This is a genomic window from Bradyrhizobium sacchari (assembly GCF_002068095.1).
GTDB classification, from domain to species: domain Bacteria; phylum Pseudomonadota; class Alphaproteobacteria; order Rhizobiales; family Xanthobacteraceae; genus Bradyrhizobium; species Bradyrhizobium sacchari.
The window spans coordinates 240151-297701 of sequence record NZ_LWIG01000001.1; the positions used below are offsets into that span (position 1 = coordinate 240151).

Annotated in this window: 50 protein-coding genes, 1 tRNA gene and 1 pseudogene (1 of these 52 running past the window's edge); 27 read left to right on the forward strand and 25 right to left on the reverse strand. The window is 65.3% G+C overall.

What is annotated here, in order from left to right:
* Window positions 1-150: 150 nt before the first annotated feature.
* From A5906_RS01145 to A5906_RS01155, 3 genes are all read left to right on the forward strand, one after another.
* Window positions 151-2448 carry an MHYT domain-containing protein gene (locus A5906_RS01145; protein WP_080133998.1) on the forward strand — a complete coding sequence of 766 codons (2298 nt, stop codon included), beginning with the start codon at window positions 151-153 and terminating at the stop codon, window positions 2446-2448.
* Between the two features lie 528 nt (window positions 2449-2976).
* Window positions 2977-7800: an NAD-glutamate dehydrogenase gene (locus A5906_RS01150; RefSeq protein ID WP_080133457.1), complete on the forward strand. Its 4824-nt coding sequence runs from the start codon at window positions 2977-2979 to the stop codon at window positions 7798-7800.
* Between the two features lie 54 nt (window positions 7801-7854).
* Window positions 7855-8190, forward strand: a complete 336-nt coding sequence (locus A5906_RS01155) for a hypothetical protein (RefSeq protein ID WP_080133458.1) — start codon at window positions 7855-7857, stop codon at window positions 8188-8190.
* A 27-nt stretch (window positions 8191-8217) separates the two neighbouring features.
* Here the strand turns inward: A5906_RS01155 and A5906_RS01160 are convergent.
* Together A5906_RS01160 and A5906_RS01165 are read right to left on the reverse strand one after the other, a co-directional pair.
* A tRNA-Arg gene (locus tag A5906_RS01160) sits at window positions 8218-8294 on the reverse strand.
* 267 nt (window positions 8295-8561) lie between these two features.
* Complete coding sequence (locus A5906_RS01165) at window positions 8562-10061, reverse strand: sensor histidine kinase (RefSeq protein ID WP_136614860.1); 1500 nt, start codon at window positions 10059-10061, stop codon at window positions 8562-8564.
* 364 nt (window positions 10062-10425) lie between these two features.
* Here A5906_RS01165 and rpmH point away from each other — a divergent pair, with 364 nt between their 5' ends.
* From rpmH to dapE, 12 genes are all read left to right on the forward strand, one after another.
* Window positions 10426-10560: a 50S ribosomal protein L34 gene (gene rpmH, locus A5906_RS01170; protein WP_008542748.1), complete on the forward strand. Its 135-nt coding sequence runs from the start codon at window positions 10426-10428 to the stop codon at window positions 10558-10560.
* A gap of 27 nt (window positions 10561-10587) precedes the next feature.
* Complete coding sequence (gene rnpA / locus A5906_RS01175; RefSeq protein WP_080133459.1) at window positions 10588-10995, forward strand: ribonuclease P protein component; 408 nt, start codon at window positions 10588-10590, stop codon at window positions 10993-10995.
* A 16-nt stretch (window positions 10996-11011) separates the two neighbouring features.
* A complete protein-coding gene (yidC, locus tag A5906_RS01180; RefSeq protein ID WP_080133460.1) occupies window positions 11012-12859 on the forward strand; it encodes a membrane protein insertase YidC in 1848 nt (615 codons plus the stop codon).
* Between the two features lie 109 nt (window positions 12860-12968).
* The gene (gene yihA, locus A5906_RS01185; RefSeq protein WP_080134000.1) at window positions 12969-13622 is read left to right on the forward strand and encodes a ribosome biogenesis GTP-binding protein YihA/YsxC; all 654 of its coding nucleotides are present in this window, start codon (window positions 12969-12971) and stop codon (window positions 13620-13622) included.
* Window positions 13619-13987 carry a DUF423 domain-containing protein gene (locus tag A5906_RS01190; protein ID WP_080133461.1) on the forward strand — a complete coding sequence of 123 codons (369 nt, stop codon included), beginning with the start codon at window positions 13619-13621 and terminating at the stop codon, window positions 13985-13987. Before yihA ends, A5906_RS01190 begins: the two co-directional genes overlap by 4 nt.
* 198 nt (window positions 13988-14185) lie before the next feature.
* Window positions 14186-15073 (forward strand): acetylglutamate kinase, encoded by an 888-nt coding sequence (argB, locus tag A5906_RS01195; RefSeq protein ID WP_080133462.1) that lies wholly within the window; start codon window positions 14186-14188, stop codon window positions 15071-15073.
* Window positions 15074-15285: 212 nt separating this feature from the next.
* Window positions 15286-16272 (forward strand): DUF1036 domain-containing protein, encoded by a 987-nt coding sequence (locus tag A5906_RS01200; protein WP_080133463.1) that lies wholly within the window; start codon window positions 15286-15288, stop codon window positions 16270-16272.
* Window positions 16273-16375: 103 nt separating this feature from the next.
* Window positions 16376-17068 carry a pyrimidine 5'-nucleotidase gene (locus A5906_RS01205; RefSeq protein WP_080133464.1) on the forward strand — a complete coding sequence of 231 codons (693 nt, stop codon included), beginning with the start codon at window positions 16376-16378 and terminating at the stop codon, window positions 17066-17068.
* Between the two features lie 233 nt (window positions 17069-17301).
* Window positions 17302-18147, forward strand: coding sequence for a 2,3,4,5-tetrahydropyridine-2,6-dicarboxylate N-succinyltransferase (dapD, locus tag A5906_RS01210; RefSeq protein ID WP_080133465.1), 846 nt, complete (start codon window positions 17302-17304; stop codon window positions 18145-18147).
* Between the two features lie 87 nt (window positions 18148-18234).
* Window positions 18235-18777: a DUF805 domain-containing protein gene (locus tag A5906_RS01215; protein ID WP_080133466.1), complete on the forward strand. Its 543-nt coding sequence runs from the start codon at window positions 18235-18237 to the stop codon at window positions 18775-18777.
* A gap of 81 nt (window positions 18778-18858) precedes the next feature.
* Complete coding sequence (locus A5906_RS01220) at window positions 18859-19503, forward strand: DUF805 domain-containing protein (RefSeq protein ID WP_080133467.1); 645 nt, start codon at window positions 18859-18861, stop codon at window positions 19501-19503.
* A complete protein-coding gene (dapE, locus tag A5906_RS01225) occupies window positions 19500-20666 on the forward strand; it encodes a succinyl-diaminopimelate desuccinylase (protein ID WP_080133468.1) in 1167 nt (388 codons plus the stop codon). Before A5906_RS01220 ends, dapE begins: the two co-directional genes overlap by 4 nt.
* A gap of 71 nt (window positions 20667-20737) precedes the next feature.
* Here dapE and A5906_RS01230 read toward each other — a convergent pair whose 3' ends face one another.
* The 5 genes from A5906_RS01230 to A5906_RS01250 form a co-directional block, all read right to left on the reverse strand.
* On the reverse strand, window positions 20738-21394 hold the full coding sequence (locus A5906_RS01230; protein WP_080133469.1) for a hypothetical protein: 657 nt from the start codon (window positions 21392-21394) through the stop codon (window positions 20738-20740).
* Window positions 21395-21511: 117 nt separating this feature from the next.
* Window positions 21512-22099: a GNAT family N-acetyltransferase gene (locus A5906_RS01235; RefSeq protein WP_080133470.1), complete on the reverse strand. Its 588-nt coding sequence runs from the start codon at window positions 22097-22099 to the stop codon at window positions 21512-21514.
* A gap of 39 nt (window positions 22100-22138) precedes the next feature.
* The gene (locus A5906_RS01240; protein WP_080133471.1) at window positions 22139-23428 is read right to left on the reverse strand and encodes a M16 family metallopeptidase; all 1290 of its coding nucleotides are present in this window, start codon (window positions 23426-23428) and stop codon (window positions 22139-22141) included.
* On the reverse strand, window positions 23425-24843 hold the full coding sequence (gene thrC, locus A5906_RS01245; protein ID WP_080133472.1) for a threonine synthase: 1419 nt from the start codon (window positions 24841-24843) through the stop codon (window positions 23425-23427). The genes A5906_RS01240 and thrC overlap by 4 nt, the downstream gene beginning before the upstream one ends.
* Before the next feature lie 562 nt (window positions 24844-25405).
* Window positions 25406-26050, reverse strand: coding sequence for a response regulator transcription factor (locus A5906_RS01250; protein WP_080133473.1), 645 nt, complete (start codon window positions 26048-26050; stop codon window positions 25406-25408).
* 87 nt (window positions 26051-26137) lie between these two features.
* On the opposite strand from A5906_RS01250, the gene A5906_RS01255 reads away from it, so the two are divergent.
* Window positions 26138-27472, forward strand: a complete 1335-nt coding sequence (locus tag A5906_RS01255) for a histidine kinase (RefSeq protein WP_080133474.1) — start codon at window positions 26138-26140, stop codon at window positions 27470-27472.
* A gap of 130 nt (window positions 27473-27602) precedes the next feature.
* Here the strand turns inward: A5906_RS01255 and A5906_RS01260 are convergent, their stop codons facing one another.
* The 9 genes from A5906_RS01260 to coxB form a co-directional block, all read right to left on the reverse strand.
* A complete protein-coding gene (locus A5906_RS01260) occupies window positions 27603-27968 on the reverse strand; it encodes a nuclear transport factor 2 family protein (protein ID WP_080133475.1) in 366 nt (121 codons plus the stop codon).
* Between the two features lie 120 nt (window positions 27969-28088).
* Window positions 28089-28841 carry an SURF1 family protein gene (locus tag A5906_RS01265; RefSeq protein WP_080133476.1) on the reverse strand — a complete coding sequence of 251 codons (753 nt, stop codon included), beginning with the start codon at window positions 28839-28841 and terminating at the stop codon, window positions 28089-28091.
* Window positions 28838-29239: a DUF983 domain-containing protein gene (locus tag A5906_RS01270; RefSeq protein WP_080133477.1), complete on the reverse strand. Its 402-nt coding sequence runs from the start codon at window positions 29237-29239 to the stop codon at window positions 28838-28840. The genes A5906_RS01265 and A5906_RS01270 overlap by 4 nt, the downstream gene beginning before the upstream one ends.
* 95 nt (window positions 29240-29334) lie before the next feature.
* Entirely contained in the window at window positions 29335-30231 is an 897-nt protein-coding gene (locus tag A5906_RS01275; RefSeq protein ID WP_080133478.1) for a cytochrome c oxidase subunit 3, read from the reverse strand.
* Between the two features lie 78 nt (window positions 30232-30309).
* Entirely contained in the window at window positions 30310-30954 is a 645-nt protein-coding gene (locus A5906_RS01280) for a cytochrome c oxidase assembly protein (RefSeq protein WP_080133479.1), read from the reverse strand.
* A gap of 5 nt (window positions 30955-30959) precedes the next feature.
* On the reverse strand, window positions 30960-31124 hold the full coding sequence (locus A5906_RS01285; RefSeq protein WP_080133480.1) for a CoxF protein: 165 nt from the start codon (window positions 31122-31124) through the stop codon (window positions 30960-30962).
* 7 nt (window positions 31125-31131) lie between these two features.
* Window positions 31132-32076 (reverse strand): heme o synthase, encoded by a 945-nt coding sequence (locus A5906_RS01290; protein ID WP_080133481.1) that lies wholly within the window; start codon window positions 32074-32076, stop codon window positions 31132-31134.
* A gap of 60 nt (window positions 32077-32136) precedes the next feature.
* Complete coding sequence (gene ctaD / locus A5906_RS01295) at window positions 32137-33765, reverse strand: cytochrome c oxidase subunit I (RefSeq protein ID WP_080133482.1); 1629 nt, start codon at window positions 33763-33765, stop codon at window positions 32137-32139.
* An 87-nt stretch (window positions 33766-33852) separates the two neighbouring features.
* Complete coding sequence (gene coxB, locus A5906_RS01300) at window positions 33853-34692, reverse strand: cytochrome c oxidase subunit II (RefSeq protein ID WP_080133483.1); 840 nt, start codon at window positions 34690-34692, stop codon at window positions 33853-33855.
* A gap of 447 nt (window positions 34693-35139) precedes the next feature.
* Between coxB and A5906_RS01305 the strand changes: the two genes are divergently transcribed.
* From A5906_RS01305 to A5906_RS01320, 4 genes are all read left to right on the forward strand, one after another.
* Window positions 35140-35688, forward strand: a complete 549-nt coding sequence (locus A5906_RS01305; RefSeq protein WP_080133484.1) for an invasion associated locus B family protein — start codon at window positions 35140-35142, stop codon at window positions 35686-35688.
* A 253-nt stretch (window positions 35689-35941) separates the two neighbouring features.
* A complete protein-coding gene (gene tldD / locus A5906_RS01310; RefSeq protein WP_080133485.1) occupies window positions 35942-37369 on the forward strand; it encodes a metalloprotease TldD in 1428 nt (475 codons plus the stop codon).
* Window positions 37366-38142 carry a signal peptidase I gene (gene lepB / locus A5906_RS01315; RefSeq protein ID WP_080133486.1) on the forward strand — a complete coding sequence of 259 codons (777 nt, stop codon included), beginning with the start codon at window positions 37366-37368 and terminating at the stop codon, window positions 38140-38142. Before tldD ends, lepB begins: the two co-directional genes overlap by 4 nt.
* A 12-nt stretch (window positions 38143-38154) precedes the next feature.
* Complete coding sequence (locus A5906_RS01320; RefSeq protein WP_080133487.1) at window positions 38155-38721, forward strand: nucleotidyltransferase family protein; 567 nt, start codon at window positions 38155-38157, stop codon at window positions 38719-38721.
* A 115-nt stretch (window positions 38722-38836) separates the two neighbouring features.
* Here the strand turns inward: A5906_RS01320 and A5906_RS01325 are convergent, their stop codons facing one another.
* The 3 genes from A5906_RS01325 to A5906_RS01335 form a co-directional block, all read right to left on the reverse strand.
* The gene (locus A5906_RS01325) at window positions 38837-39403 is read right to left on the reverse strand and encodes a PAN domain-containing protein (RefSeq protein WP_080133488.1); all 567 of its coding nucleotides are present in this window, start codon (window positions 39401-39403) and stop codon (window positions 38837-38839) included.
* A gap of 112 nt (window positions 39404-39515) precedes the next feature.
* Entirely contained in the window at window positions 39516-40886 is a 1371-nt protein-coding gene (locus A5906_RS01330) for a glutamate--cysteine ligase (RefSeq protein WP_080133489.1), read from the reverse strand.
* Between the two features lie 99 nt (window positions 40887-40985).
* Window positions 40986-41483: a MarR family winged helix-turn-helix transcriptional regulator gene (locus A5906_RS01335; RefSeq protein WP_080133490.1), complete on the reverse strand. Its 498-nt coding sequence runs from the start codon at window positions 41481-41483 to the stop codon at window positions 40986-40988.
* 126 nt (window positions 41484-41609) lie between these two features.
* On the opposite strand from A5906_RS01335, the gene gstA reads away from it, so the two are divergent.
* Together gstA and A5906_RS01345 are read left to right on the forward strand one after the other, a co-directional pair.
* A complete protein-coding gene (gene gstA / locus A5906_RS01340; protein WP_080133491.1) occupies window positions 41610-42224 on the forward strand; it encodes a glutathione transferase GstA in 615 nt (204 codons plus the stop codon).
* Between the two features lie 225 nt (window positions 42225-42449).
* The gene (locus A5906_RS01345) at window positions 42450-42758 is read left to right on the forward strand and encodes a hypothetical protein (protein ID WP_080134001.1); all 309 of its coding nucleotides are present in this window, start codon (window positions 42450-42452) and stop codon (window positions 42756-42758) included.
* A gap of 457 nt (window positions 42759-43215) precedes the next feature.
* On the opposite strand, the gene A5906_RS01355 is transcribed toward A5906_RS01345, so the two are convergent.
* From A5906_RS01355 to A5906_RS01370, 4 genes are read right to left on the reverse strand one after another with little or no spacing between them, the layout of a single operon-like run.
* Window positions 43216-45432, reverse strand: coding sequence for an FAD-dependent oxidoreductase (locus A5906_RS01355; RefSeq protein WP_080133492.1), 2217 nt, complete (start codon window positions 45430-45432; stop codon window positions 43216-43218).
* 18 nt (window positions 45433-45450) lie between these two features.
* Window positions 45451-46659 carry an acetyl-CoA C-acetyltransferase gene (locus tag A5906_RS01360; protein WP_080133493.1) on the reverse strand — a complete coding sequence of 403 codons (1209 nt, stop codon included), beginning with the start codon at window positions 46657-46659 and terminating at the stop codon, window positions 45451-45453.
* Between the two features lie 50 nt (window positions 46660-46709).
* The gene (locus tag A5906_RS01365; protein WP_080133494.1) at window positions 46710-48500 is read right to left on the reverse strand and encodes an acyl-CoA dehydrogenase C-terminal domain-containing protein; all 1791 of its coding nucleotides are present in this window, start codon (window positions 48498-48500) and stop codon (window positions 46710-46712) included.
* A 40-nt stretch (window positions 48501-48540) separates the two neighbouring features.
* A complete protein-coding gene (locus A5906_RS01370; protein WP_080134003.1) occupies window positions 48541-48939 on the reverse strand; it encodes a nuclear transport factor 2-like protein in 399 nt (132 codons plus the stop codon).
* Window positions 48940-49164: 225 nt separating this feature from the next.
* Here A5906_RS01370 and A5906_RS01375 point away from each other — a divergent pair, with 225 nt between their 5' ends.
* The 4 genes from A5906_RS01375 (at window position 49165) to A5906_RS01390 (ending at window position 55559) form a co-directional block, all read left to right on the forward strand.
* Window positions 49165-49755, forward strand: coding sequence for a PadR family transcriptional regulator (locus tag A5906_RS01375; protein ID WP_080133495.1), 591 nt, complete (start codon window positions 49165-49167; stop codon window positions 49753-49755).
* 358 nt (window positions 49756-50113) lie between these two features.
* Window positions 50114-53527: a tetratricopeptide repeat protein gene (locus tag A5906_RS01380; RefSeq protein WP_080133496.1), complete on the forward strand. Its 3414-nt coding sequence runs from the start codon at window positions 50114-50116 to the stop codon at window positions 53525-53527.
* A 347-nt stretch (window positions 53528-53874) separates the two neighbouring features.
* A complete protein-coding gene (locus tag A5906_RS01385; RefSeq protein WP_080133497.1) occupies window positions 53875-54792 on the forward strand; it encodes a sulfite exporter TauE/SafE family protein in 918 nt (305 codons plus the stop codon).
* Window positions 54789-55559 (forward strand): TIGR02186 family protein, encoded by a 771-nt coding sequence (locus A5906_RS01390; protein ID WP_136614862.1) that lies wholly within the window; start codon window positions 54789-54791, stop codon window positions 55557-55559. The genes A5906_RS01385 and A5906_RS01390 overlap by 4 nt, the downstream gene beginning before the upstream one ends.
* Window positions 55560-55700: 141 nt before the next feature.
* Here the strand turns inward: A5906_RS01390 and A5906_RS01395 are convergent.
* Together A5906_RS01395 and A5906_RS43625 are read right to left on the reverse strand one after the other, a co-directional pair.
* A partial coding sequence (locus tag A5906_RS01395; protein WP_245326549.1) for a DMT family transporter occupies window positions 55701-56488 on the reverse strand: 788 nt, incomplete at its 5' end.
* 1 nt (window position 56489) lies between these two features.
* Window positions 56490-56616 (reverse strand): annotated as a pseudogene (locus tag A5906_RS43625) (EamA/RhaT family transporter); the annotation flags it as partial.
* 97 nt (window positions 56617-56713) lie between these two features.
* On the opposite strand from A5906_RS43625, the gene A5906_RS01400 reads away from it, so the two are divergent.
* On the forward strand, window positions 56714-57551 hold the 5' portion of the coding sequence (locus A5906_RS01400) for a LysR family transcriptional regulator (protein ID WP_080134005.1). The gene runs 26 nt beyond the window's last position; only the first 838 of its 864 coding nucleotides appear in the window; its start codon is at window positions 56714-56716; the stop codon falls past the right edge of the window.

The following is a 57551-nucleotide window of genomic DNA, read 5'->3' on the forward strand; positions in this document are numbered from 1 at the left end:
GTGGCGGCACCGCAGGATTGCGTGCACCATGGCAGCCGATTCGAACGTCGTGGACGCTTGCGGCGCCCATCCTGGTGCCGCGGACGATTTCGGTGTCGAGGAGGACCTCATGCGTAAGCCCCAACGCAATCCCGGCTAGCGTTGGCCGAAATGCATCATCATGCGGCTTCTCACGATCCCGTCCTGGTCGCGTTGTCGATTCTGATCGCGGCGCTTGCCTCCTATACGGCGCTGGACCTGGCAACCCGAATGCGAGCGGCTTCGGGAAGAGCCCGCCGATCCTGGCTGGTCGCCGCGGCGATCGCCATGGGCGGCGGCATCTGGTCGATGCATTTCGTCGGCATGCTGGCCTTCAGCCTGCCTCAAATCGAGATCTCGTACGATCCATTCCTAACGCTGCTCTCGCTTGTCATTCCGATCGTTATCGCCGCGGCCGCCTTTGCCGTTGTCGGACGGCGCCCCCAGGCGCTGCTCGCCTCCGGCTTCGCGATGGGACTTGGCATCTCCGGCATGCACTATACCGGCATGGCCGCGATGCGGATGGCGGCCCTCATCCAATACGATCCCCGATGGGTCGTGCTCTCGATCCTGATCGCGATCAGCGCCTCGATCGTGGCGCTCTGGCTCGCCTTTCGCAACACCAACGCGGTCCAGCGGCTGGTCGCCGGCCTGGTGATGGGTCTTGCGATCTCCGGCATGCACTACGCCGCGATGGAAGGCGCCATGTTCCTGCCGACGAGCGCCATGGCCCGGCCGGCAGGACATCTCGGTGTCGGTCAGGCGCCGCTCGCGTTCCTGCTCGCCGGCATCACCATCCTGATCCTGAGCATCGGCATCGCGGCTGCCGTCTACGACAGGGTATCGGCGGAGCGCGCCCAACGCGAGGCCGCCGCTCTGAGGCGCAGCGAAGAACGCTTCCGGCTGCTCGTCGAAGGCATCGCGGACCACGCGATCTTCATGCTCGATCCGGACGGGCGCGTGGGCAACTGGAATCTCGGCGCGCGCCGGCTGATGGGCTATGGCGACGACATCGTCGGGACGAGCTACACCATTTTTCACACCGAGGAAGATTGCGTGGCCGGAGCGCCCGCGCGCGCGCTCGTTGAAGCCGAGCGGGAGGGGAAGTCCGCCATCGAAGGCTGGCGGGTGCGCAAGGACAGGAGCCGCTTCTGGGCGGAGGCAACGATCGTCGCGGTCCGGAACGAAAGCGGCGCGATCGCTGGCTTTGCGAAGATCGTGCGCGACGTCAGCGAACGGAGACGGGCGCAGGAGGCGCTGGATCGCGCGCGCGAAGCCCTCATGATGTCGCAGAAGATGGAGACCATCGGCCAGCTCACCGGCGGCGTGGCCCACGATTTCAACAACCTGCTCGCGGCCGTTCTCGGCAGCCTCGAGCTCCTGAAGAAGCGCCTGCCGACGGACGATCCGAAGATCCTGCGCCTGGTGGAGAACGCGATGCAGGGCGCGGTGCGCGGCGCCTCCCTGACCCAGCGCATGCTTGCTTTCGCGCGCAAGCAGGATCTCAAGCCGGCGGTCGTCGACATCAGCGAGTTGGTGCGTGGCATGGCGTCATTGCTGAAATTCGAGGCCGGAATTCATGTCGAGACCCGGTTCCCGATGCACCTGCCGAAGGTGAAGGTCGACGCGAACCAGCTCGAACTGGCGATCCTCAACCTCGCGGTCAACGCGCGCGATGCGATGCCGGACGGCGGCCAGATCACGATCGCCGCGCGCGAGGAGCAGGGCGAAGGCGGCCTATCGAGCGGCGGCTATGTCGCGCTCTCGGTGAGCGACACGGGCTGCGGCATGAGCGACGAGATCCTCAAGCACGCCCAGGAGCCGTTCTTCACGACCAAGGGCGTCGGCAAAGGCACCGGGCTCGGCCTGTCGATGGTCCACGGGCTTGCCGAGCAGTCCGGCGGCAGGCTCGTCTTGAAGAGCCGTCCCGGAGAGGGCACGACGGCCGATATCTGGCTGCCGATCGCCGCCGAGGAGAGTGCGATGCCGGACCTGCGCACGGCGGCTCCGGCAGCCGTAGCCCGTCCCAGCCGGCAGCTTTCCGTGCTCGTCGTCGACGACGACGTCCTGGTGCTCGAGAACACGGCAGCGATGCTGGAGGATCTCGGGCACATCGTGGTCGAGGCGCGTTCCGGCGACGAGGCACTGGCTTTGCTCCGCCGCACGCGCACCATCGACCTGGTCGTGACCGACTATGCCATGCCCGGCATGACCGGCCTTCAGCTTGCCGGCGCCATCGCTGCGGAGCGCCCGGAGACGATCATCCTTCTCAGCACGGGGTACGCGGACCTCCCGAGCGACACGCGATCCAGCCTGCCGCGGCTGGCAAAGCCGTTCGACCAGGCCGCACTTGCCAAGGCCATCGAGGCGGCGATGGGCGACGAAGCGCCGGCCGGATCCGTCGTCGCGTTTCGGCCGAAGAGCGCATGATCGCCTGATGATGAATGGCGCGCCGGCACACGCGCCGGCAGCGCCATGATCGGAGGCACGGATTCCTCACCGGCGGCCGCTTGACGGACTGACTCCGGACATTTGGGCTTCCTGGCGGGGGCAGGATGATAGTTGCATTGCGGCAAATTACTTTGAATGCAGCCGCTCTTTGCGCAAGGGCCGCCTTGACGCCCTGCCTGAAGAGCCGACGGCGGTCTCGTGAGCGGCGGCCCAGAAGCCCGATCGCCTTATGCAAATTCGGAAAATGGCGCGTCGTTCGGAAAATCACGAGCTCCTGTACAATTGAAACTCCTTGTGATTTTGCAAGCGCTCACGGCGCAGCGATGCTCGCCGTCGACTTCGGCCTTAGGCACGCCTCATAACTCTGCGCGCCATGGCGCCTTCGAGATGCTAGTATCATGAAGGCCGCAAGACCGACCCGCTTTGAAACGCGGTCGAGAAGATGCGCTCGAAGAGGCGCACTCCAAGAACAATTCCCCGCCGACATTGCGGCTCGTCGGCTGGGAGATGGAGGACGCTATGGCTTGGCGTGACGACAAGGCCCGGGCAACTCTGATCCGCGAGGCGGCAGGAAGCGTGCAGCCGGGCAAGGCCCCCCAAAACTTTGCCGAGCTTCTGTTCGCCTTCACCAATGTCGAGGACCTCGCCAGTCACGATGCCGCCTCGCTTGCCTTCCTGGCGGAGCAAGCCTGGGAGCATGTGCAGCGGCGCACGGCGGGGCGTGCCGACATCCGCGTCGTCAATCCGCAGATGCCGGACGGGCGCGAGATCTCCGTGCTCGAAATCCTCAACGACAACATGCCCTTCCTGTTCGACTCCACCATGGCGGAGCTCACCGAGCAGGGCATCGAAGTCAGTCTCGTCGCTCACCCCATCATCGCGGTGGAGCGCGATGACCAGGGCAAGCTCCTGCGCTTCTACGGCGAGGCACTGCCGGAAGGGGCAAAGGGCGCGCGAGAGAGCCTGATTCACCTCCACATCACCCGCCTGGATGCCGACGCGGACCGCGCGAGGCTGATTGACGGCCTCACCAGGACGCTCGGCGACGTGCGCGCCTGCGTCGCGGACTGGCGCGCCATGCGCGACCGCGTCGAGGACGCGGTCAAGACGTTCTCCTCCAATCCGCCGCCGCTGCCGATCGACGATGTCGCCGAGGCCAACCAGTTCCTGCAATGGCTGTGCGCGGACAATTTCACCTTTCTCGGCGTACGCGAATATCGCTTCCTGCCGGGCCGCGATGCCTCGGACGACATCACGACCGCCGAGGGTCTCGGCATCCTCCGCGATCCCGATGTGAAGGTCCTGCGCCGCGGCAGCGAAATGGTGATCATGACGCCCGAGATTCGCGAGTTCATGCGCGAACCGACCCTGCTCATCGTCATCAAGGCGAATGTGAGCAGCCGCGTCCATCGCCGCATCAGGATGGATTATGTCGGCATCAAGCTCTATACGCCCGACGGCCGGCTCGAGGGCGAATTGCGCGTCGTCGGCCTGTTCACCTCGGGCGCCTACACGCGCTCGGCAAGACAGATCCCCTATGTTCGCCACAAGGTATCGCGGGTGCTCCAGCGCGCCGGCTTCGACCCGAACAGCCATTCCGGCAAGGCTCTCCAGCATATTCTCGAGGAATATCCGCGCGACGAACTCTTCCAGATCGACGTCGATACCCTCTTCGATTTCGTCATGGAAATCCTGATCCTCTATGAGCGGCCCCGCGTCCGGGCGCTGGCGCGGGTCGACAAATTCGATCGCTTCGTTTCCATCCTCGTTTTCATTCCGCGCGACAAGTACGACACCGACGTGCGCATGCGCGTCGGCACCTTCCTGTCGCAGAGCTACAAGGGGACACTGTCGGCCTCCTACGTGTCCTTCCCCGAAGGAGCGTTGGCGCGCGTCCACTACATCATCGGACGCTATGAAGGTAAGACTCCCGCCGTCGAGCGCGCCACGCTGGAAGCCGGGATCAGCGCCATTGCCGCGACCTGGGCCGACAAGCTGAAGGCCGCGCTGGCTGCGTCGACCGACGGCATGCGGGCGCGCATGCTCGCAAATCGCTACGCCCAGGCCTTCAGCGGCGGCTATACCGAGGCTTCCACGGCGGAACAGGCAGTCGCCGATATCGCCACCGTCGAGAAGCTTACACCGGCCCGCCCGGTGACGATTTCGGTTCACCGCTTCGAGAAGGACGATCCCAGGCGTTTCGGCCTGAAGGTGTTTTCGGATGCCGCGCCGCTGTCGCTGTCCTACCGCGTGCCTGTGATCGAAAATCACGGCCTGCGCGTGGTCAACGAACGCACCTATCAGATCGTGCCCGGCAACAGGCCGGAGCCGGTCTGGCTGCACGACATGACGATCGAGACCAGCGACGGCCAGCCGATCGAGATCAGCCGGGACTTCAGCCATCGCCTGGAAGCCTCGATCATGGCGGTGGTCACCGATCGCGCCGAATCCGACGGGTACAATGCCTTGATCCTGCGCACGGCCCTGGGCTGGCGGGAAATCTCGACCATCCGGGCGCTGTCGCGCTATCTGCACCAGATCCGCGCGCCGTTCACCCAGGACTATATGTGGGAGACCTTGCGCAAGAACGCCGCGATCACGGCCAACCTCGTCGCGCTGTTCCAGGCCCGCCGCGATCCGCGCCTCGTCCTGACCGATCGCGAGCGTTCGGCGCGCGAGATGACCCTCCTTGCCGAGATCGAGGAGCAGCTCAAATCCGTCGCCTCGCTCGATGAAGACCGCATCCTGCGCCGTTTCACCAACCTGGTGCAGGCGACCATCCGCACCAATCTGTGGCAGATCGGTGAGGATGGACATCCGCGCCCGGTGATCTCCTTCAAGTTCGACGCGCGCAAGATCGAGGACCTGCCCCCTCCCCGACCGCTTTACGAGATCTTCGTCTATTCACCGCGTGTCGAAGGCATTCACCTGCGCTTCGGCAAGGTTGCGCGCGGTGGCCTGCGCTGGTCCGATCGGCCGCAGGATTTCCGCACCGAGATCCTCGGCCTCGTGAAAGCGCAGCAGGTCAAGAACGCCGTCATCGTGCCGGTCGGCGCCAAGGGAGGTTTCGTGCCCAAGCGCCTGCCGCCGCCCTCCGATCGCGAGGCGTGGCTCGCGGAGGGCACCGAAGCCTATCGCATCTTCGTGCGCTCGCTGCTCGAACTCACCGATAATCTCGACGGCGACATCGTGGTGCCTCCCGACTTGACCGTGCGGCATGACGGCGACGATCCCTATCTGGTCGTCGCCGCCGACAAGGGCACCGCCACCTTCTCCGACGTCGCCAACGCGATCTCGGCCGAGAAGAACCATTGGCTCGGCGATGCCTTCGCCTCCGGCGGCAGCCAGGGCTACGACCACAAGAAGATGGGAATCACGGCGCGCGGCGCCTGGGAAGCGGTCAAGCGCCACTTCCGCGAGCTCGGCACCGACATCCAGACCATGCCTTTCACCGTGGTCGGCGTCGGCGACATGTCCGGCGACGTCTTCGGCAACGGCATGCTGCTCTCGCCGGCGACGAAGCTCGTTGCGGCGTTCGATCACCGCGACATCTTCATCGATCCTTCCCCCGACCCTTCGATCAGCCTCGCTGAGCGCAAGCGCCTGTTCGACCTGCCGCGATCGAGCTGGCAGGACTACGACAAATCGCTGATCTCGCAGGGCGGCGGCGTGTTCTCGCGCTCGCTCAAGGCGATCCCGCTCGCGCCGGAAGTGCGCTCCCTGCTCGATCTCGACAAGGAGCAGGCCACGCCCTTCGAGGTGATGACGGCGATCCTGAAGGCGCGCGCGGACCTGTTGTGGTTCGGCGGCATCGGCACCTATGTCCGGTCGTCCGCGGAAAGCGACGACCAGGCCGGCGACCGCGCCAACGATCCGATCCGCATCAGCGGGGCCGACGTTCGCGCCAGGGTGATCGGCGAAGGCGCCAATCTCGGCGTCACCCAGCGCGGGCGCATCGAAGCGGCGCAGAAGGGCGTCAAGCTCAACACCGACGCGATCGACAATTCGGCCGGCGTGAATACGTCCGACGTCGAGGTCAACATCAAGATCGCATTGGCGCGCCCCGAGCGCGAGGGACGCCTCAGCCCGGCTGACCGCAACACCCTGCTCGCCGCGATGACCGGCGAAGTCGGCACGCTGGTGCTACGCAACAACTACCTGCAGACGCTGGCGCTCTCGCTCGCCGAACGCAAGGGCACGGCCGAGACCGGCTTCCTCACGCGCCTGATGCAATCGCTCGAGCAACGCAACCTGCTCAGCCGCGCCGTCGAATTCCTGCCTGACGACGCCGCGATCGCCGAGCGCACACGACGCGGCCAAGCCCTGACACGGCCGGAGCTTGCCGTGTTGCTCGCTTATGCCAAGCTGACACTCTACAATGACCTGCTCGAAACCGGTGTGCCTGACGATCCTTATCTCGCCCGCAGACTGTCCCTGTATTTTCCGCGCGAGATTGTCGACAAATTCCCGGCCGCGGTCGAGCTCCACCGCCTCCGACGCGAGATCATCGCGACCAGTCTCGTCAATGCCGTGATCAACCGCGGGGGCCCGGCCTGCATCGTACGCCTGACCGACGAGACCGATGCCGATATCTCGACCATCGTCATGGCCCAGGTGGCGGTGGACGCGATCTATGAGCTCAGGCGGCTCAATGACGGGATCGACGCGCTCGACACCCTCATCGACGGACAGTTGCAGCTCGGCCTCTACGCGGCGATTCAGGATCTCCTGCTCTCCCGCATGGTCTGGTACGTGCGCAATGTCGATTTCAAGGACGGTCTCAGCGCAGTCATCGCCCGGTTTGGTCCTGCCGTCCGTGAGGTCGCAGCCTCGCTCGACAACGCCCTGCCACCGGACTTGCAGGCCGCGCGCAGCAAGCGCCGGCAGGATTTGATCGATGCCGGCGTTCCGACCGGCCTCGCCGGCGACCTGGCCGACCTCGACGCCCTGGTCTCGGCGCCTGATATCGTGACGGTCGCCGAGCGCACCGGCCGCAGCATCGGGGATGCCGCCGCGACGTTCTTTGCCGCCGAGGCCAGTTTCCGTCTCGACCGCATCACCGCCGCCGCGCGCAGCGTGCCGGCCAGCGATCGTTTCGAACGCCTCGCCATCGATCGCGCCGTCGACCAGATCGCGGCTGCCGAAAGACGCCTGGCCGCAGATATGCTGACGATCGGCCAATCCGGTCAGCAGGCTGCGGAGACCTGGCTTGCTGCTCATCCCGAGGCGACGCGCATCCGCCGTGCGGTCGAGGAGATCGCCGCCGGCGGCCTGACGCTCGCCAAGCTGATGGTCGCGGCGAACCTGCTGGGAGACCTGGTCAAAGCCTGAAGGCGTGCGAGCAGCGATATGACCTACAACGCTAGCGCAGGACGGAGGAAGCCGATGATCCACGCCACTTGCCATACTGCAGACAATGTCCGCTGCATCGAGTTCGATGCCACGCCGTGGTTCAGCGAGGCTGACGCTCCGAGCATTATCGATTTGGCCGAGCGAGGATGGACCAGCAAGGCGATTGCGGAGTCCCTCGAGCACCGACGAGGGTACGAAGGGCTGCACGATCTCGTCGACTACGCGGCGAAGCGACTGCAATCGGAATCCCTGGAGGACCCGACCTGGGAAACCTTCGAATGCGTCGTCGATGGACCCGAGGCCGTCGCCTGGCTCAGGCAGAACCGGCCCAATGTCGTGGCAAGGATCCCGTCGGGAGGCCACCATTGATTGGCGGCACCGCAAGCGAAGCGGAAATGGCGCGCCCGGAACGATTCGAACGTCCGACCCTCAGATTCGTAGTCTGATGCTCTATCCAGCTGAGCTACGGGCGCGTTTTTCGCTGATGGTGCGGGCTTCAGCCCACACGCAGCCTCCGGACAGCGCCGGAGGGGTGCGAAAGAGCGCTCTGACTAACCGCTCTTGTCCCGGTTGGCAAGGTCCGGGATGGGGAGATTTTGCATGGAGATGACGGTCTCCACCCGGTCATTCCGGGGCTCGCGAAGCGAGAACCCGGAATCTCCTGCCTAAAACCTCTGGATTCCGGCTTCGGCGCTGCGCGCCGCCCCGGAACGACAGTCTCACTCGGCCTCTGGCCTAGCCTACGCCCTCTGCCGCTCGTTGCGGATGGAAAGGAGTTCCACGGGACGGTCCGGGATGACGATCCGGAAGGTGGCGCCGATGGTGCCTTCGACGAGGTGGATGTCGCCGCCATGGGCACGCACCAGTTCGGCGGCGATCGCAAGGCCGAGCCCGCTGCCGCCGGGGCGGCCGGAGGTCTGGAAGGCCTCGAACAGGTGCTCCCTGGTCTTTTGGGGCACGCCCGGACCGGTGTCGGAGACCTCCAGGATGGCGACGGCGCCCTCGCGTTTTCCCGTGATCCGGATCTGCTGCGCTCCGCCATCGCCGGCGGCATGGCTTTCCAGCGCCTGGGCGGCGTTGCGGACGAGGTTGAGCAGAACCCGGAACAGCTGGTCGGGATCGGCGTCGACCGCAAGCCCGCGCTCGATCGCGGCGACCCAGGCGATCGAGGCGTCGCTGGCAAGGCCCGCGGTCTCGCGCACCTCCAGCACCACTGGCTCGATCAGGATCATGCGACGATCGGGCGCGGCCTCCTGGGCGCGGCCATAGGACAGCGTCGACTGGCAGAAGGCGATGGCGCGCTCGAGCGAGCGCACCAGCTTTGGCGCGAAGCGCTGCACCCGCGGATCCGGCACGCTGGCGAGCTGATCCGACAAAAGCTGGGCCGACGCCAGAAGGTTGCGCAGATCGTGGTTGATCTTGGACACCGCAAGGCCGAGCGCCGCGAGCCGGCTCTTCTGGTTCAGCATCGACATCAGGTCGCGCTGCATGTCCGACAATTCGCGCTCGGCGACGCCGATCTCATCGCTGCGCTGGCTCGGCACGATGATTCCCGCCGAGCTTTCCGGGTTCTCGTGGAAGCCGACCAGGCTCGCGGTCAGCCGACGCATCGGCCGCACGAAGAGATAATGGAGCGCGAGATAGACAAGGCCCGCGGTCAGGACGCCGATGATCAGCGCGACCACGACGACATTGCGGGAGAAGCGGTACATCGCCTGCCGCAGCGGCAATTCGTCGGTCACGATCTCGACGAACTGGGCGTTGCCGACGCCGGGTCCGACGACGCGAATGGCCTGGTTGCCGGTCTCCATCATCATCTGGAACGAGCCGGTGATCGCCTCCCACACCGTCATGTCGCGCAAATCGACATCGTGCCCGATCGTGGAGGGCAGATTGTCGCTGGCGAGCAGCCGGCGCTGCTGGCCCATCTTGATGGCGACGGCGCGGGCATTGATGCTCTTCAGGATCTCGCGCGAGAGCGAATCGGGGACCATGCCGAGCGGCGCGGCATCCAGCACCAGCGCCGCCGTGTTGGCGGCCGCGACGCGGTCGTTGAGGCGGTTGACCCAGAAGTTGGCGATAGCGGGCACGTACAGCAGGACGGCCGCGATCATCACCAAGGGGACGGTCAGCAGCAGCAGCTTGCCCGACAACCCAAGCCCGGCAGGCCCGCGCGGCCGCGCCGCGGACGGGTCCTGCTGATCCGTATCCTGGATCGGCTGGAGGTCGGTCTCTGCCACGAAATTCGTCCTCGCTGACTTGCCCGGTGAACGATCTGGCGGATGAAGGATGCGGCCCGCCCCCGGCCCGGTCAAATTACGGATCGCTAATATGCCGAGGTGGGATGTAGGTGCTGATAGAGCGAGTCGCCACCTCACGGGTTAAAAACCCCGCACAAACAGCGATATTCACCGAAATCCTGCGCTTGTGCGGCGTTGACGAAAACAAGGCGCTCCCTTATAAGCCGCGCGAATTGTCCGCGATGACCCGGTGTGACGCCGGGAGCGGCTCTCTTGGGGCCGAAAAGGGCCCGTTTTGGGCCGCATCTTCCGGACTTTACCATCAATTCTACAGGCAAATTGCCCGGTCAGCGGAGAAAAACCCGTGAAGCGGACTTATCAACCCAGCAAACTGGTGCGCAAGCGCCGTCACGGCTTCCGTGCCCGTCTCGCCACTGCCGGCGGCCGCAAGGTTCTCGCCGCCCGCCGCGCCCGCGGCCGCAAGCGTCTGAGCGCCTGAGCCGGACCCCCTTTTTGGGATTTCATCATGGATCGGCTGAGGCAGCGGGCGGATTTCCTCGCCGTTGCCAATGGCGCGCGGGCGAATAGTCCCGCGTTCGTCCTGCAAAGCCGTCGCCGCGACGATCTCGGCCCGATCCGGATCGGTTTCACCGTCACCAAAAAGAACGGCAACGCCCCCGAGCGCAATCGCATCCGGCGCCGGCTTCGCGAACTGGTGAAGCGGCTCGATCCGGTGTCGATGCAGCCCCATCATGACTATGTACTGGTCGGCCGAAGGGACGCGCTCTCGCGCGACTTCGCCACCATGCTCGACGATCTGCGCATAGCCTTCTCGAAGCCCGCGCGCCATACGGCCAAGGGGTCTCACAAGGGACCCGCGAAGGGGCGCGGCGAAAAGCCGGGCGCTGCCCCTGCCAGCCGCAAACCGGATTGATGACGAGACATTAGAGATGACCGACAATCGCAATACCATCCTCGCCGTCATTCTGTCGGGCTTCGTCCTGATCGCCTGGCAATATTTCTACAACGTGCCGCAGATGGAGAAGCAGCGCGCCCAGCAGCAGGCGCAGGCCGAGCTCCAGAAGACCACGCCGCAGCCGACGGCGTCCGCGACGCCGGGCGCCACGCCGCAGGCCGGCGGTGCCGCGCAGCCATCGACGCCGGGCGCGAGCCCCGCCCAGCCGGTCGTTGCCCGCGACGCCGCGATCGCGGCCAGCCCGCGCGTCAAGATCGACACGCCGCGGATCGCCGGCAGCATCTCTCTGAAGGGCGGCCGCATCGACGACATCGCGCTGGTGCAATTCCGCGAAACGGTCGACCCGACGTCGCCGCCGATCATCCTCTATTCGCCCTCAGGCACGGCGGAGCCCTATTACGCCGAGTTCGGCTGGGTGGCCGCGACGGGCGTGACGGCGAAGATGCCGGATGCCCAGACCGTCTGGCAGCAGGAGGGCAGCGGCAGCCTGACGCCGACCACCCCGGTGGTGCTGAAATGGGACAATGGCGACGGCCTCACGTTCCGCCGCACCGTCTCGGTCGACGACCACTATCTCTTCACCATCAAGGACGAGGTGAGCAATGTCGGCAACGCGCCGGTCACGCTCTATCCGTTCGCGCTGATCTCACGTCACGGCGCACCGCAAGTGTCGGGCTACTACATCCTGCATGAAGGCCTGATCGGCTATCTCGGCGATCAGGGCTTGCAGGAATACGCCTACAAGAAGATCGACGAGGCCAAGAAGGTGGACTTCAAGGTCACCAATGGCTGGCTCGGCATCACCGACAAGTACTGGGCCTCGGCGCTGCTGCCCGATACCAATGCCCAGCTCCAGGCGCGCTTCTCGTCGAACGCGTCCGGCAACCTCCACACCTACCAGACCGATTATCTGCTCGATCCCGTCACTGTCGCGATCGGCAGCACCGCAACCGCGAATGCGCGGCTGTTCGCCGGCGCCAAGGAAGCTGGCGTGGTCGGCGTGTTCCCGTTCGCCGGCCTCGGCGGCTACAACAAGGAGCTGGGCCTCAACCACTTCGATCTCTTGATCGACTGGGGCTGGTTCTACTTCATCACCAAGCCGATGTTCCTCGGCCTCGACTTCTTCTACCGCTTCTTCGGCAATTTCGGCATCTCGATCCTGCTCGTGACCGTGATCGTGAAGCTGTTGTTCTTCCCGCTGGCAAACAAGTCCTACGCCTCGATGGCGAAGATGAAGTCGATCCAGCCGCAGCTTCAGGCGCTGAAGGAGCGCTATCCCGACGACAAGGTGAAGCAGCAGCAGGAGATGATGGAGATCTACCGCAAGGAGAAGATCAACCCGGTTGCCGGCTGTCTTCCAGTGGTGATCCAGATCCCCGTGTTCTTCTCGCTCTATAAGGTGCTGTTCGTCACCATCGAGATGCGGCACGCGAAGTTCTACGGCTGGATCAAGGATCTCTCCGCGCCGGATCCGACCAATCTGTTCAACCTGTTCGGGCTGATCCCGTTCGATCCGACCACGATTCCAGTGTTCGGCCATTACCTCGCGCTCGGCATCTGGCCGATCATCATGGGCATCACGATGTGGTTCCAGATGAAGCTGAACCCGACGCCGCCGGATCCGACGCAGCAGATCATCTTCAACTGGATGCCGCTGATCTTCACCTTCATGCTGGCGGGCTTCCCGGCGGGCCTCGTGATCTACTGGGCCTGGAACAACCTGCTCTCGGTGGTCCAGCAGAGTTACATCATGCGTCGCAACGGCGTGAAGGTGGAGCTGTTCGACAATCTCAAGGCAACGTTCGCGAAGAAGGCGACGTAATCGTCAACGCGAGGAGCGAAGCTACGAATCAATCCAGAATCCCTCCGCGGATGCATTTCTGGATTGCTTCGCTTCGCTCCCAATGACGCGGGGAAACAGTGAGCTTCGCATGACCGACGACAAAGATGCGAAGCTGATCGAGGCCGGGCGCAAGCTGTTCGCGCGCGACTGGCAGTTCATCTGGGCCTCGCCCTCGATCCAGACGCTGCCGCCGATGGACGGGCTCGAGATCGCCTTTGCCGGCCGCTCCAATGTCGGCAAGTCCAGCTTGATCAACGCGCTCACGGGACGCAACGCGCTGGCGCGCACATCGCATACGCCGGGCCGCACCCAGGAGCTGATCTTCTTCGAGGTGCCCGGGAAAAAAGACCTGCGCCTCGTCGACATGCCCGGCTATGGCTATGCCAAGGCGCCGAAGAGCCAGGTCGCGTCCTGGACCGAGCTGATCCACACATTCCTGCTCGGCCGCGCCTCGCTCGCGCGCGTCTACGTACTGATCGACGCCCGCCATGGCCTCAAGGAGGTCGATCTCGAGATCCTGAAGACGCTCGACCGCTCCGCCGTCAGCTACCAGATCGTGCTGACCAAGGCCGACCAGGTGAAGGCCCCCGAACTCCAGTCGCGTATTGCCGAGACCGAGGCGGCCTTGGCAAAACATCCGGCCGCGTTCCCGAACGTGCTCGCGACCTCGTCGCGGAGCTCGACCGGCATGGCCGAATTGCGTGCCGCGATGGCGAAGCTGCTGGAAGAGCGGACCTCATGATCATGGCGCACCGCCTCCTGATCGGGCTTGCCGGCATGATGGGCGCCGCCGGCGTGGCGCTCGCCGCAGCCTCCGCCCACGGCGCCGACGCCAGCCGCCTTGCCTCCGCCAGCGCCATGCTGCTGTTTCATGCAACTGCCATACTCGCGGCGATTGGTTTGCTCACGCGCGGCCTTCTGCACGGCGGAATTGGGCTCATCGCGGCATGCGGCTTCGTGACCGGCGCCGCGCTGTTCGCGGGCGACCTCACCTTGCGGCAATATGCCGGCCATTCGCTGTTTCCCATGGCGGCACCGACCGGTGGGACGGTGATGATCTTGGGCTGGCTGGCGATGACGCTGGCGGCGGTGGTGGTGAGGAAATAGGTCTCGTGCCCCGGACACAGCGCAGCGCTTCAGCGATGCGCAGCTGAGCGGGGGCCCATGCCGCTCTGGGTCCCGGCTTAGCGGCGCGGCACTACGCGCCGCGTCCGGGACACGAGAGCGGCATGCCAGCCACACTTTGCGCCCTGCCCGCCAATCGGATAGAACGCGGCCCGAGTATCCCGCCAGCGAGATCGTGACATGACCGACATCTCCCCGCTCGACCAGGCCCGCATCCTGTCCGAAGCGCTGCCGCACATGCAGCAGTATGACGAGGAAACCATCGTCATCAAATATGGCGGCCATGCCATGGGCGACGAGGAGACCGCGAAGAACTTTGCCCGCGATATCGTGCTGCTCGAGCAGACCGCGATCAATCCGGTGGTGGTGCATGGCGGGGGGCCGCAGATCGCGACCATGCTCAAGCGCCTCGGCATCGCCTCGGAATTCGCAGCTGGCCTCCGCATCACCGACGCCGCCACCATCGAGATCGTCGAGATGGTGCTCGCCGGCTCGGTCAACAAGCAGATCGTCGGCTACATCAACGAGGCCGGCGGCAAGGCCGTCGGGCTGTCCGGCAAGGACGGCAACATGGTGAAGGCGACGAAGACGACGCGCACCATCGTCGATCCGGACTCGCACATCGAGAAGGCGGTCGACCTCGGCTTCGTCGGCGACCCCGAGAAGGTCGACCTTACCCTGCTCAACCAGCTGATCGGCTACGAGCTGATTCCGGTGCTGGCGCCGCTCGCGACCTCCAAGGAAGGCCAGACGCTGAACATCAACGCCGACACCTTTGCGGGGGCCGTTGCCGGCGCGCTGAAAGCCAAGCGCCTGTTGCTGCTCACCGACGTGCCGGGCGTGCTCGACAAGTCCAAGAAGCTGATCCCGCAGCTCTCGGTGAAGGACGCACGAAAGCTGATCGCCGACGGCACGATTTCCGGCGGCATGATCCCGAAGGTCGAGACCTGCATCTACGCGCTCGAACAGGGTGTCGAGGGCGTGGTCATCATCGACGGCAAGATGCAGCACGCGGTGCTGCTGGAGCTCTTCACCAACCAGGGCACGGGGACGCTGATCCACAAGTGAGGGACGAGCGGACAAGGAACGGCGTCAAGCCTGGACCGGTCCCGGGCATCCATGCCTTTCGCCTTGGACAGTCATCCCGGGGCGCCCGTAGGGCGAACTACGATGCGCAATTGCGCACCGGGGAATCTCGAGATTCCGGGTCTGGTCCTTCGGACCATCCCGGAATGACGGGATCGAGACCACATCGCCGCTCCCCTCTCACGCGCTTCCTGATGACGCTGCCGGCGGCCGCCGTCTCGTTGTTCTTCTCCTCCGCGCCGGCCTTCGCCGATCTCAAGATCTGCAACCGCATGTCCTATATCGTCGAAGCAGCGATCGGCATCGACGACAAGGCGGCGACCGCAACGCGCGGCTGGTTCAGGATCGAGCCCGCCACCTGCCGCGTGGTGGTGCAGGGCACGCTGACGGCCGACCGCATCCTGCTCAACGCCCGCGCGCTGGGCATCTATGGCGCCTCCCCGATCCCGCAGAACGGCCACGACATGCTGTGCGTGGCACAGGACAATTTCGTCATCGCCGCCGCGCGGCAATGCCGCAGCGGCCAGACGCAGGTCCCCTTCACGCAGGTGACGCCGACCCAGGGCGCCGACGGCAATCTGGTGACGTATCTTGCCGAGGATTCCGAATATGACGACGAGCAGGCACGGCTCGCCGGCATCCAGCGGCTGCTGGTGATCATCGGCTACGACGTCGGCGCGATCGACGGCGTCGACGGGCCGAAGACACAAGCAGCCCTTGCCGCGTTCCTGAAGAGCCGCGGATTGTCCTCCGACGCGGCGTCGTCGCAAAATATCTTCAAGACCATGGTCGATGCGACGCAGGCGCCGTCGGCGAGCGGCCTCACCTGGTGCAACGACACGCCGCACAAGGTGATGGCGGCGATCGCCACCGATGACGGCAGGTCCGTGACCAGCCGCGGCTGGTACCGCATCGACCCCGGCAAGTGCCTGCATCCCGATGTCAGCGGTCAGCCGAAGCAGATCTTCAGCTTCGCCGAAGCGGTCGATGGCGACAATCGCGCGATCAAGCTGAAGGACAAGCCGCTGAACTGGGGCGGCGAGAAGCAGCTCTGCACGCGCGAGACCAAGTTCGAGACCGTTGAGCAGACCGATTGCGCCGCGCGCGGATTTGCGGCGGCGGGTTTTGGCGCGGTGGACATGTCGAGCGGCGGCAAGACGTTGCGGTTTGCCGTGCCGTGAGTTTTGATTTGAAGACGCCGTCATACTCGTATGGGTCCTAGCTTACGCCAGGACGACGATCGAGGGCGGGGCCGCTACCTCGCTCAACAGATAGAGAGTTTTGATGACCTCCCCCCGCGCCTTCTCCCACGTCGACACCTGGGTGTTCGACCTCGACAACACGCTGTATCCACATCACGTCAATCTGTGGCAGCAGGTCGATGCTCGAATCGGCGAGTTCGTGTGCAACTGGCTGAACGTGACGCCCGCGGAAGCGCGCAACATCCAGAAGGACTATTACCGCCGCTTCGGCACCACCATGCGCGGCATGATGACCCTGCATGGCGTGCGCGCCGACGACTACCTCGCCTACGTGCACAAGATCGACCACTCGCCGCTCGAGCCGAACCCGCAACTCGGCGCGGCCATCGCAAAACTGCCGGGGCGCAAGCTGATCCTGACCAACGGCTCGGTCGACCATGTCGATGCGGTGCTGGCGCGGCTCGGCTTCGCCGGCCATTTCGATGGCGTGTTCGACATCATCGCCGCCGAGTTCGAGCCGAAGCCGGCGCCGCAGACCTACCGGAAATTCCTCGTGGATCATGCGGTCGACCCGACCCGCGCCGCCATGTTCGAGGACCTCGCCCGCAACCTCACCGTTCCCCACGAGCTCGGCATGACCACCGTGCTGGTGGTGCCGGACGGAACGAAAGAAGTGGTGCGCGAGGATTGGGAGCTGGAGGGCCGGGACGCGGCCCATGTGGATCACGTCACGGATGACCTCGCGGGGTTCTTGGCGAAGTTATCGCCCAAATAACCGCTGTCGTCCCGGGCGCGAAGCGGGGCCGGGACCCATCACCACAAGACGCGGTTGTAGCGCCGGATTGGTAACTCCGAGTCTTCGCCAAACACCTGCCTGTGGCTACGGGTCCCGGGCTCGCGTTTCGCGCGCCCCCGGGACGACGGCGGAGTATGCCTTGACTCAGCCCCTCCAAATCCCGAAAAAGCGCCCCAATCCGTCAAAATTCCCGCCTCGAAGAGGAAATCCCGATGTCCCTTGCAGCCCTCGAATCCACCATCAACAGCGCCTTCGACGCGCGTGACGGCATCTCGACCACGACCAAGGGCGAGGTGCGCGAGGCCGTGGACCAGGCGCTGGAGACCCTGGACAAGGGCGAGGCGCGCGTCGCCGAGCGCGGTGCTGATGGCAAGTGGAAGGTCAACCAGTGGCTGAAGAAGGCCGTGCTGCTGTCGTTCCGCCTCAACGACATGGACGTCATTGCTGGCGGTCCCGGCAAGGCGAGCTGGTGGGACAAGGTGCCCTCGAAGTTCGAAGGCTGGGGCCCGAATCGCTTTCGCGATGCCGGCTTTCGCGCGGTGCCGGGCGCGGTGGTGCGCCGCTCGGCCTTCATCGCCAAGAACGTCGTGCTGATGCCCTCCTTCGTCAATCTCGGCGCCTATGTCGATGAGAGCACCATGGTCGACACCTGGGCCACCGTCGGCTCCTGCGCGCAGATCGGCAAGCGCGTGCACATCTCCGGCGGCGCCGGCATCGGCGGCGTGCTCGAGCCGCTGCAGGCCGAGCCCGTCATCATCGAGGACGACTGCTTCATCGGCGCGCGCTCGGAAGTCGCCGAAGGCGTGATCGTGCGCAAGGGCGCGGTGCTGGCGATGGGCGTGTTCCTGGGCGCCTCGACCAAGATCGTCGACCGCGAGACCGGCGAGGTCTTCATGGGCGAGGTGCCGGAATATTCGGTGGTGGTGCCCGGCGCACTGCCGGGCAAGCCGATGAAGAACGGCCAGATCGGCCCGAGCACTGCCTGCGCGGTGATCGTCAAGCGCGTCGACGAGCGCACGCGGTCGAAGACCAGCATCAACGAGCTGCTGCGGGATTGATCCGCGGCAACGCGCCAATCGAACCGAACTCGACCGGGCGCGACCAATATTCCAGACCGCGAGCCCACTGGCGGTCTGGAGGTTGCGATGGACTTCGTCTGGCTATTGTTCAGCTTCAAGGGCCGCCTCAACCGCGCCAGATACCTCATTGTGGAGCTGGCTCTCCTCGCGGTCTGGGTCGTGGCCTTGTACGGGTCCTCGTTTCTGGTCTCGTCACCGGAGACTTCGAGCTGGCTCGTCGCGATCCCGATGATCTGGATCAACATGGCCACGACGGCCAAACGGCTTCACGATCGCAACCGGAGCGGTTGGTGGGCGGTTGCGGTCTTCGTCGTCAACCGCCTCTCCTACCTGTATTACGGGCTCTTTTTCGGGCTCTCGTTCGGCGTCGATATCTCGACCGCCAGGGAGATGCTGCTCGTGATGTTTGCCGTTGTCCTGTCCCTGCTTCAGACCTGGGTCGTCATCGAGCTGTTTTTCGTGATAGGGACCGATGGGCCCAATCGGTTCGGGCCAGATCCGACGCGCACCGCTCCCGTTGCTGCCGTCGCTTCGCGGCCGGAGCCGCAAGATGTTCCGGATTTTCTCGTGCGCCGTTCCGGGCCCTTCCCGCCTGGCGCGCGGGGTTGACGGGTTAGCACCGGTTCGAACCCAGGCTTCGTCGATCGCGACCAACTTCCGGGCGGCTCCTTCCGCCCGGAGCCCTTCAACATGAATTGGACCTGGTACCTCTTCCGCTTCGACGGTCGCATCAACCGCGCTTTGCTGTGGCAGGCGCTGCTGATCGTCGCGCTGCTGGCGGCCCTGCTGGGGGTGATCGGTCAGGTGATTCACCTCATCGGCGCCGAGGGGGCATCGAAGCTATGCCTGAAACTCGATTTCGACTTCGGCCTCGACGACCTCTTCAAGCTGGCCGATCCCCGGACCTATCGTTCGCTGGCATCTCTTGGTCGAACGGACCTGATCCTGAAGGCGTTCAGCCTGGCACTGTTCTCATGGATTTTCCTCGCAACCGTGATCAAGCGGCTGCATGATCGCGACAAAAGCGGCTGGTGGGTCGTTGCCTTCTTCATCGCGCCGGGCTTGTTCAGGCAATTCTCCGACCTGCTGCCTGTCTCCTATTGGATGCTCCCTTTCAGCCTGGCCGAGGACGCCCTGTCGCTGTGGGGCCTCGTCGAGACGTTCTGCGTCCCCGGCAGTGTGGGCGAAAACCGGTTCGGTCCTGATCCGCTGGCGGAGACCCGGGACGGCGCCGCCGCGGCGTCCGCGAACGGCTGGGACCAGAGTCGCGAGCTCGAATTTGTGTCGCCCAGCGCTAGCCCACCCGGCGGCATGCATGTTAAGCGGGGCGCATGACCGATGCTCTCTCGATTGCCCGCGATCTCATCCGCTGCCCCTCGGTAACTCCTGAAGACGCCGGTGCGCTCGGGGTGCTTGAAAAGGCCCTCGGCGCCGCCGGCTTCACCTGCCACCGCGTGACCTTCAGCGAGGAAGGCACCGCCGACGTCGACAATCTCTATGCGCGGATCGGTGCCGATGGCCCGCATATCACCTTTGCCGGCCACACTGACGTGGTGCCGGCGGGCGACGAGAGCGCCTGGAGCGTCGGCGCATTCTCCGGCGAGGTGAAGGACGGCGTCCTGCACGGCCGCGGCGCGGTCGACATGAAGGGCGGCATCGCCTGCTCGGTCGCGGCCGTGCTGGAGCATCTCGCCGCCAATGGCGGCAAGCCGCGCGCCGACGGAAAAGGCTCGATCTCGTTCCTGATCACGGGCGACGAGGAAGACGTCTCCATCAACGGCACCATCAAGCTGCTGAAGTGGGCCGCCGAGCGCGGCGAAGAATTCGACCATTGCGTGCTCGGCGAACCTTCCAACGTCGAGACGCTCGGCGACACCATCAAGGTCGGCCGCCGCGGCTCGCAGTCCGGCACGCTTTACGTGGACGGCGTGCAGGGCCATGTCGCCTATCCGCACCGCGCCGCCAATCCGGTGCCGGATATCTCGCGCCTGATCGTGGCGATCTCCGACGAGCCACTGGACCATGGCAGCGCCCAGTTCCAGGCCTCCAATCTCGAATTCACGTCAGTGGACGTCGGCAACAAGGCCTACAACGTCATCCCCGGCGAGGCCCGCGCGAAATTCAACATCCGCTACAACGACAACCACACCCAGGCGAGCCTGCGCGAGCTGGTCGAACAGCGCCTGGCCAAAGCCTGCGGCAACCGCATCCGCGCCCGTATCGTCTGGGAGCCGTCGAACTCCAACGTGTTCGTGACCAAGCCCGGCCCGTTCACCGATCTCGCGGTGTCCGCGATCGAGGAAGTGACGGGACGCAAGCCCGAGCTGTCGACCTCGGGCGGCACGTCGGATGCCCGCTTCATCTCGAGCTATTGCCCGGTGATCGAATTCGGCCTGGTCGGCCAGACCATGCACCAGGTCGACGAGCGCGTGCCGGTCAAGGATCTGGAGACACTGACGAAGGTGTATCGCGGGATCCTGACGCGATATTTCGCATAAGGCGCGCGGTCCTGCGCGCGGTCCTGCGCTCGGTCGCCTCATACCCCGCTGCGCTCGCCCGCTTGTCGCGCCTACTTCTTCTTTCCCCGCGCCTTAGGCTCGGGCGAGAGCGCCTGCGGGTCGAAGCCGACGTAGAAGATGTAGGAATCGGCGACCGCAGCTGACGGCACCGGATAGGCCAGATCCTCGGCGACAAAGGTGAAGGGCACGCTGCCGCCCTCCGACATCTCGACCGTGGTCCGGTAGGCCTTCGAGGCGATCACCTTCTCGCCGACGCCGCCGTGCACCACGGCGACGCGCAGGGGAACCTCGACGATGGCAGGCGCCCCGGCGGGACCGGCGATGACACGGCCTTGGATGCCGATCCGGGCTGTGATGTCGCCGCCGCTTCGGGAGCATTCGCGCGCCATCTTGGTGATGGTGGCCTGGAAACGTATTTCATTACCGGTGGCCGGCTTACCGCCAGCCCCGACCGCGTAGGTGGAGGCGCCGGCACGCACCGTAACCTGCGGACAATCGACGTCGTCGTCGGCTGCGGGCTGGCCGGGCGCGGGCGCCGGCTTGGGCTGGGCCGGCTCGTCGGACTTGCCGCCGAACAGGCTCTTGAAGCGGTCGCTCAACGACTGGGCCGCCACCGGCGAGACGGAGGCGAGCGCGACCGACAATGCCAGCGCGAGCGCCGCCCCTCGCCGCCACGTCGTCCGCGATGACCGAAGCTCCTTCACCATCAACACCCGTACTCCATGACAATATCCGGCCAATCGGCCAGCCTTGCGGGTTATATCGCCAAAATCGGCGAACCCAAGGCAGCAAAACAATGGAATTGGCCGCACGCATCAGGCGGCTCAGCCGCGGAAATCCTCGTGCAGCAGGCCGAACAGCAGGTGATCCTGCCAGACCCCGTTGATGCAGAGATAGCGGCGTGCAAGGCCCTCGCGGGAGAAGCCGCACTTCTCCAGCACCCGGATCGACGGCGCATTGGTGGGAATGCAGGCGGCCTCGACCCGGTGCAGATTGAGCTCGCCGAACAGCGTCGGCAGCAGCACCCGCAGCGCCGCCGTCATGTAGCCGCGACGGGCATGGGGCTGGCCGACCCAATAGCCGATGGTGCCGGCCTGCACGATGCCGCGCCGGACATTGGCGAGCGTGATGCCGCCGACCATGGCGCCGTCGAGCTCGCGGAAGATCAGAAAGGGGTACGAGCGGTCCGCGGCGATGTCCTCGGAATAGCGGCGCAGGCGGCGCCTGAAGCCGGAGCGCGTCAGGTCGTCCGACGGCCAGATCGGTTCCCAGGGCGTGAGATAGTCGCGGCTGCTCTCGCGCAGGTTGGCCCATTGCAGGAAATCCGACATCTGCGGCGCGCGCAGCAACAGACCGTTGCCGCGCGGCGCGAGGGCGGCAGGTCCACTGGATGGCAGGCGAAAGAGGGCCATGGTGATGCTTCCGGGGGCAGATCAGCCCACGCGCGGCTCCTAATGCAACCGCGCCTTGGCACGTGCCCGGGTCAATCCTTCCGCAAAAGACACCGCCGTGTCCAGACCCCTGCCGCTGCCTAATGCGACAACCGCAGGCCGGCTACGCGAAAGCAGCGCCCGCGCCGCGTCCCGGGTCGATTCGACGCTGACGGCGTCGATCCGGGCGACCAGTTCCTGCACCGTCTGCGGCCGGCCATAGGCCAGCACGTGCCGGGCGAGCTGCTCGGCGCGGGACGAGCAGCTCTCCAGCGCCATCAGGAGCCCTGCCTTCATCTGCGCCTTGGCGCGCGCGATCTCGGCCTCCGTCAGCGTCTCCACCGAATCGTTCATGATGTCGACCACGACCTCCATCATCTCCGGCGCGTCGGCAGGATCGGTGCCGGTGTAGAGGCCGAAGAAGCCGGTATCGCTATAGGGCGCATGGAACGAGTAGATCGAGTAGCAGAGACCGCGCTTCTCGCGCACCTCCTGGAACAGCCGCGACGACATCCCGCCGCCGAGGACGTTGGTGAAAACCTGAAGCGAAAAAAGCGACAGGTCGTTCTGCGGCACGCCCTCCAGCGCCAGCGTCAGATGCGCCTGCTCGAGCTCGCGATGCACCACCTTGGCGCCGCCCTTGCCGAACTGGGCGGGTTGCGGCTTCGGGCCTGGCGTCGCCTCGAAGCTCGCAAAGCGCTTCTCGACCTCGGCGACCACCTGGTTGTGATCGATCGCGCCGGCGGCCGCCACCACCATGTCCGGGCCGCGATAATGCGTCGACAGATAGCCGCGCAGCATGTCGCGGTTGAAGCTGCGCAGCGTCTTGGCGGTACCGAGCAGCGAACGGCCCATCGGCTGGTCGGGATAGCAGAGCTCGTTGAGATGCTCGAACACGACGTCGTCGGGCGTGTCCTGCGCAGCCCCGATCTCCTGCACGATGACGTTCTTCTCGCGCTCCAGCTCGTCCGGCTCGAAGGCGGGATTGGCCAGGATGTCGGCGAGCACATCGAGCGCGAGCGGCACGTCGGCCTTCAGCACTCGCGCATAGTAGGACGTGGTCTCGGTCGAGGTGCCGGCATTGAGGTCGCCGCCGACCGCCTCGATCTCCTCCACGATCTCGCGCGACGAGCGCTTCGTCGTGCCCTTGAACGCCATGTGTTCGAGCAGATGCGAGATGCCGTGCTCGTTGGGCTTCTCGTCGCGTCCGCCGACGCCGGCCCACACGCCGAGCGCGGCGGTCTCGAGATGAGGCATCTTGTCGGTGACGATGGTGAGGCCGGACGCAAGCTTGGAAATCTCGACGCTCATCCGGCAACTCCCTGCTTTGCGGCGCGGCTGACCGACAACACGAACCGCTCGACCTCGGCCTGATCGTTCTTCATCACCTTCATGTGTTCGGATTTGGTCATGAGACCTTCGAGCCACGCCGGCAGTTGCGGCCGCTGGCCGCAGGCGGCCTCGACCGCATCGGGGAATTTGGCGGGATGGGCGGTGGAGAGCACGATGGTCGGCACCGTAGTGTCGGTGGTGTCGCGATCGGCGACGGCGAGCGCCACCGCGGTATGGGGGTCGACCAGCTCGCCCGCCTCGCGCCAGCCGGCGCGGATCGCGGCGGCCGTCTCGGTCTCGTCGGCGCGGCCGGCGTCGAACTCCTCGCGGATCGCAGCGAGCGTCGCGTCGGGCAGCACGAAGCGGCCGGACTGCTTCAGCGAGTCCATCAGACGGCGGACGCCGGCGGCATCGCGCTTGCCCGCTTCGAACAGCAGCCGCTCGAAATTCGAGGAGATCTGGATGTCCATCGACGGCGACACCGTGGCGTGCACCTCGCGCACCTCGTAGATGCCGGTCTTCAGCGTGCGTGCCAGGATGTCGTTGACGTTGGCGGCGATGCGCAGGGTGCGCACCGGCAGGCCCATGCGCTTGGCGACGTAGCCGGCAAAGATGTCGCCGAAATTGCCGGTCGGCACCACGAAATCCACCGCGCGCGCCGGCGCACCGACGGCGACGGCCGAGGTGAAGTAGTAGACCACCTGGGCGACGATGCGCGCCCAGTTGATGGAGTTGACGCCGGAGAGCGAGGTCGCATCGCGGAAGCGATGGTTGTTGAACATGCCCTTCACGAGGGCCTGGCAATCGTCGAAGGTGCCTTCGATGGCGAGTGCATGGACATTGGCCGCGCCCGTCGACGTCATCATCCGCCGCTGCACCTCGGAGATGCGGCCGTGCGGGAACAGCACGATGAGGTCCACGTTCTCTAGGCCTGCGAAGGCTTCGACCGCCGCGCCTCCGGTGTCGCCAGAGGTCGCGACGACGATGGTGGTACGCTGGCCGCGCTTGGCGAGCACGTGATCCATCAGCCGCGAGATCAGCTGCATCGCCACGTCCTTGAAGGCCAGCGTCGGACCATGGAACAGCTCCAGCACGAACTGGTGCGGCGACATCTGGCGCAGCGGCACCACGGCGGGATGGCGGAAGGTGGCATAGGCCTCGTTGGCCATGCGGCCGAGCTCGGCATCGGAGATCTCGCCGCCGGCGAAGGGACGGATCACGTCGACTGCGACCTCCCAATAGGGGCGGCCGAAGAAGCCGGCGATGGTCTCGGCCGGGAGCTGCGGCCACGTCGCGGGGACATACAGACCGCCATCGCGGGCAAGCCCGGTCAACATCACGTCGCAGAAGCCGAGTTCGGGGGCCTCGCCCCGGGTCGAGATATAACGAGTCAAACTGCCCTCCAAAGGCCGGCCAAGCCTGAGCCAGATCCGCAAGCCTTTGATTTTACGAAATTACTTGTCAACAGCCAGAGGCTTCCGGCCACCATAAAGTGTTTTGCGGCATCGGGAAACCGCTTCCAGCGGCGGATCTTTGCAAGGAAAAAGGGCTGCGGCGATGCCGCAGCCCTCTCTTGGAAGGTCTGTCGTTGATATGTGCAGACCGGTTTGCCTCGTTCGCGGCGCTTGCCCGTTAAAACTGTTGGCGCAAGCTTTCGGCGCCTGTCACGAAATCGTCAAGAGCCAAAACCGGTCCCGCCGACAAATGTTCCTGTTTTTCCCGACGCACGTGAATACTGCTGACCTGGATGCAGCCGGACTGGAGGCGCGCAAATCAAAAGCGCATTTGCCGCTTCTTCCTGGCTGCCGGTCGAGGCAGGAACGAACGCCGCCGAAACCCATTGTGTCGGCGGATGACGTCCGCCGCCGGCCATGCATTGCCCGGTCTGCGGAGGCGCCGATCCGCCGGCCGAACCGCTTGCATCCTGGAGCAGACGGTTCGGTCGCTGGCGGCACGTCAGTTCATCCCGATTTCCACGGCGATCCGGATCAGGTCGGAATGGTTCTTGGCGCCAAGCTTCTGCTTGAGCAGCGAGGTGGTATTGGCGACGGTCTTGTAGGAGATGCCGAGTGCCTCGGCGACCTCGACGATCTTGTCGCCGCGCCCGAGCAGGCGGAGAATCTCCAGCTCCCGCGGCGTCATCTGCGAGGCCGGATTGGCCTTGATCGCAGCGCCGGAGAAGGTCACGGCTTCGGCGAGCTGTGGCGAAATGAAATTGTCGCCCGCGACCACCTTGCGCACCGCCTTCAGCAGGATCCTGGGATCGTCGCCCTTGGAGACATAGCCCTGCGCTCCAAGCTCGACCGCCCGTACCACGAAGGCCGGATCCTCGTTCATGCTGAACATGATGATCTTGGCGCCGGGATCGTCCTTGCGTATGCGTCGCATCAGCTCGAAGCCCGAGACATCGGGCAGGCTGATGTCGATCACGGTGACGTCGGGCCGCCTGCTGACATAGGCCCGGTGACCGGATTTGGCATCGCTTGCCTCGTCGATCCGGATCGAATGGTCGGAGGCAAACAGGGTGCGGCAGCCGGACAGCACCACGGGATGGTCGTCGACAATGAGGACCCTGGTCGCCGGCTTGGCAATATCTTGCATCGCGCGCTCTCTTGTTTTGCAACTCATAGACCGGCGGGNAACAAATGGAAAGAGATAATCCCGCCGATGCGCGTTAGAATTGACCTAATGTGGCACCGACTTTCCTTCCGGACGCAACTGTTTCTTCCGCTTGGCGCGAGTTTTCTCGTCGCGCTGATCCTGGCCGGCATATTGCTGCAAATATTTGCAACCGGTCAGCTCGCGGACGAGAACGAACCAGCTCGACGTTCAACCAGGACGATCGCCGCCGCGCTCAACAATGCGCTGCGCGTCTCGGACAATCCGCAGAGGACGCTCGAGGCCTTTGTCCAATCCCTGGACAGCTCCTCCGATATCCAATTCCGGGCGGTGGAAGCGGGTCCCGCGCCCTCCCCGAAGGACGGGTTACGCAACCTGCAGGCGGTTCCGAAGTGGTTTATCAACCTTCTGACCATACCGGACATGGATGCTGCATCGCCGGTGGTGATCGACGGCCGACCGGTCGGCAATATCGTGTTCGTTCCTGACCTGTCAGCCGACCTGTTCGAGAAGTGGATCGGCTTCGTCGCACTCATCGGTCTCGTCGTCGCGCTGATGCTGCTCACCGGCATCATCGCCTATGTCTTCGCGGGAACAGCCCTGCGCCCGCTGCAATATCTCGGCGAAGGGCTCACGCGGATACGGCGCGGCGATTACGCAAAGCCAATTCCGGTCGGAGGGCCGACGGAGATCCGGCAGAGCTGCGAGGAAGCGAATGCCCTGGCCGCAACACTTGCGCAATTGAGCGAGGACAATCGCGAGCTGCTGCACCGCCTGGTATCACTCCAGGACGACGAGCGGCGCGATCTCGCCCGCGAGCTGCATGACGAACTCGGACCGCTCCTGTTCAGCATCCGCGCCGGCGCGATCTCCCTGATCGAGGCCTCGCCGCCGATAGGAAATCTCGGCAATTCGGTGGAGGACGTGCTGCAATCGGTCGAGGCGCTCCAGCAGACCAACCGCCGCATCCTCGACCGGCTGCGCCCGCTCTATATCGAGAGATTGGGGCTGGAGGCGAGCGTGCAGACGCTGCTTCGGAACTTTCGCAAGCAGGCACCGCATATCGACCTGACGGCCACGATCGATCCCGGCCTCAACGCGATCGACGCGCCGCTGGCCCAGACCGTCTATCGCGTCATCCAGGAGGGGCTGACCAACGTGCTGCGCCATGCCAAGGCCAGCCATGCCGATGTTCGGGCGATCGTCGCCGATGCGACGCTCGCCATCGAGATCTCCGACGATGGCGGCGGATTTCCCGAGGGCAATGTGTTCGGCAGGGGCCTGACCGGCATGCATGAGCGCGTGCGCGCACTCAGCGGGTCGCTGTCATTGCTGCGCGCGGATGGACGAACCTATGTGCGCTGCCGTCTGCCGGTCGAGATAAGGCGAAACCCGTCAGCGTGAGGCTGAGCCGGACCCGGATCGTGCCTCATAGCGTTTTCGAGCGAAGTGGATACCACCGGGTCGCGTCGAGAAGACGCGTCAAAACAAGAATCCAGAGCCGCGTTCCGATTCCATCGGAACGGGAAGGGCTCTAGCACGCGCAGCCGTCATGGGTGTTCTGTAGCGATGGCGTGCACAGCGTGCTGTAGATCTTGCCTTCCGGGCTGAAGCGAAATGAGGCGTGAATACGCAATACGCCGGCGACGGAATATTCGAGATCGACGCCGTGCGGCGCCGGCATGATCTCTTCCAGCCCGAAACCCGCCGACGAGAAGGTGCTGAGCCGCGATCTCCAATAGCTTTCGAGCTCGTGTCGGCCGCGATAACGCTGCGTGCCGTTACAGGTGCACTCGACCTGCGCATCGTCCGCATAGAGGTCGAGCAACATCGCAAGGTCGCCCTTCCTGCAGGCATCCACCCAGTCGACGACGATTCCCATCTGATCGAAATCACTCACGCCGCAATCCTGTCCGCCGCGGAAAAGCTGGAGCGCGGCTTAGGATCACACTCGTGAATATGCGCTGAATAATAAACCCCGGAAGATTCCGGGTTCCTCCCGGGAACCTACGGGCACTTCTCAGCTTTGCCGACGTCCTCTCGCCCAGGCGCCAAAGGCGATCAACACGGCGCCCGCGAGCGCGAACCAGGTGACGGCGTATTGCAAATGGTCGTCCTTCAGATGCACGTCGAGCGGACCGGGGCGCGGAACTCCATTTTCAGGCGCCGGCTGCTCCAGGTCGACATAGAACGGCGCCACCGCGCCCCAATGAAGCGCGCTTGCGATCGCAAGATGATCGCGCACGAACCAGAGCCGCTTGTCGCGATTCTCCGCCGGCGTCGTCCAGCCTGGGCCTTCCGGAAAGCGGAGATAGCCGGTGAGCGCGACGGGCTGCCCCGTGACGAGCTTCTTCACCGCGCGGTCCTCGACACTGCGGTCCTGCATCGTGTTCTCGACGAAGCCCGCATCGATCACGACCATCTCGCCGGTCGCAAGCCGCGCCGGCAGGAAGGCCCAGGTGCCGGGACCTGAAGCGTCCTTGCGGACGGCCGAGCCGGACGAATAGACCATCGCATCAGGCAGCGGCGCATAGGTCGCGGTGAAACTGACACGGCGGAATTCATCGCGGGCGGGATTGAGCGCCGCCCATTGTGCCGGCGGCGGCAGCGCCACGGGAGCTTCCGCCAGACGCTCGGTGAGCGCCACAATCAGCTCGTGCTTGGCGGTCCGGCGCTGCAATTGCCAGACACCGAGCGCGACGAACACGGCCGTCAGCACAAGCGTGAACAGCGCGAAGCCGGCCACGCGGGGCTTGCGCGCAGTGGCGTTCATTTCGCGCGGTCGATCAGCCGGCCCGGCGCCGCCTTGTGGTGGAATTGCAACGCGATCAGCAGCGACTTCATGGAACGCAGCGGCAATAGCGTGGTGGCGAGGATCAGCGGCAGCCAGAGCACCGCATGCAGCCAGAACGGCGGCTGGTACTTGACCTCGACGACGAGCGCGCAGCCGACCACGATGGCGCCGGCCAGCATGATGATGAAGATCGCCGGACCGTCGCCGGAATCGATGAAGGCATAGTCGAGGCCACAGCGGTCGCAAGCGGGGGCGAGGTTGAGGAAACCCGCATAAAGCTTGCCCTGGCCGCAGCGTGGACATTTGCAGGCAAGCCCGCGCATCGCGCTTTGCAGGACGGTGATCTCAGGTCCGGAGGGAGCGGCGGTATCGTTCATGATGGCGTACTTTATCACAGTTTCCGCCGAGTCTTTCGGCGGCGGAAAGCGAAAGGGCGGCCCTGCGGCCGCCCTTTCCAACCAGTCATTGCAGCTTAGTGCGCGCCGTGCGCCATGGTCTCGGCACCGTGTCCCCAGACATAGATGCAGAGGAACAGGAACAGCCAGACCACGTCGACGAAGTGCCAGTACCAGGCGGCAAACTCAAAGCCGAGATGCTGCTTCGGCGTGAAGTGGCCGGCATAGGCGCGCGCGAGGCACACGATCAGGAAGATGGTGCCGACCAGCACGTGGAAACCATGGAAGCCGGTCGCCATGAAGAAGGTCGCGCCATAGACGTTGCCGGCGAAGGAGAATGCCGCGTGGCTGTACTCATAGGCCTGCACGCAAGTGAAGAGCGCGCCGAGCACCACGGTCAGGATCAGGCCGTATTTCAGGCCCTGGCGGTCGTTCTCGAGCAGCGCGTGGTGGGCCCAGGTCACGGTGGTGCCCGACGTCAGCAGGATCAGCGTGTTGAGGAGCGGCAGGTGCCAGGGATCGAAGGTCTCGATACCGTGGGGCGGCCAGGTGCCGGGCACCGCGCAGGCGCCGGCCTGGGTGCCGAGGCCGCAGCCGAACACGGCATCGCGGGTGGCGTGGACCGCATCGGCCGGAAACAGCGCCGCGTTGAAATAGGCCCAGAACCAGGCCACGAAGAACATCACCTCGGAGGCGATGAACAGGATCATGCCGTAGCGGTGATGCAGCTGCACGACGCGAGTGTGGTCGCCCTTGTACTGGGCTTCCTTGATCACGTCGCCCCACCAGCTTGCCATGGTGTAGAGCACGCCGACGGTGCCGACGCCGAACACGATCGGGGCGGCCGCGAACATGTGGTGCATCCAGGCGATCGCGCCGACCGCCATGATGAAGGCCGAGAGCGAGCCGACTGCAGGCCACGGAGAGGGATCGACGAGGTGATAGTCGTGATGCTTGCCTTGCGCCGTAGCCATTTCCGTCTCTCTCCTCAATCCCGTGCCTATCAGGCACTTATCCCCTTGTGTCCAACCCCTGAGCGACAAGCCCGGCGGTCAGAGATTTCCCTTGCGTTTGTCAGCTTCGCCCGATGCCAGCGGCTTCACCACTGGATCCTTCACCGGATAGAACGTGTAGGACAGTGTGATCGTGCCAAGCCCGTCGTTCTCGTGATCGTCGGCGATCGCGGGATCGACGTAGAACACGACCGGCATCTCGCGCTTCTCGCCCGGCGCCATGGTCTGCTCGGTGAAGCAGAAGCAGTTGATCTTCTGGAAGTAGGAGCCGACCGTCAGCGGCGCGACGTTGTAGGCCGCTTGCCCTGCGGTGGTGCGGGCGGCCTGGTTGGTCACGGTGTAGAAGACGGTGACGACCTGGCCGATATTGACCTCGATCTCGCTCTGCTCCGGCTCGAACTTCCAGGGCAGGCCGGGCGCGACGTTGGAATCGAAGCGCACCGCAATCTTCCGCGCGATCGGGCCGGTGGCCGGTGCGGAGGTCGCGACCTGCGTCGTGCCGTTGAAGCCGGTGGCGCGGCAGAACCAGTTGTAGAACGGCACCGCCGCGTAGGAGGCGCCGACCATCAGCGCGACCACGCCGCCGCAGATCGAGGCGACCAGCGCGTCGCGGCCGAGGCCCTTGGAAGGGCCTTTCGTGGCCGTCCGACTGCGATCGCGCGATATGGTCGGCTCGTGATCCATGTTTCCTACATCGGCCGGACTAGCACTGCCGGCCCCTTGACCAAGGTGACGGCGAAGAACAACACCACGAGCACGCCGAGTGCCAGCGCAATGGCAATGGAGCGCTGACGACGACTCTTCCGCTGCGCCTCGGTGAGGACGATTCCATCTGGCTCGGGTTTGTCAGCCATTCCTGCCTCATGCGCCCCCAACCATCGGAGCAAGCGCCCGGAACACGACCTCGGCCAGCAGGGTCGCGAACAGCGCGAACAGATACAGGATCGAGAAAGCAAACAATTTTCGCGTCGCGCGCAGCGACTGGCTGCGCTCGCGGCGCAGATAGACGTTGATGGCGAGCACCAGCATGCCGGCACCGAGGATCAGCGAGACCACGCCATAGACGGCGTCGAAATAGCCGAGCGCCCAGGGCGCGGCGGCAACCGCGATCAGCACGATGGTGTAGAGCAGGATCTGCAGACGCGTCGCGTCGGGACCGGCGACGTTGGGCAGCATCGGAATGCCGGCGCGGGCATAGTCGTCGGAGCGGAACAGCGCCAGCGCCCAGAAATGCGGCGGAGTCCAGAAGAAGATGATGGCGAACAGCAGCAGCGGCTCGACGTCGACCGTGCCCGTCACCGCAGCCCAGGCCACCACCGGCGGCAGCGCGCCGGCGGCACCGCCGATCACGATGTTCTGCGCGGTCCAGCGCTTCAGCCACATCGTGTAGATCACGACGTAGAAGAAGATGGTGAAGGCGAGCAGCGCGCCCGCGATCCAGTTGACGAGGATGCCGAGCGTCATCACCGAGAAGAAGGCGAGCGTGATGCCGAACGCCATCGCCTCGGGACGGGTGATGCGGCCGCGCGGGATCGGCCGGTTCGCCGTGCGCGACATCTTGGCGTCGATGTCGCCTTCGAGCGCCATGTTGAGCGCACCGGAAGCGCCGGCACCGACCGCGATGCAGAGCAGCGAGGTGATCGCCAGGACCCAGTGGAAATGCCCGGGCGCCATCGCCATGCCGACCAGCGCGGTGAAGATCACCAGCGACATCACCCGCGGCTTGAGCAGAGCAATGTAGTCGCGCACCTCCGCTTCGGAGATGCGGGGATTGATGTCGACGGCGTTGTGGTCGAGGACGGACACTAATTCAACTCGCTTCGTTATAGAGCCGCGGCGCCCGTCACGGGCGCCGCGGGAGATCGATTACTGCACGCGGGGCAGCACTTCGAACTGGTGGAAGGGCGGCGGCGAAGGCAGCGTCCACTCCAGCGTGGTCGCACCCGCACCCCAGGGATTGTCGCCCGCCGGCACCTTCTTCGCGAAAGCGTCGATCACGCAGTAGAGGAAGATCAGGACGCCGAAGCCGGAGATGTAGGAGCCGACCGACGAGACCAGGTTCCAGCCCGCAAATGCGTCGGGATAGTCGACGTAACGGCGGGGCATGCCCGACAGGCCGAGGAAGTGCTGCGGGAAGAACACCAGATTGACGCCGATGAAGGTGACCCAGAAGTGCGCCTTCGCCAGCGTCTCGTTGTACATGTAGCCCGTCATCTTCGGGAACCAGTAGTACCAGCCGGCGAAGATCGCGAACACCGCGCCGAGCGACAGCACGTAGTGGAAGTGCGCGACGACGTAATAGGTCTCCTGCAGCACGCGGTCGACGCCGGCGTTCGCCAGCACGACGCCGGTGACGCCGCCGACCGTGAACAGGAAGATGAAGCCGACCGCCCAGATCATCGGGGCGCGGAATTCGATCGAGCCGCCCCACATCGTGGCGATCCACGAGAAGATCTTCACGCCGGTCGGAACCGCGATCACCATCGTCGCCGCGACGAAATAGGCCTGCGTCGCCGACGACATGCCGACCGTGTACATGTGATGCGCCCACACCACGAAGCCGATACCGCCGATCGCGACCATGGCGTAGGCCATGCCGAGATAGCCGAACACGGGCTTGCGCGAGAACGTGGAGACGATCTGGCTGATCATGCCGAAGCCGGGCAGGATCAGGATGTACACCTCGGGGTGGCCGAAGAACCAGAACAGGTGCTGGAACAGCACGGGGTCGCCGCCGCCGTCGGGCGCGAAGAACGTCGTCCCGAAATTGCGGTCGGTGAGCAGCATGGTGATCGCACCGGCGAGCACCGGCAGCGACAGCAGCAGCAGGAACACCGTCACCAGGATCGACCACACGAACAGCGGCATCTTGTGCAGGGTCATGCCCGGCGCACGCATGTTGAATATCGTGGTGATGAAGTTGATGGCACCGAGAATTGACGAGGCGCCCGCCAGATGCAGCGACAGGATCGCGAAGTCGACGGCCGGGCCCGGATGGCCGGAGCTCGACAGCGGAACGTACATGGTCCAGCCGGCGCCGACGCCGTTGGCGCCCGGCTCGCCCTCGACGAAGGTCGACATCAAGAGCAGCGCGAAGGAGGCCGGCAGCAGCCAGAACGAGATGTTGTTCATGCGCGGGAACGCCATGTCGGGCGCGCCGATCATCAGCGGCACGAACCAGTTGCCGAAGCCGCCGATCATCGCGGGCATGACCATGAAGAAGATCATGATCAGACCGTGGGAGGTCACGAACACGTTGTAGGTGTGGGTCTCGTGGAAGATCTGCACGCCCGGATACATCAGCTCGGCCCGGATCGCGATCGACATCGCTGCACCGATGATGCCGGCGATGACCGCGAAGATCAGGTACATCGTGCCGATGTCCTTGTGGTTGGTCGAGTAGACGTAGCGCCGCCATCCCGTCGGATGGGCGTGCTCATGGTCATGTCCGTGGTCTTGCGCGTGATCGCCGTGTGCCGCTGCGCTCGTTGCCATTTTCAAATCCTGCCTTGCGTCCCAATCGGACCTTTGGAGGTCCCGCCCTTTATGTCGCTTTCAGTCCCCTCGAGCTCTGCCCGGCGCTTACTGCGTCGGGCCGCCCGCGGAGGCGTAGGTGCTGGTGCCGCCGCTCGCGAATTTCTTCTTCGCCGTCTCGACCCAGGAGGCGAACTCCTGGTCGCTGACCACGCGGATGGCGATCGGCATGAAGGCGTGATCCTTGCCGCAGAGCTCCGAGCATTGGCCGTAGAACATGCCGGTCTTGGCGGCCTTGAACCAGGTCTCGTTCAGTCGCCCCGGAATGGCGTCGATCTTGACGCCGAACGCGGGCAGCGCGAAGGCGTGGATGACGTCTGCACCGGTCACCTGAACACGAATCACCTTGTTGACCGGCACCACCATCTCGTTGTCGACGCCGAGCAGGCGGGGCTGCTTGTCCTGGGCCATCAGCGAGTCGAACTCGAACTTGCCGTTATCCGGATAGGCGTAGGACCAGTACCACTGCTTGCCGGTCGCCTTGATGGTCAGGTCCGCCTTCGGCACGTCGAGCTCCAGGAACAAGAGGCGGAACGACGGCACCGCGATGCCGACCAGAATCAGCACCGGAACCAGGGTCCACACCACCTCGATCAGCGTGTTGTGGGTGGTCCGCGACGGCACCGGGTTGGCCCTCGCGTTGAACTTGATGACCACGATGACCAGCAGCGCCAGGACGAACAGCGTGATCAGGGCGATCAGCACGAACAGGAAGTTGTGGAACCAGACGATGTTGTCCATCACCGGCGAGCCGGACTGCTGGAGCGTCCACTCCCACGGCGCCGGCTGCCCCAGCTCGGCAAATGCCGCGCCGCCCGTCGCCAGCGTCAGGCCAGCAACGGCCAATCCCAGCAAATGCCGGCCTACCCGGCCCATCGACATCCTCATGCCGTTCGCGCTCCCCTTACGAAATCACCCCAAGTGCATCCCCCTGTTTCCGGGAAACGCTTATTCGATCCGTCCGTCTGACAAACCGCCGCTCAAGAATACCTCTAAGAGGAATTGGGGCCAGATCGCTAGAACGCCGAAATCAAGCCTCTCAAACCATAATTCTTGATCTATCGCAATGCAGTCTTGAGGCCGGTCTGCCAGCGATCACCCGCAAGATATTTCCTAGTAACATCAGACAAAAATACCGTTTCCCGGGATGCCGCGGCTTGACAGCGGAATTGCCCGCTGTAGGCACTTGCGAACGGCCGCACAGGAACCTGATTCGTGCCGGCGGTGGCGGCCTCGGCGGCGCGGAATTTGCTTGGGAATTGCCTTCAAGACGCCGTCATTTCCGTATCAGTCCACCCGCGCAAGCGACCCAGGCGAGCAGAGGGACCGACCCCGATGGGGCTTTCGAGATGCATGGCATGCAAGGGCTTGGCTAGGCAGGCTGACGGCCTCACGGCGCTGGCGGCCCTGCTGGCTGCGGTGGTTCTCCTGGCGCTTCCGGGCCTCGCCCATGCGCAGGGCGCGGTGCGCTCCGTCCATGGCGACTGGCAGATTCGTTGCGACACCCCGCCGGGGGCCCAGACCGAGCAATGCGCCCTGATCCAGAGCGTGGTGGCGGAGGACCGCTCCAATGCCGGCCTGACCGTAATCGTGCTCAAGACCGCCGATCAGAAGAGCCGCCTGATGCGCGTGGTCGCCCCGCTCGGGGTCCTGCTGCCCTCCGGCCTCGGCCTCAAGCTCGACAACCAGGACGTCGGCCGCGCCGGCTTCGTCCGCTGCCTGCCCAATGGCTGCGTCGCCGAGGTCGTGATGGACGACAAGCTGCTTGGCCAGCTCCGCAACGCCAAGACCGCGACCTTCATTATCTTCGAGACCCCGGAAGAAGGCATCGGCTTCCCGCTCAGCCTGAACGGGCTCGGCGAGGGCTACGACAAGCTGCCGTAGGGCTTTCTCGACAGCTTCGGACACCACGCTGCCATCCCGTCATCCTTCGAGGCTCGCCGAAGAGGCGAGCACCTCCAGCGACAACGGCTCCGCCGTTGCGCGGGTAACGCTGATGGAGCAAAGCTTTCGATCTGCGCTTCGGATATGACAATGATTTCAATCATGTCGTTTCGGTAATGTGACGGTCCGCCCTCTCGCCGAACGGCTGGGAAGCCATTATCTTGCCCGACATCTCTCCGACAATGGGTGATCGATGACCAACCCCGCCACAACCTCCCTGCTCGACCGTGCCAATCTCGACCGCGACCAGGTTCGCAACGAGGTCGCGCGCGGGCTCGCCGGCGCCGACGACGGTGAACTGTTCCTGGAATACAGCCAGACCGAAGCGCTGATGTTCGACAATGGGCGGCTGAAGCAGGCGACCTACGACACCTCGCAGGGTTTCGGGCTTCGCGCCGTCAAGGATGACGCGGTGGGTTACGCGCATTCGTCCGACGTGTCGCTGCCGGCGCTGATTCGCGCCGCCGACGCGGTCGCCGCCGTCCGCGGCGGCTATTCCGGCAGCTTCGCGGCCCCGCCCCCGCACACCAATGTCCGGCTCTATGCCGACGACAATCCGCTCGACGCCCCCGGTTTCGAGACCAAAGTAAAACTGCTCGCCGAGATCGACGCCTATTTGCGCGACAAGGATCCGCGGGTGCGGCAGGTCAGCGTGAGTCTCGGGGCGACCTGGCAGGTCGTCGAGATCCTGCGGCCCGACGGCGAGAGCTATCGCGACATCCGTCCGCTTGTGCGCGTCAACATCTCCGTCGTCGCCGGCCAGGGCGACCGCCAGGAGAGCGGCAGCAAGGGCTATGGCGGCCGCGCCGGCTATGCCGAATTCATCGAGAGCAAGAACTGGCGCGACGCCGCCGACGGCGCGCTGCGCGAGGCGCTGGTCAACCTCGAGTCCATTCCGGCCCCCGCCGGCGAGATGGACGTCGTGCTCGGGGCCGGCTGGCCCGGCGTGATGCTGCATGAAGCGGTCGGCCACGGCCTCGAAGGCGACTTCAACCGCAAGAAGACCTCGGCGTTTGCGGGCTTGATGGGCCAGCAGGTCGCCGCCAAGGGTGTCACCGTGGTCGACGACGGCACCATTGCCTCGCGTCGTGGCTCGCTGTCGATCGACGACGAGGGAACGCCGACCAACCGCACCGTGCTGATCGAGGACGGCATCCTGGTCGGCTACATGCAGGATCGCCAGAACGCGCGCCTGATGAACATGAAGCCGACCGGCAACGGCCGCCGCCAGGGCTATGCCCATGTGCCGATGCCGCGCATGACCAACACCTACATGCTCGCCGGCGACCGCGATCCCGCCGAGATTCTTAGCTCCGTGAAGAACGGCGTCTTCGCCGCGAATTTCGGCGGCGGCCAGGTCGACATCACCTCGGGCAAATACGTGTTCCAGTGCACCGAGGCCTACAAGATCGAGAACGGCAAGATCGGCGCACCGCTGAAGGGCGCGATGCTGATCGGCAACGGGCCGACCGATTTGCATCGCATCCGCATGATCGGCAACGACCTCGCACTCGACACCGGCATCGGCACCTGCGGCAAGAACGGCCAGGGCGTGCCTGTCGGCGTCGGCCAGCCGTCGCTTCTGATGGAACGCATCACCGTGGGTGGAACAGGCGCATGAGTGTCGAGAAGGTAACCGTCCCCGCCAAGCGCAAGAGCAGCGGCTGGGGTGGGCAGATCGTTCAGCTTGCCGGCATTGTCGCCGCGGTGTTCATCGCCAAGGGCGCGCTCGCCGAGCCGTTCTACGTACCGTCGGGCTCGATGGAGCCGACGCTCTTGATCGGCGATGCGCTGCTCGCCTCGAAATTCCCCTACGGCTACGGCACCTCGTCACTGCCGATCCAGATCAACCTGCCCGAGAGCGGCCGCGTGTTCGCGGAGACGCCCAAGCAGGGCGACGTGGTCGTGTTCCGCTGGCCCGGCGATCGCTCGCAGGCCTGGGTCAAGCGCGTCGTGGGACTTCCCGGCGACCGCATCCAGATGCGACAGGGTCAGCTCTTCATCAACGACCGCCCCGCCGAGCTGAAGCCCGACGGCGTCGGCTCTGCCGAAGACGACAATGGCGGCAGCGAGCCCGCCTATCGCTACGTCGAGACGCTGCCGAACGGCGTCTCGCACCTGATCTTCAAGATGCGCGACAACGGCCCGCTCGACAACACGCCTGAGGTGACGGTGCCATCAGGCCATCTCTTCGTGCTCGGCGACAACAGGGACAACTCCGCCGACAGCCGCGTGCCGCTGCGCTCCGGCGGCGTCGGAATGCTGCCGATCGACAATCTGATCGGGCGCGCCGACGCCGTGGTCGGCTCCTGGGATCTGGGCATGCGCAGTCAGCCGGTATGGACCTGGCTGTCCGGCTTCCGGCTCGCGCGGTTCTTCACCGCGGTGCATTGACGGGATCGGAGGATGCGCCAGGACGAATTTCTCGCTCTCGTCCTGCGCAATCCGGTCAATGCCGGGATCGTCGACGAACTCGCGCATCTCGCGCTTCCCGACGCCTGGCTGGTCTCGGGATGCCTGGTGCAGACGGTGTGGAACGTGCTCACCGGCCGCGCCATCGATCACGGCATCGCCGATTACGACGTGTTCTATTTCGATCCCGACACGTCGTGGGAGGCGGAGGACGCGGCGATCCGCAAGCTGCAGGAGCGGCTCGGGCATCTCGGCGTCAAGATCGAGATCCGCAACCAGGCGCGCGTGCATCTGTGGTATCCCGGCAAGCACGGTCTGCCCTATCCGCCCTTGAGAAGCTCGACGGAGGGGATCGACCGCTTCCTCACCCGGAATACGCAATTCGGCGTCAGGCGCGCGAGCGACGGCTACGAGGTCTACGCGCCGCACGGCTTTGGTGATGTCGCGGGGCTGATCGCACGGCCCAATCCAGGCCCGAATTTTTCGGCGGCGAGTTACGCGGTGAAAGCCGCGCGCTGGAAGGCGCTGTGGCCGGAGATCTCGGTGATTGCCGCAGAGTGAGATGCCGCTACATCTTCCCCGTCATCGCGAGCGCAGCGAAGCAATCCAGAATCCCTCCGCGGAACCACTCCGGATTGCTTCGCTGCGCTCGCAATGACGGTGGAAAGAGTTGCGCCTACCGCACCACGCCCGAGGTGAACCCCGCCTTCCGGCGCGGCGGCTTGATTTCCTTTTTCAGGAAGCAGCGTGCCTCGCGGCCGGTGTAGCCGGGGCGGGCGTAGGTGAAGGCGCGGCATTTGTTGTCGGCGGTGCAGGCAGCCCTGCAGGCCTCCTCGCCCTCGCCGTCCTTGAGCTCGAAATTGCGCAAGTCGCCGCCGGGGCGATCGATCGACGTTTCCACGCCTTCGACGCGCGGCTCGATCACGCCGGCGCCGCGGACCCCGGAGATGCAGCAACTGCCGGGCACGCGCGGCGGCACGGTGTTCTTGAGCCAGCAGACGGCCGCGGCGCCGTCGATATCGGGATAGCTGAAGCTCCACGCGCGGCAGCGGCGGTCGCGCTCGCACAGCAGCGCGCAATCCTCGGGGTCGCCCGATGTGACCGGCGTGCTGAAATAGTCGCCGCCGGGCCGGTCGAACGCCGTCTGGGCGCGCGCCGGCACGCCCGCAAGCGCGAGCAAAAGCAACGCGGCACAGGCCACGAGGCTTGCCATGACGGCCCCGGACAGGTGGCCCTTCCTCATCGGAACAGCTTTCGAGTTATTGACGACGCTCAGGTTTTTTCAGCCGATCATTTGATCGCCGCAAACCTGTACGGGCGATGAACGGCCGAAATCCGCGTTGTCGCGTATCGAATTAGAACGCGTATTCCGCGTAGGCAGGTTCCACCGAGCCCTTCCAGGGGCCGTTGAACTTCTCGAGCATTTCCTCGGCCGGCGTCCGGCCGGAATCGATGATGCGGTCGAGCGGCTCCAGATGCCGGGTCTCGTCGCGTCCGAGCTGGTCGATCCGGCCGCGCCGGCGCAGGCCCGCATGTGCCAGAACGAGGCATTCCTTGGCGATCTCGAACAGATAACGGTCCTTGATGCGGGACTTGAAGCCGAAGCGCGGCACGTCGTCGCGCAGAGCCTGGCGCTCATGCGCGCTCCAGTGCTTCACCATGTCCCAGGCGGCATCGAGCGACACATCGTCATAGAGCAGCCCGACCCAGAAGGCCGGCAGCGCCGGCAGGCGCCCCCACGGTCCGCCGTCGGAGCCGCGCATCTCGAGATAGCGCTTGAGCCGCACTTCCGGGAAGATCGTCGAGAGATGGTTGGCCCAGTCCGACAGCGTCGGACGCTCGCCGGGAAGGTTGTTGTTGCGGCCGTCGAAGAAGGCACGGAACGAGGAGCCGGAGACGTCGATATACTCCTCGCCACGCTTGACGAAATACATGGGCACGTCGAGCGCATAGTCGACATAGCGCTCAAAACCCATGCCGTCCTCGAACGCCCACGGCATCATGCCGGAGCGCGCATTGTCGGTGTCGCGCCAGATCTCGGAGCGGAAGGAGAGGAAGCCGTTCGGCTTGCCTTCGGTGAAGGGCGAGTTGGCGAACAAGGCGGTCGCGACCGGCTGCAGCGCGAGCGACACGCGCAGCTTCTTGACCATGTCGGCTTCGGAGGAGAAGTCGAGATTGGTCTGCACCGTGCAGGTCCGGTACATCATGTCGAGGCCGTACTGGCCGACCTTCGGCATGTAATTGGTCATGATCTTGTAGCGGCCCTTGGGCATCACCGGGATATCGGAGCGCGACCAGGACGGCGTCATGCCGAGACCGAGGAAGCCGATCCCGAGCGGCGTTGCGATCTCGCGCACCTGGGCAAGATGCGCCATCAGCTCGCTCTGGGTCTGGTGGACGTTCTCGACCGGCGCGCCGGAGAGCTCGAACTGCCCGCCCGGCTCGAGCGAGATCGCGCCACCGCCGGTGACGTCGTAGAGGCCGATGATGTTGCCCTTCTCCATGATCGGCTCCCAGCCGAGCAGGAGCTTCATGCCTTCGAGCAGCGCGCCGATGCCGCGCGCGCCCTCATAGGGCACCGGCCGGTGGCCTTCGAGCGTGAACGGCGTCTTCTCGTGCTCGGTACCCATGCGGAATTCGGACGGGTCCTTGCAGCCGGCCTCGAACCACGCCACGAGCTCGTCGCGTGACTGCAGTGGCGTCATGTCGATCTGGTCTCGCGCCATATCAAACTCTAATCAAAAGCGCTTCGACCGAATGCGCGCGGGGTGAAGGGGATCGTCCGCGGACCACTGGGTGCGCGGACGTGCTGATTTGCCGCGCGATCATCGCGACGGCGTGCTTTCGTTGACGTTGGCGGCAGGCGGCAGCTTCATTTCGCCGCACGAGCAGCCCAGCCGGTCGAGCAGACCGCTGAGCTTGACGGCATCGGCATCGGACAGTTTCGAGCCGACATATTTCTCGATCGCGGCGGAATAGGCGCCCCACATCCGCTTCTGCAGTTCGCGGCCGGCCTCGGTGATCTCCACGAACTGGCCGCGCTTGTCGATCTTGCATTCGCGCCGGGAGGCAAGCCCCTCGTCGACCAGGCGGTCGATCAGGCGCGAGGTGGAGTATTGCGGGATCAGCATCTGCCGCTCGAGTTCCACCGGCCGCAGCTCGCCAGAGGGCGCGCGCGACAGTTCGAGCAGCGCGTCATACCAGGCCAGCGGCGGGAATCCCGCCTTCTTCAGATCCTGCTCGACGCAGTCGAGCACGCGGCTCTGCACCCGCATCAGGCGGATCCAGGCGGAGGTTGCCTCGATCGATGGTTTGCGTTTCATGGTCCCGCTCAAGCTCGTCGCCCGTCTCTTACCTCACTCGATGCACCTGCATCAATCTTGACTATTGCATGCAGGTGCATGTAGGCGTTCCTTCGCCGTAGCCAAGCGTCAAGAGGAGGAAATTCCATGAAGCTCTATTATTCGCCCGGCGCCTGCTCCCTGTCCCCCCACATCGCGCTCCTGGAAGCCAGCCTGCCCTATGAGCTGGTCAAGGTCGATATCCGGGCCAAGAAGCTCGAAAATGGTGAGGATTATCTGAAGCTGAACCCCAAGGGCCAGGTCCCTGCGCTGGGCCTCGACAGCGGTGAGATCGTGACCGAAGGTCCGGTGATTGTCCAGATGATCGCCGACCACGCCTCCGCCAAGGCGCTGGCGCCCGCCCACGGCAGCTCCGAGCGCTACAAGTTGCTCGAATGGCTGAACTTCCTCACCTCCGAGGTCCACAAGAGTTTTGGCCCAATGTTCGCCCCGGCGCTGAACGACGAGGCCAAGGCCTTCTTCAGGGAGCGCGTCATGGGCAAGCTGAAATACATCGACAGCCAGCTCGCCGGCCGCGACTACCTCATGGGCAAGCAGTTCACAGTGGCCGACGGCTATCTGTTCACGATGCTGACCTGGGCCGACCGGATGAAGTTCGACTTCACCGCGATGCCGCATCTTGCCGCCTACAAGGCCCGCGTCGCCGCGCGCCCACAGGTGCAGGAAGCGCTCAAGAAGGAAGGGTTGATCCAGGCCGCCTGAGACGCGACAGCGATCGATGTCCCAAGGGCCGGATCGATGATCCGGCCCTTGTGTTGCCGCATCACAGCACCGCAGGGATCGATCGTCCGCCGGATCATCGTACCTTGATTAGACTTATGAACTACTGTTCGCCAAACGTAAGTAGTGCTGTCTTGTCAGCACCCGCAAAGCGGGCGAACTTGATGCTTTGATTGAAGAATATTTGCACTTTCGCCGAGGTTGAAGTTGACGATTGCCATCGTCCTGATCGTTGCAAGCGCGCTGGTGGGAATCGCGACAGGTCACGTTTTCAGGATCTGGGCGCTGGTCGTGATCTCGCCGTTGATCGCGATTGTCTCGGCGATCGTTCTTCGCACGTACGATTTCAGACTGATCGGGGGCGTGACCGTCATCGCCATCTGTCTTGCGGTCTCCCAGCTCGCCTATTTGGCGGCGTCGTATCTGCTGCACGCTCGCCAGGTCTCATCCCACGACGAGGTCGACGGCGAGCCAGGCGAGATAGGCGAGCAAAAAATCCGCCGCCAGCACAAGTAGCGCCAACGCGCCCCAGAGCGCCGGGCCCTTGCGGCGCAGGCGCGCCGGCTTCTGCTGCGATGAGGGAGAGACAGTTGCGGAGGCAACAGCATATTTCGCGGCAAGATCACGACCAAGCGCGGTCTTCCGCAGCACCAAGGAGTTCATCAAGGACAACTTTCTTTTCGTCTTCGGCTTGCCGACGGGATCGGCAAGTGTCCCAACGCGATTCGTGACCCTGACCCGCAGCAAGACTAGTGCCGGGGCCAAGCAAAAGAACGGCGCCGCTTTGGCGCGCCTATGACAATTGCGCGACGCCTGCGGCAACGGGACTCTTGCACGGTTCCTATCCCGATTCTGTGGGCGGTTCCACAACCCGGAACAAATCTTGCACAACCGTGATGCGCTCGTCTGAAAATGCAAAAGGCCGGATCGGTGATCCGGCCTTTCTGTTTCGAGTACGCAGCCCGTCGAACGATCAGGCAGCAGCCGCTTTCTTCGGCGCGAAGCGACCGTAGAAGGTCTCGCCCTTCGCGGCCATCTCCTCGAGCAGCTTCGGCGGCGTGAAGCGCGAGCCGTACTTCGCTTCCAGCTTGTGGCAGAGCTCGACGAACTTCTTCGTGCCCATGAAGTCGATGTAGGACAGCGTGCCGCCGGTGAACGGCGCGAAGCCGAAGCCGAGGATCGAGCCGACATCGGCTTCGCGCGGATCGGTGATGACGTTGTCCTCCACCGTCCGCGCAGCTTCCACCGCCTGCACCACCAGGAAGCGCTGCTTCAGCTCTTCGATATCGAGCGCATCGGGGTCGAGCTGCTTCGGCTGCAGCGCGGAGAGACCCGGCCACAGGCTCTTCTGGCCCTTGCCCTTCTCGGGGTAATCGTAGAACCCCTTGCTGTTCTTGCGGCCGAGACGGCCCTGGGTCTCGACCATCTCCACCATCAGCTTCTTCTGATCGGGATTGATGGCATTGGGGCCGAGGTCGGCTTCCGTCGCCTTCATGATCTTGAGGCCGAGATCGAGCGCGACTTCGTCCGACAGCGAGAGCGGGCCGACCGGCATGCCGGCCATCTTGGCGCAGTTCTCGATCATCGCCGGCGGCACGCCTTCGAGGAACATCTCGTTGCCCTCGGCGACGTAGCGGCCGACGCAGCGATTGGCGAAGAAGCCTCTGGAGTCGTTGACCACGATCGGCGTCTTGCCGATCTGGCGGACATAGTCGAGCGCGGTCGCGAGCGCGACGTCGCCGGTGTTCTTGCCGAGGATGATCTCGACCAGCATCATCTTCTCGACCGGCGAGAAGAAGTGGATGCCGACGAACTTGCCCTGGTCCTTGAAGGATTCAGCAAGAGAGGTGATCGGCAGCGTCGAAGTGTTCGACGCGAAGATCACGTCCGGCTTCAGGTACTGCTGCGCCTTGGCGAAGGTTTCGGCCTTGACCTTGCGGTCCTCGAACACGGCCTCGATGACGAGGTCCACGTCCTTCAGCGCGGCGTAGTCTGCGGTCGGCGTGATTCGCGCGAGCAGTGCCTCGGCATCCGCGGGCTTGGCGCGGCCCTTCTTGATCTGCTCCTCGATCACCTTCTGCGCATGCGCCTTGCCCTTGTTGGCGCTCTCCTGGTCGCGGTCGATCAGGACGACGTCGAGGCCGGCACGCGCCGAGACGTAGCCGACGCTGGCGCCCATGAAGCCGGCACCGATCACGGCGATCTTCTTCACCTTGGTCGCGGGAACGTCCTTCGGACGGCGCGCGCCCTTGTTGAGCTCCTGCATCGACAGGAACAGGCTGCGGATCATCGCAGCCGCTTCCTTCGAACGCAGCACCGAGGTGAAGTAGCGCGATTCGACGCGCAACGCGGCGTCGATCGGCAACTGCAGGCCCTCGTAGACGCAGCTCATGATGGCGCGCGCGGCCGGATAGTTGTCGTAGGTCTCGCGGCGATAGATCGCGTTGCCGGCCGGGAACATCATCATGCCGGCCTTGGAAAACACCGGGCCGCCGGGCAGCTTGAAGCCCTTCTCGTCCCAGGGCGCGACGGCCTTGCCGCCGCCCTTGATCCACTCCTTCGCGGCCTTGATCAGGTCGGCAGCCGGCACGATGGCGTGAATCAAATTGAGCTGCTTCGCCTTATCGACCGTGACAGGATCGCCCTTGAGCAGAATGGTCATGGCATCCTGCGGCGGCACCAGGCGCGGCACGCGCTGCGTGCCGCCGGCGCCCGGGAACAGGCCGACCTTGACCTCGGGCAGGCCGAGACGGGTCTTGGGATTCTCGGCCGCAACGCGATAGTGGCAGCACAGCGTGATCTCGAAACCGCCGCCGAGCGCGAGGCCGTTGATCGCGGCCGCCCATGGCTTGCCGGAAGTTTCGATCGAGCGCAGCACCTGCGAGAAGCGGCGGCTCTGGTCGAACAGCATCTGGTTCGCGGCAGTCTCGCCCTGTTGCTTGAACACCTTGGCGTAAGCCTGGTTCATGCCTTCGAGCATGGACAGGTCGGCGCCGGCGCAGAACGCCTCTTTCGCCGAGGTGATGACGACGCCCTTCACTGCCGCATCGGCCGTGGTCGCCTTGACGATCGCGTCGAGCTCGCTGGTCGAGGTCTCGTCGAGCACGTTCATCGAACGGCCCGGGATGTCCCAGGTGACGAGCGCGATGCCGTCGGAATCGGTCTCAACCTTGAAATTCTTGTACGACATGGTGGTTGCTCCCTACCCTTAGACCCGCTCGATGATGGTCGCGGTGCCCATGCCGCCGCCGATGCACAGCGTGACGAGGGCGGTGGACTTGTTGGTGCGCTCGAGCTCATCGAGCACGGTGCCGAGGATCATCGCGCCGGTGGCGCCAAGCGGATGGCCGAGCGCGATGGCGCCGCCATTGACGTTGATCTTGGCGTTGTCGATGTCGAAGGCCTGGATGTAGCGCAGCACGACGGAGGCGAAGGCCTCGTTGAGCTCGAACAGGTCGATGTCCGACTTGTTCATGCCGGAGCGCGCGAACAGCTTCTCGGTGACGTCGACCGGGCCGGTCAGCATCATCGCCGGCTCCGAGCCGATATTGGCGAAGGCACGGATTTTTGCGCGCGGCTTCATGCCGTACTTGCTGCCCGCCTCCTTGCTGCCAAGCAGCACGGCGCCGGCGCCGTCGACGATGCCCGAGGAGTTGCCGGCGTGATGCACGTAGTTGACGCGCTCGATCTCCGGATGCGACTGCACCGCGACGCCGTCGAAGCCGCCCATCTGCGCCATCATCGTGAACGAGGGCTGGAGCTGCGCCAGCGACTGCATCGTCGTCGAGGGGCGCATGTGTTCATCCTTGGCGAGGATGGTGAGGCCGTTGATGTCCTTCACCGGCACGACCGACTTGTTGAAGCGGCCCTCGTCCCAGGCCTTGGCCGCACGCTGCTGGCTCTGCACCGCATAGGCATCGACGTCGTCGCGCGAGAAGCCGTACTTGGTCGCGATCAGATCGGCCGAAACGCCCTGCGGCATGAAATAGGCCGGCACCGCCATCGATGGGTCCATCGGCCAGGCACCGCCAGAGGCGCCGATGCCGACGCGGCTCATGGATTCGGCGCCGCCACCGATCACCAGCTCGTGCTGACCGCTCATCACCTGGGCTGCGGCAAAGTTCACGGCGTCGAGGCCGGAGGCGCAGAAGCGGCTGATCTGCACGCCGGGCACGGCTTCGCCGAGACCGGCTTTCAGCGCGGCGAAGCGCGCGATGTCGGACCCGGCTTCACCGACGGGATCGACCACGCCGAGCACGACGTCGTCGACCGAATCTTCCGGCAGGTTGTTGCGGTCCTTCAGGGCCTTCAGCGGCACGGTGGCGAGCGCGAGCGCGGTCACCTCGTGCAGCGCGCCGTCCGACTTGCCGCGTCCACGGGGGGTGCGGACGTGATCGTAGATGAATGCCTCAGGCATGACGCCCTCCTGATGTGATGTTTGAAAGCTCTTGGGAAGCGACAGCGGGATCAGAACGCTTCCGCCGGCAGTTCCATGATGGTGGCGCAGCCGGACTGGATGCGCGCGAGATTGGCCGCAGTCTCCGGCAGCATCCGCTCCATGAAGAAGCGGCCGGTGACGAGTTTCGTGGAGAGATAGGGCGTGGCGCCCTGCTCGGCAATCTTGGCGTTCGTCACCTTGGCCATCTTGGCCCACATGTAGCCGAGCGCGACGAAGCCGAAGAGGTGCATGTAGTCGGTCGCGGCGGCGCCGGCATTGTCCGGCTTCATCATCGCGTTCTGCATCAGCCAGGTGGTGGCCTGCTGGAGATGGCCGAGCGAGGTCGAGAGCGGGGTGATGAACGGCTTCATCGCCTCGTCGCCGCCGTTCTCCTTGGCAAACGCCATGACCTCGCCGAAGAAGGCCATGATGGCGCGGCCGCCGTCGCGCGGCAGCTTGCGGCCGACGAGGTCGAGCGCCTGGATGCCGTTGGCGCCTTCATAGATCATGGCAATGCGCGCATCGCGCACGAACTGCTCCATGCCCTGCTCGGCGATGTAGCCGTGGCCGCCGTACATCTGCTGTGCCTGCACCGCGTTGGCAAAGCCGTACTCGGTGAGGAAGCCCTTCAGCACCGGCGTCATCAGGCCCATGTGGTCGTCGGCGGCCTGGCGGTCCTTCGGGTCTTCGGAGCGGTGGGCGACGTCGCTCTTCAGCGCGGTCCACATCACGAACGCGCGCGCGGCCTCGTTGAAGGCGCGAATCGAGAGCAGCGTGCGGCGCACGTCGGGATGCACGATGATCGGGTCGGCCGCCTTGTCCGGCGCCTTGGCGCCGGTGAGCGCGCGGCCCTGGATGCGCTCGCGGGCATAGGCGACCGCGTTCTGATAGGCGACCTCGGACTGCGCGAGGCCCTGCACGGCGACGCCGAGCCTGGCCTCGTTCATCATCACGAACATGCCCTGCATGCCCTTGTTCTCTTCGCCGATCAGCCAGCCGGTGGCACCGTCGTAGTTCATCACGCAGGTCGAATTGCCGTGGATGCCCATCTTGTGCTCGATCGAGCCGCAGACGACGCCGTTGCGCTGCCCGACCGAACCGTCCGCGTTCACCAGGAACTTCGGCACGACGAACAGCGACACGCCCTTGATGCCGGCGGGCGCGCCCTCGATGCGGGCGAGGACCAGGTGGATGATGTTGTCGGCGAGGTCGTGCTCGCCGGCCGAGATGAAGATCTTGGTGCCGGTGATCTTAAAGCTGCCGTCGGCCTGCCGCACCGCCTTGGTGCGGAGCATGCCGAGGTCGGTGCCGCAATGCGGCTCGGTCAGGTTCATGGTGCCGGTCCACTCGCCCGCGATCATTTTCGGCACGTAGGTCCGCTTCTGCTCCGGCGAGCCGTGAACGAGCAGCGCGGCGGTCGCACCCATGGTGAGGCCGCCATACATCGAGAACGCCATGTTAGCGGAGATCTGGAATTCGTTGACGGCTTGCGAGAGCGTCACCGGCAGGCCCTGGCCGCCGAACTCGGTCGGCGCCGACAGGCCGAGCCAGCCGCCCTCGGCGACCTGCTTGAAGGCGCCCTTGAATCCCTTCGGCGTGGTGACGCTGCCGTCATCGGCGCGCTTGCAGCCTTCGAGATCGCCGACACGGTTCAGCGGCTGCAGCACCTCTTCGGCGAGCCTGGCGGCTTCGCCCAGGATCGCCTCGCGCACGTCGCTCGACGCATCGGAGAAGCCGGCGAGGTTGTCGTAGCGGTCGATCTGGAAGACGTCGTTGAGCAGGAAGTTCACGTCTTCGACGGGGGCTTTGTAGATCGGCATGGTGGTCTCCCGGCAGGCGGTCTGAAGTGATGATGTTGGCTTAGGACTGGGCGGCGGCCAACTGCTCCGCCATCAGGCGGTGCAGCATGTTGATGGCCTTGAGCGGACGCACCATCACCTTGAAATGGGTGATGCGCCCCTCGGCATCGAAGGTGATGATGTCGACACCGTTGATCTCGATGCCGTCGATGACATTCTTGAATTCGAGCACGGCGCCGCTCTCGCTCTTCCACTCGCCGACATAAGTGAAGCCCGGGCCGCCGAGCACCTTCTCGGCGCTCGCGAGATATTTGAAGGTGATGTCGCGGCCGCGCTGGGGCGAATGCACCACGGGGCTTTCGAACACGGCGTCAGGATGCAAGAGGTCCCAGAGCGCTTTCGCAGCTTCGCTGCGATCTTGGGACTTCATGACGGCGTACCAGGAATCGAGGCCGGTCATTGTCAGCTTGCCTCCCTCAATCAAGGCCATCTTGAATTACGGCCCTTGGCAAAAACCGCGAAAACAACCCCCATGCACAGTAGCTAGGAGATTGATTCCGCTGCGTTTTTTCGGTCGAATCATGAGCCGCGACCTCGGCCACCTCATATGCACATTGACGCATATGCACCAATACGCATAAAGTCAAGTCAATTGGTCGGGACCTCTAAAAAGGGAGCTGGTGCCATGGCTCTGGGCGACGCAATCCTCGCATGCCTGACGGAACGCCCCATGACGGGCTACGAGCTCGCCAAGACGTTCGATTCCTCGATCGGCTTCTTCTGGAAGGCCGACCACCAGCAGATCTACCGCGAACTCTCCAAACTGCGCGACCGCGGCTACATCCAGGGCCGCGAGGTCGTGCAGTCAGGCAAGCCCAACAAGCTGGTTTATACGCTTACGCCCGAGGGTAGAACAGCGCTGCGGCACTGGGCCGCGCGGCCAAGCACGCCCCCCTCGATCAAGGACGACCTGCTGGTCCGGCTGCATGCGCTCGACAGCATCGACATCGAGCCGATGCGCACCGATCTGATGGCCCGCCTGGAGCACCATCGCGACCGCCACGCCAATTACGAGCGCATCCTGAAGAAACGTTTTCCGGACGGCACTGCGGAAGGCCGGCTCGACCTCGGCAATTTGCTCCTGCTCCAGCTCGGCGCGCGGCACGAGCAGATGGTGGCCGATTTCTGCGAAGAGGCGCTCGCGGCACTGTCGACCATGAGCGGCAAGGCGGCGGTGGTGCCGATCGAGGATGGCAAGCGCGAGGGGAAGGCTTGAGCTGCGATGGCGGTGCTGTCACCTCTGCCGCTTGCGGGAGAGGTCGCGCCGAAGGCGCGGGTGAGGGCTTTCTCCTCTTGGGGATTGTCTCATTGAGGAAACACCCTCTCCCCGACCCTCCCCCGCACGCGGGGGAGGGAGCGCACCGGTTACGTGGCGACCACGTCGCGCCCCAAGTTCCCCTCGCCCAACTTTAAGACACCGGGTCCGCGTTCCTTAACCCGTTATTTACCGTAACAGGAAAAAGTCGGTTTTCGAGGCAGACGACCCGCGCCAAATTCGATTGTCTTTGCAACCGGCACGCGTGGGGTGGCTGGAGGCGTCGGGTGGGGCGCCGGAGTCGGAACCGGACAGAGTCATGAATTCGCGCGTATCGTGGAGTGTTGACGGCATCGATCCATCCGTGAGGGAGCGGGCCGAAGCTGCTGCGCGTCGCGCGGGGATGTCGCTCAACGATTGGCTGAACTCCACGCTCGGCGAGACTGCCCCGCCAAACTTTCGCGGACCCTACGACCAGCGTCAGGATCAACGTCCGCAACACATGCCGAGTCGGGAGAGCCGCGAAGTCGCGGACATCCACCAGCGGCTCGACGCGATCACCCAGCAGATCGAACGGATTTCAAAACCCGCCCCGCGCCAAGACTCTTCTCGTGAAAGAGACGTCTCACGCGAGCAGGGCGTCGCGCGCCAGCTCAACGACGCGATCTCGCGGCTCGACGCGCGCCTGTCGCAAATCTCCCGTCCGCAGCAGCCGCAGCAATCTCAGGCCCCGCGGCCAGCCCCTGCGCCCTCGCCCGTTGAAACGCGCCAGCGTCAGGCCGACGCGGTCGAGCGTGCGGCAGCTCAAGTCTACCGCAGCTCACCCCCCCTGAGCCCCGCGTCGTTCGACGTTGCGGTCGCCGAGATCACCGCGCGCCAGAGCGAGCTCGACGGCGTTGCGCCCCGGCAGATGCCGCCGCGCTCAGCGCCCCCGATTGCACCCGCAGCACCTTACGCCCCGTCCATGGCGCCGCCGGCGCCGGCCTACGCTCCGCCGCCAACGCAGCCGGGGCCGGATTTCTCGGCGCTCGAGCGCCATCTGCTCAAGATCACGAGCCAGATCGAATCGCTGCAGCGGCCCGACAATACCGAGCAGGCGATCAATGCGTTCCGCAGCGAGCTTGCCGAGATCCGCCACGCCATCACCGAGGCGATGCCGCGGCGTGCGATCGAATCGATCGAGAACGAGATCCGCTCGCTGCATCGTCGCATCGACGAGACCCGCTCCAACGGCACCGATGCCCAGGTTCTGTCAGGCATCGAGCGCGCGCTGTCCGACATCAAGCAGGTGCTGCGCACGCTGACGCCGGCCGAGCAGCTCACCGGCTACGACGAGGCGATCCGCAATCTCGGCGCCAAGCTCGATCTGATCCTGCGCGCCAACGACGATCCCTCGACGGTGCGCCAGCTCGAAGGCGCGATCGCGGCGCTGCGCGGCATCGTCTCCAACGTCGCCTCCAACGAGGCGCTGGCACGGCTGTCTGAAGACGTGCAGCTGCTGTCGTCCAAGGTCGACCAGATCACCCGCGCGTCCGGCCACAGCGACAGCTTCGCGGTGCTGGAGCAGCGCATCGCCGCGCTCACCACCGCGCTCGAAACCCGCGAGCGGCCGCAGCCGTCCGAGAGCACGGAGCATCTGGAAGCCGCGATCCGCGCGCTGTCAGACCGCTTCGACCGCATACAGGTCGGCAACGATTCCGCCTCGACCTTCGCGCATCTCGAACAGCGCGTCTCGTACCTGCTGGAGCGGATCGAGGCCGCCGCCGATCCGCGCAACAGCAATTTGAGCCGCGTCGAGGACGGCCTGCACGACATCCTCCGCCACCTGGAACGGCAGCAGGCGACCTATTCGGCCCTCGCCGAGAGCCGCAGCGCGGCGCCGCCGGTCGATTCAGGCGTGGTCGATCTCGTCAAGCGCGAGCTCTCCGACATCCGCTTCAGCCAGGCCGAGACCAACCGCAGCACACAGGACTCGCTCGACGCCGTGCACAGCGCGCTCGGCCACGTCGTCGATCGCCTCTCCATGATCGAAGGCGATCTGCGCGCGGTGCGCAGCGCGCCGCCGGCCGCTGCGCCGATGCCGATGGCCGCGCCGATTGAGCCCGCGCCGATGGCGCGTGAGCCGCAGCCGCCGAAATACGATCCGAAGCCCGAGCTGCCGAACCCGGCCGCCATGCAGCAACCGCCGCATTCCGCCTTCGTCGCTGCGCCGCGTGAGTTCCATGCCGCCGCACCCGCTGCGCCGCCACCGGTGCCGCCGGCCGCACCACCCCTGCCGCCGCGCGCGATCAGCGAGATCCTGGAGCCGCACACGGCGCCGGCACGCGCTGCGATTGCACCGGACTTGCCGCCGGATCATCCGCTCGAGCCGGGCACGCGGCCGGGCGGCCGTGCCGCCACGCCGTCGGAGCGGATTGCCGCCTCCGAAAGCGCGATCAGCGAAATCCCCGCAGCTCCAAAGGAGCCTGTGTCGTCGTCGAGCTTCATCGCGGCCGCACGCCGCGCGGCGCAAGCCGCCGCCGCGCAGCCGCCCGAGAAGCCGGCCCGTGGCGCCAAGGCCGCGATCGCCCGCGCCAAGGACAAGGGCCAGGAAGGTGGCTCGACCATCACCTCAAAGATCCGCTCGCTGCTGGTCGGCGCGAGCGTGGTCGTGATCGTGCTCGGCACCTTCAAGATGGCGATGAACCTGCTCGAGGGCGGCAGCGCGCCGCCGGCGCCGCAGGCCATGCAGGATATTCCGAGCCAGCCGGCACCGCAGGCCCCACCGCCGCCGGTCGAGACCAAGCCGGCCGCGCCCGAGCAGATCACGCCGTCGATGACTTCGCCGACGCCGATCGGGCGGCAATCGCAGAACAACGCTGCGCCGGTGCCCCTTCCCAATTCCGGCGGCTCGGCCTCGGTCGAAATCCCGCAGGCGCCTGCCGCGGCAGTGCCGCCGCCTGCCGCGAGCAGCGACGTCACCGGCGCGCTGTCAGGCACCAGCCGCGCTCGGCTGGGCCTCATCCAGGTGCCGCCGAGCGAGAAGCTGCCTGACGGCATCGGCGGCGCGGCCCTGCGCACCGCCGCGATGAAGGGCGATGCGACCGCGGCCTACGAGATCGGCGTGCGCTTTGCCGAAGGCAAGGGCGTCGCCACCAATTACGACGAAGCGGCGAAGTGGTACGACCGCGCGGCGCAGGCCGGCGTGGTGCCCGCGACCTTCCGCCTCGGCACGCTCTACGAGAAAGGTCTCGGCGTGAAGAAGGACGCCGACATCGCCCGCCGCTACTACACCCAGGCCGCCGAGCGCGGCAACGCCAAGGCGATGCACAATCTCGCGGTGCTCGACGCCGACGGCGGGGGACGCGGCGCCAATTACAAGAGCGCGGCGCAGTGGTTCCGCAAAGCCGCCGACCGCGGCGTCGCCGATAGCCAGTTCAACCTCGGCATCCTCTATGCCCGCGGTATCGGCGTCGAGCAGAACCTCGCCGAATCCTACAAATGGTTCAGCCTCGCGGCCGCGCAGGGCGATGCGGATGCCGCCGGCAAGCGTGACGATGTCGCCAAGCGCCTCGACCCGCAATCGCTCGCCGCCGCCAAGCTCGCGATCCAGACTTTCAGCGCCGAGCCGCAGCCCGACGATGCGGTCAACGTTCCCGCTCCGAACGGCGGCTGGGACAACGCGCCGCAGACGACCGCAAAGCCCGCACCGAAGCCGGTCGCCGCCAAGCGCTCGGCGTCGGCGGCGCATTGAGGGGCGGATAGCTTTAAGCAGACGGAACGAGCCACGGGCTCGGTGCACCTCTCCCGCTTGCGGGAGAGGTCGCGCCGAAGGCGCGGGTGAGGGCTTTCTCCTCTGGGGGAGTCTCAGCGCGGAGACACCCTCTCCCCAACCCTCCCCCGCAGGCGGGGGAGGGAGCGCACCTGCGTTGTGGCAACGATCACGGATATCTTCACGCTCTCGTCACGACTGTTCACCGCGCCGCAAAATTCCCGGTCCCGCTCCCCCGCAAATTCCGCTATTGAAGGACGCGGCAATCGTTCCGTCCTTTCCGCGAGCATTCCGCGTTCGTCGATCCGTCTCGCCGGTGCGCAGGTTCAATGCAACTTTATCTCCCGATCGCCGATCTTCCGGTCAACGTCTTCCTGGTGCTGGCGATGGGCGCGGCCGTCGGCTTCGTCTCCGGCATGTTCGGCATCGGCGGCGGCTTCCTGATGACGCCGCTGCTGATCTTCATCGGCATCACGCCGGCGGTCGCGGTCGCTTCCGTGGCGAGCCACATCGCGGCCTCCTCGTTTTCCGGCGCGCTGACCTACTGGCGGCGGCGCGCGATCGATCCGGCGCTGGCGAGTGTCCTGTTGAGCGGCGGCATCACCGGCACGGCGCTGGGCGTGTGGACCTTCACGCAGCTTCGCGCGCTCGGCCAGCTCGATCTGATGATCGCGCTCTCTTACGTGGTGCTGCTCACCACGGTCGGCAGCCTGATGTTCTCCGAAGGCCTGCGCGCCCTGATGCGGACCCGGCGCGGCGCGGTGCCGCCGCGACGCACGCACAGCTGGATCCACGGCCTGCCGCTGAAGATGCGGTTCAAGCGCTCGAAAATCTATCTCTCGGTGATCCCCGTGCTCATCGTCGGCACCATGATCGGCTTCATCGGCGCCATCATGGGCATCGGCGGCGGCTTCATCCTGGTGCCGATCATGATCTATCTGTTGAGGGTGCCGACCTCGACGGTGATCGGGACCTCGATGGTCCTCACCCTCGTCACCATGCTGGTCGCAACCATGCTGCACGCGGCGACCAACCACCTGGTCGATGCCGTGCTGGCGCTGATCCTGATGGTCGGCGGCGTCACCGGGGCGCAATTCGGGGCACGTGCCGGACAGAAGATCCGCGGCGAGCAGCTGCGGCTGCTGCTGGGTCTCCTGATCCTCTCCGTCGGCGTCCGCTTCGCGATCGAGCTGGTGATCCGGCCTGAGGATCTCTTCACCATCCGCGAACTGGGGGTGGGCACATGATGCGCACGCTCCTCACAGTGCTGCTCGTCCTGCTGCTCGGATCCGTCGCGCGCGCCGAGCGGCTGATCGTGTCGGTCTCCAACCATCGCGTCACGGTGACACCGAATTATTCCGGCGAGGAGCTGGTGCTGTTTGGCTCGGTGGAGCGGGACGCGACCACGCCCGCCGACCGCATTGCCTACGATCTCGTGGTCACCGTGATGGGTCCGCGCGCCGATATGGTGACGCGGCGGAAAGAACGCGCCTTCGGCATCTGGATCAACACCGATTACCGGCAATTCCTGCAGGTGCCGACCTATCTGGCGCTGTTCGCCAACCGTCCGTTCGAGGCCATCACCTCGCCCGAGATCGCGCGGCGGCAGCAGATCGGGCTGAACAACGTGCTGCTGACGCAGCGGGTCAGCGGCGACTTTGCCGACGTGGTGCCGAACGACGCTTTTCGGTCCGCGTTCATTCGCTTGCGCACCCAGCGCGGGCTCTATCGCGAAGACCCCAGCGCCGTGACGTTCCTGACGCCGACGCTGTTCCGCACCGGCATTCCGCTCCCCGCGGAGGTGCCGATCGGCACCTATGAGGTCGAGATCAAGCTGTTCGCGAACGGCGCGCTGATCACCAAGACCGAGACCGCCTTCGAGATCGTCAAGGTCGGCTTCGAGCAGTTCGTCGCGACGACGGCAAGGCAGAACGGGTTCGTCTACGGCCTCGCCACGGTGGCGATGGCGCTGATGACGGGGTGGATGGCGTCGATTGTGTTCAGAAAAGACTAGCTGCGCACTCCGTCATTGCGAGCCAACGGGTCCGCGCGAAGCGCGGCCCGATGACAGGCTCCGCGAAGCAATCCAGACTGCCACCGCGGAAAGATTCTGGATTGCTTCGCTGCGCTCGCAATGACGTGGAGAGAGCGGGGCCTACGCCCCGGCCTTCGCCGGCCGCGTCACCAGATAAATGCCGAGCGCGACCGGGATGATGCCGAGCAAATCGCGCGCCTCGACGTGCTCGCCGAGCACGATGTACGCGAACAATATGCCGAGCGGCGGCATCAGGAAGTGATAGGCGCTGGCGGCGATGGCGCCGCACACCTTCAGGAGATGAAACCAGAGCCAGGAGGCGAGGATCGAGCCGCCGAGCACGAGAAAGGCGAAGGCGCCGATCAGGCCCGGCGTAAAGTCGATCGCGCGGACATCAGCGAAGGTGAACGCGACCGGCGCGAGCACGATGCCCGCAGCAAGGTTCTGCACACCATTGCCGATCCACAACGAGCCCTTCGGCGCGAGCAGCTTGAACAGGATGGTGCCGGTGACGATGGAGGCGAGCGAAGCCAGCGTGAAGACGATGCCATGAGCAGAGTCGGTGCCGACCGAGAGGCGGTGCCAGACGATCGCGGTCACGCCGACGATGCCGAGCAAAAGGCCGGCCGCCTTGCGCCAGGTCATGCCTTCACCGAGCAAAAGCGTGGCGAGCGCCGCCGTGAACACGGGATTGGCCGAGACGATCAAGCCGCCGAGGCCGGCCGAGACGGATTGCAGGCCGGTGTAGCCGAGCCCGAGATAGAGCGCGTTGTTGGCGATGCCGAGCACCGCGAAGATTGCGGCATCGCGCCAGGACAATGACCAGGCCTCGCCGCGGATCAGCGTGGCGCCGAGAATCAGGATGCCGGCGAGCGAGAAGCGGGCGGCGAGCAGGATCAGTGGCGGGCNGGCAATGGGTGACGCCGATCTTGCCGGCGACGAAGGCATAGCTCCAGAGGAGGCAGAACACGCCGATGGCGAGCGGCAGCGTGTTGAAGCGGGTGCGGGGAACCGAAATCGAAGGCGCGAGGGACATGAGGCATTCTCCTGAAGCCTCGATCTAGGAACGCCGCTTGTCATTTGGAAATTAAATGATTAACTGCGCATCAGTGGATTTTCGAATGGAGGCGTCCATGCTCGATCTGGAGCTGCTACGCAGCTTCGTCTCGGTGGTCGAGGCCGGCGGCTTCACCCGTGCGAGCGAGCGCGTCCACCGCACGCAATCGACCGTGAGCCAGCAGATCAAGCGGCTGGAGGAGGATGTCGGCCAGGTGCTGCTGCACCGTGACGGCAAGGACGTGCGCCCGACCGAGGCCGGCGAACGGCTATTGTCCTATGCGCGGCGGCTGCTCTCGCTCGCGGAAGAGGCGCGCGACGTGCTGCGGCAGCCGGGCGGCGAAGGCGCGATCCGGCTCGGCATCCCCGAGGATTTCGCGGCCTACCGGCTGGCGAAGCTGCTGGGTGCGTTCTCGCGTACGCATCCGCGGCTACGCCTCGACGTGCGCGCGGACCAGAGCAAGCACCTCGCCCGCGATCTCGAACGCGGCGAGCTCGACCTTGCGCTCTACAAGCGCGCAGCCGGCGAGAAGGGTGCGATCGCGGTGTGGCCGGAGCGGGTGCACTGGGTCACCAGCAAGAGCCATCCGGTCGACGTCGACGTGCCGTCAGTGCCGCTGATCGGCTTTCCGCTCGGCTGCGTCTATCGCGCCGGCGCCATCCACGCGCTGGAAAGCGCGGGCCGCGCCTGGCACACCGCCTACACATCATCGAGTCTCTCCGGCATCCAGGCCGCGGTCGCCGCCGGAATGGGATTGAGCATCCTGTCGGAGATGTCGATCCAGTCCGACCATCGCGTACTGACGGCCAAGGAGGGCTTTGCGCCGATCAACAAGACGGAAGTGGCGCTGATGGCCTCGCCGGATGCGAGCCCTGCAACGCTGCGGCTGGCGGACCGGCTGGCGGAGTTCTGCG

What these genes read in the sequence shown, in the direction of transcription:
- A5906_RS01145 (WP_080133998.1), top strand. Translation starts at nt 151, where the DNA reads ATGCATCATCATGCGGCTTCTCACGATCCCGTCCTGGTCGCGTTGTCG.
- A5906_RS01150 (WP_080133457.1), top strand. Translation starts at nt 2,977, where the DNA reads ATGGAGGACGCTATGGCTTGGCGTGACGACAAGGCCCGGGCAACTCTG.
- A5906_RS01155 (WP_080133458.1), top strand. Translation starts at nt 7,855, where the DNA reads ATGATCCACGCCACTTGCCATACTGCAGACAATGTCCGCTGCATCGAG.
- rnpA (WP_080133459.1), top strand. Translation starts at nt 10,588, where the DNA reads ATGGATCGGCTGAGGCAGCGGGCGGATTTCCTCGCCGTTGCCAATGGC.
- yidC (WP_080133460.1), top strand. Translation starts at nt 11,012, where the DNA reads ATGACCGACAATCGCAATACCATCCTCGCCGTCATTCTGTCGGGCTTC.
- yihA (WP_080134000.1), top strand. Translation starts at nt 12,969, where the DNA reads ATGACCGACGACAAAGATGCGAAGCTGATCGAGGCCGGGCGCAAGCTG.
- A5906_RS01190 (WP_080133461.1), top strand. Translation starts at nt 13,619, where the DNA reads ATGATCATGGCGCACCGCCTCCTGATCGGGCTTGCCGGCATGATGGGC.
- argB (WP_080133462.1), top strand. Translation starts at nt 14,186, where the DNA reads ATGACCGACATCTCCCCGCTCGACCAGGCCCGCATCCTGTCCGAAGCG.
- A5906_RS01200 (WP_080133463.1), top strand. Translation starts at nt 15,286, where the DNA reads ATGACGCTGCCGGCGGCCGCCGTCTCGTTGTTCTTCTCCTCCGCGCCG.
- A5906_RS01205 (WP_080133464.1), top strand. Translation starts at nt 16,376, where the DNA reads ATGACCTCCCCCCGCGCCTTCTCCCACGTCGACACCTGGGTGTTCGAC.
- dapD (WP_080133465.1), top strand. Translation starts at nt 17,302, where the DNA reads ATGTCCCTTGCAGCCCTCGAATCCACCATCAACAGCGCCTTCGACGCG.
- A5906_RS01215 (WP_080133466.1), top strand. Translation starts at nt 18,235, where the DNA reads ATGGACTTCGTCTGGCTATTGTTCAGCTTCAAGGGCCGCCTCAACCGC.
- A5906_RS01220 (WP_080133467.1), top strand. Translation starts at nt 18,859, where the DNA reads ATGAATTGGACCTGGTACCTCTTCCGCTTCGACGGTCGCATCAACCGC.
- dapE (WP_080133468.1), top strand. Translation starts at nt 19,500, where the DNA reads ATGACCGATGCTCTCTCGATTGCCCGCGATCTCATCCGCTGCCCCTCG.
- A5906_RS01230 (WP_080133469.1), bottom strand. Translation starts at nt 21,394, where the DNA reads ATGGTGAAGGAGCTTCGGTCATCGCGGACGACGTGGCGGCGAGGGGCG.
- A5906_RS01235 (WP_080133470.1), bottom strand. Translation starts at nt 22,099, where the DNA reads ATGGCCCTCTTTCGCCTGCCATCCAGTGGACCTGCCGCCCTCGCGCCG.
- A5906_RS01240 (WP_080133471.1), bottom strand. Translation starts at nt 23,428, where the DNA reads ATGAGCGTCGAGATTTCCAAGCTTGCGTCCGGCCTCACCATCGTCACC.
- A5906_RS01250 (WP_080133473.1), bottom strand. Translation starts at nt 26,050, where the DNA reads ATGCAAGATATTGCCAAGCCGGCGACCAGGGTCCTCATTGTCGACGAC.
- A5906_RS01255 (WP_080133474.1), top strand. Translation starts at nt 26,138, where the DNA reads ATGTGGCACCGACTTTCCTTCCGGACGCAACTGTTTCTTCCGCTTGGC.
- A5906_RS01265 (WP_080133476.1), bottom strand. Translation starts at nt 28,841, where the DNA reads ATGAACGCCACTGCGCGCAAGCCCCGCGTGGCCGGCTTCGCGCTGTTC.
- A5906_RS01270 (WP_080133477.1), bottom strand. Translation starts at nt 29,239, where the DNA reads ATGAACGATACCGCCGCTCCCTCCGGACCTGAGATCACCGTCCTGCAA.
- A5906_RS01275 (WP_080133478.1), bottom strand. Translation starts at nt 30,231, where the DNA reads ATGGCTACGGCGCAAGGCAAGCATCACGACTATCACCTCGTCGATCCC.
- A5906_RS01280 (WP_080133479.1), bottom strand. Translation starts at nt 30,954, where the DNA reads ATGGATCACGAGCCGACCATATCGCGCGATCGCAGTCGGACGGCCACG.
- A5906_RS01285 (WP_080133480.1), bottom strand. Translation starts at nt 31,124, where the DNA reads ATGGCTGACAAACCCGAGCCAGATGGAATCGTCCTCACCGAGGCGCAG.
- ctaD (WP_080133482.1), bottom strand. Translation starts at nt 33,765, where the DNA reads ATGGCAACGAGCGCAGCGGCACACGGCGATCACGCGCAAGACCACGGA.
- coxB (WP_080133483.1), bottom strand. Translation starts at nt 34,692, where the DNA reads ATGAGGATGTCGATGGGCCGGGTAGGCCGGCATTTGCTGGGATTGGCC.
- A5906_RS01305 (WP_080133484.1), top strand. Translation starts at nt 35,140, where the DNA reads ATGGGGCTTTCGAGATGCATGGCATGCAAGGGCTTGGCTAGGCAGGCT.
- tldD (WP_080133485.1), top strand. Translation starts at nt 35,942, where the DNA reads ATGACCAACCCCGCCACAACCTCCCTGCTCGACCGTGCCAATCTCGAC.
- lepB (WP_080133486.1), top strand. Translation starts at nt 37,366, where the DNA reads ATGAGTGTCGAGAAGGTAACCGTCCCCGCCAAGCGCAAGAGCAGCGGC.
- A5906_RS01320 (WP_080133487.1), top strand. Translation starts at nt 38,155, where the DNA reads ATGCGCCAGGACGAATTTCTCGCTCTCGTCCTGCGCAATCCGGTCAAT.
- A5906_RS01325 (WP_080133488.1), bottom strand. Translation starts at nt 39,403, where the DNA reads ATGAGGAAGGGCCACCTGTCCGGGGCCGTCATGGCAAGCCTCGTGGCC.
- A5906_RS01330 (WP_080133489.1), bottom strand. Translation starts at nt 40,886, where the DNA reads ATGGCGCGAGACCAGATCGACATGACGCCACTGCAGTCACGCGACGAG.
- A5906_RS01335 (WP_080133490.1), bottom strand. Translation starts at nt 41,483, where the DNA reads ATGAAACGCAAACCATCGATCGAGGCAACCTCCGCCTGGATCCGCCTG.
- gstA (WP_080133491.1), top strand. Translation starts at nt 41,610, where the DNA reads ATGAAGCTCTATTATTCGCCCGGCGCCTGCTCCCTGTCCCCCCACATC.
- A5906_RS01355 (WP_080133492.1), bottom strand. Translation starts at nt 45,432, where the DNA reads ATGTCGTACAAGAATTTCAAGGTTGAGACCGATTCCGACGGCATCGCG.
- A5906_RS01360 (WP_080133493.1), bottom strand. Translation starts at nt 46,659, where the DNA reads ATGCCTGAGGCATTCATCTACGATCACGTCCGCACCCCCCGTGGACGC.
- A5906_RS01365 (WP_080133494.1), bottom strand. Translation starts at nt 48,500, where the DNA reads ATGCCGATCTACAAAGCCCCCGTCGAAGACGTGAACTTCCTGCTCAAC.
- A5906_RS01370 (WP_080134003.1), bottom strand. Translation starts at nt 48,939, where the DNA reads ATGACCGGCCTCGATTCCTGGTACGCCGTCATGAAGTCCCAAGATCGC.
- A5906_RS01375 (WP_080133495.1), top strand. Translation starts at nt 49,165, where the DNA reads ATGGCTCTGGGCGACGCAATCCTCGCATGCCTGACGGAACGCCCCATG.
- A5906_RS01380 (WP_080133496.1), top strand. Translation starts at nt 50,114, where the DNA reads ATGAATTCGCGCGTATCGTGGAGTGTTGACGGCATCGATCCATCCGTG.
- A5906_RS01385 (WP_080133497.1), top strand. Translation starts at nt 53,875, where the DNA reads ATGCAACTTTATCTCCCGATCGCCGATCTTCCGGTCAACGTCTTCCTG.
- A5906_RS01390 (WP_136614862.1), top strand. Translation starts at nt 54,789, where the DNA reads ATGATGCGCACGCTCCTCACAGTGCTGCTCGTCCTGCTGCTCGGATCC.